Source organism: Rouxiella badensis, from assembly GCF_002093665.1.
GTDB lineage: Bacteria > Pseudomonadota > Gammaproteobacteria > Enterobacterales > Enterobacteriaceae > Rouxiella > Rouxiella badensis.
In genome coordinates, this window is sequence record NZ_MRWE01000005.1 from 56569 (window position 1) to 114239 (window position 57671).

The following is a 57671-nucleotide window of genomic DNA, read 5'->3' on the forward strand; positions in this document are numbered from 1 at the left end:
GTCGCCAGCAAGCTGGAAACCAGCAACGCTGCCAGTGAACTTTTGACGGTCATTTTTTTAGCTGATGTTGCAAAAGCGAGGTGCATAGCCCTGTCCTTTAAGAAGAAGTCAGAAAAAAATCATTACTCAACTATTGCAGTTAAAGCGTATTACAGCGAACCGTTATCCGGGATCAGCCAGCCGTCGTTCAGCGTGAGTCGCAGACTATCGCCAACGTCTAAACGCTGAACATCGGTGAGGTGCAGCGAAAGCCATTGCCCCGGTGCGCCGTCTGGCTCTGCGTCCAGCTGGCTGTAGCCGCCGCGATAAGTGATACGTTTAATCGTCGTACTGAAACCTTTTTCATCCTCTCGCGCCGCACGCACCGAAGCGGCATGCAGGCAAATTTTGCCATTGCGTTGTGCACGCTGCCGTGGGCTGGCGCGCAAACGATAAGTGACGCCGAGCAAGTTGACGTCGGCCGTTCCCCCCTCCGCCGGTCGAATATCTTCAACCTCAATGACCCGCCCGTCGTCGATAAATTTGGCGACCATCTCGTTAGCCGGTTCAAGATAAAGGGTCTGCGGCGTCGCGAACTGCATGACTTTCCCAGCGTTCATGACCACCACGCGATCGGCAATCGCCATCGCTTCCTGTTGGTCATGGGTGATATACAGCAGCGTCGCGCCCGTGTGGCGGTGAAAGTTGGTGAACTCCTCCTCCATTGACGCACGCAGATGTACGTCAAGATTGGCCAGCGGTTCGTCGAGCAGCACGACAGAGGGTTTGGCAACCAGACAGCGAGCCAATGCCACCCGTTGACGTTGGCCCCCGGAGAGATCGGCAGGACGTCGGCTGGCGAACTCCCCGAGTCCGACCTGTTCCAGCGCCGCCGCGGTACGCAGACGGCGCTCGGCGGTGGGGATGCCGTTAACTTTGAGGCTATAGGCCACATTTTCTTCGACCGACATGTGCGGCCAAAGCGCATAGTTCTGGAAGACAATCGCCAGCTGTCGCTGTTCAGGTGCAACGTGATGCTCGGGAGAAGAGACGGTATTGTTGCCAAGCGTGATCGTGCCGCCGTCGACAGGTTCGAATCCGGCAATCGTGCGCAGCAGCGTCGTCTTACCGCAGCCCGACGGGCCTAAAACCGCGACAAACTCACCGTGGCGAATGTGCAACGATACGTCATCCAGCACGGTTTGCGACGCGTAAGTTTTGGTCAGGTGGGCAATATCTATGGCAGACATCTGGTTATGCATCCCGCAGTTTCAACCGGTGAACGATTATCAAATAAAACAACGGGGGATAAGCTAGCGAGGTTAAATGACGTTTTTATTAAACAATGATGACGAAAATAATTTAGCGGCGTGTCGGTACCCGGCTGCCGCAGTGAATCTGCGGCAGCCGGGGAGGATTATTTAGCCTTTTGGGTGCCAAGGTAGCGATAGACCACGGAAAGGTCGTTATCACCGTAACCGGCATCCACCGCTTTCTGCCAGGTTTCACTGATGTTTTTCATCACTGGCAGCTTGCGCGAGCCGCTGGCCTTGAGCGCCAGATTGATGTCCTTCAGGGCCCAGGTCAGTTGCATCTGCGGCGTATAGTCGTCGGTCTTGAACATCTCCATTTTGCCTTTGATGTAAGGCACGGCCAGCGGACCGCCGTCCAGCACGTTCCACAGGTCATCGGTGGTGAAGCCCAGTTCCTCGGCGAGCTGAGCGCTTTCGGCGATACCTTCAACCATCGAGATAAGCCAGGCATTGACCACCAGCTTCATCTTCGAGGCTCGGCCGGCTTCACCCAGCCATTTAACCCCTTTAGAAATTGCGCCAAACACCGGTTCAACGGCGGCCCCTGCCTCTCTGTCGCCGCTGGCCAGCACCACAATTTGCGCCTGCTCGGCGGGGGCTTTGGTGCCTGACACCGGTGCGTCGAAGAATACCGCATCCGGGCGCTGTTTTTTGGTGAGTTCGATAAGCTGTTCGGTTGCTTCAACGCCGAGGGTTCCCATCTGGACGACAATTCCGCCCTGCTTCAGCCCTGCGAGCAGCCCGTCTTCGCCGTTGAACACCGCGAGCGTGGTTTCGCCGTCTGACAGCATAGTTATCACAACATCCACGCCCTCAACGGTTTCGCGCGGCGTCTTACCTGCGACAGCCCCGGCCTTGACCAGTGCGTCGCCGCGAGATGCGGTACGGTTCCAGACGCGGGTGGTAAACCCTTTTTTTACCAGGTTAGCGGCAAAAGCGTGCCCCATGGCACCCAGTCCAATTACTGCGACAGTGGGTTGCTGACTCATATCCTGCTCCTTGTTTAAGAAAATGACTTTCGGAATGTAAGAGTAATTATCGGGGGAGGGTTTTTAATTTCAAATTTGTTTTGTAACTTCAAGTTCGGTTGGGGGCGGTGCAAACTCGCCTTTTTGCTGGGGTGCGGCCCAGAGCCGCTCAGCGCCATCCTGAACCCGCCAATAAACTCTTAAGTAAACCTTGTTCAGCCTTTGAGCGTTGCCTGCCCAGAATAAGAGGGATTTTTGACAGTGAGCATTTGAGATGCCGCACGTTTCCCGCCAATGTGAATCCGGCGCAGAAAGGACATCAGATTTACCGCTGCTGATGCAGCAAAGAACAAACAAAAAAAACCCGCCGTTAGACCGTGCGTGGATTTGACCGCAAGGTTGCCGGTTTTTGTTTAAGAAGATTGTTGGCGGATTCGGGACAGCGCCCAGCGTGCGAAGCACGTGCCCTTGACCTTAAGACCTAGACCTAGACCTAGACCTAGACCTTAAAAGCGCATCAAGGGCCGCTCAGCCCCCCACCCCCACAGCACATTTTGCCCTTTAAGAAACTTTGCTAAGGTTTATAAAACCGCCCCAATATCGTACTCTTAGCGCATGAATTTTTTTAACATCAGTCGGTAAGACTCAGGAGATATCGTGTCAGGAGCTATTGTAATTGGAAAGACGGGTAAACTTATCTTAGGCGCGATGATTTGCATCGTGTTTGTGTTCGTGGTGTTCACGCTGGGGATGACCTATATCTACCCAACGTGGATGCAGCGTACATCGCCAGAAGCCTGTGCAACCATCACGCCACAAAATGCCATGGATACGGTAACCCGCGACTTCATGCAAAATAAACTGCCGAACTGGGGTAACGACAAAGACAACCTGGGTACCCAGATCCCGAGCCTGTCATTTATTGCCGACAACGTGAAGCAAAGCAACGGCACCTATGACGTTCCGTTTACGGCAAGAGGCCCGTCAGGCACGTTGAAATATGACGCTCACCTCAACTGCTCGAATAATTATATCAAGTACGATACCGTCGAATAACAGCCTGCCTCTGCGCCATCGGCACAGTGGCGCATTGATTCCCTGCCCCCCATTTTTAGAGGTGTCATCATGCGAATATTGATTCTTGGCGCAACAGGAATGGTCGGTCAGGGGGTATTGCGTGAAGCTCTGCTGGCTGAAGACGTCACGGAAGTCGTCGTGTTAGGCCGCACGCCAGTGGGTAAAAGTGCCGATAAACTGACCGAAATTGTTCACAGCAATCTGTTTGACCTGAGCGATATCGAATCTCGGCTCGGCAACTTCAGCGCCTGCTTCTTCTGCCTGGGCGTTTCCTCTTTTGGCATGTCCGAAGTCAACTATGTTCACATTACGTACGGTTTAACGCTGTCTGTAGCCCATGCTTTACTGCCCCTTAATCCCATGATGACCTTCGTATACGTCAGCGGTGCAGGTACCGATAGCACCGAACGTGGCAAGACCATGTGGGCTCGCGTGAAAGGCAAAACCGAAAATGCTTTGCTGGGTATGCCCTTCAAGGCGGTGTACCTCTTCCGCCCCGGCATCATTCAGCCGTTGCACGGCGTGAAGTCGAAAACCCGGGCTTATCGCCTGCTTTACCCTCTTCTTTGGCCATTTATTACCGTCCTCAGGCCTCTCATTCCCGGCGTTATCCTGACCACAGAAAACGTCGGACGAGCCATGCTCAACGCCGCTCGGCGCGGTGAGGGCGATAAGGTGTTGGAATCGAAGGATATCTATCGCCTAAGCCGAAAAAACATTTTGTAACTGAGAATGTAAAAAAGAGTGTAAATTATCAAAAATGGTAATTAGAATGCAAAGCGTTATCATTTGCATTTTCAGGGACCATTATTTTGTCATTATCAAAAACAAACATAAAAAACGGCGCTAATCCTCACTCTGGACAGTCTCGCGCAACAGGTTATTTCAAACCCAGCGTCCTCGCGCTGGCCATCTTACACTGCTCCCCCCTGCTCGCCGCCACCGGCAGCGAGGCCGATAACTCCGGCTCGGTCATGACCATTACTGCCGACGCAGCAGACGCGAACCCGGTCGAATACGGCGCAACGCAGGCCTCTACGGCCACCAAAACCGATACCCCTCTGATTGAAACACCACAGTCTGTCAGCGTAGTGACTCAGTCAATGATTGAAGACTACCAGGTGACCTCGCTCGATGACGCAATGAAGTTCGTTAGCGGCGTGACGCAGGGCAACACGTTGGGCGGCACGGAAGACGGTTTCGTAAAAAGGGGGTTCGGTGCCAACAGCGACGGTTCCATTCTGCTCGACGGCGTGCGCAGCAATCAGGGACTCGGCTTTGACGCGACCACCGACCACGTAGAAGTGCTGAAGGGCTCAGCCTCCTTACTCTACGGGATCCAAAACCCCGGCGGCGTCATCAATGTTATCAGCAAGAAACCGCAGTATGAATGGAACACCCGCGTTAGCGGTCGTACCGGAGGTTCAGGCGGCGGTGCGGGTACCCTCGACGTCACCGGCCCGCTGGGCAATGGTTTCGCCTTTCGTTTTATCGCCGAACGCCAGTCGGAAGATTATTGGCGTAACTTCGGCAAAGACCAGCACACCCTGCTCGCCCCGTCGCTGAGCTGGTACGGTGAAAAAGCCAGCTTTAACATCAGCTATCAGGAGTATAAATACGATATTCCTTACGATCGCGGCACCGCGTTTATCAACGGTAAACCTCTCAGCATCCCTTACGAACGCCGCCTCGACGAGTTGGCTAACCACGCATGGGGCAAAAACAAGCGCCTGAATACCACTTGGGAATACGAACTGTCGCCAGACTGGAAAACCCGCTTCACCTACGCCTGGATGCAACGTCGCTACGATAGCAACGAAGTGCGCGCGACGGCCATTAATACCACCACCGGTGCAGTGACCCGCCGTGCAGACGCCAACCGTGGCTTTAATCATCAAACCAGTCTGACCTCATGGGACTGGATTGGCGAACCAGAGGTTTTAGGCATGAAGCATGATCTGCTGATAGGCGCAGACTATGAGAAGGTCGAGACCTACAAGCAGTATTCTTATCGCGGCAAGGTCAACTCAAACTTTAATATGTATGACCCGGTTTACGGCGTCTCACCGATAACCAACGGTTCGACCTATTCAGACAGCAACAGTAACCTGCGATCGACGCTGTTCAACCATTCTGTCTACGCCAAAGACAGCATCCACTTTACCGACCACTGGATTGGGGTCATCGGTGGTCGCTATCAGCACTACAATCAAAAGGGTTCTTCCGGCTTCGTGACGCCGGTCGAGACGCAAAACGATACCGCCAACAAGTTCCTGCCACAGGTTGGATTGGTGTACATGCTCAACGATTCCCTGTCGTTCTACGGCAACTTCAGCAAGTCGTTTACGCCTTCAACCGACGTCGATGACGACGGCAATACCGCGCAGCCAGAACTGGGTACCACCTATGAGATAGGCAGTAAATGGCAGATTTCTCCCCGCCTTGATGCCACTGTCGCGCTTTACCGCATCGATGAAAAAGACATGTCGGTATACATCAATGGCGTCACGCGCAACATTCCAAAAGCACGTTCAAGCGGCGTCGAGCTTGAGCTGAACGGAGAAATAGCCAAAGACTGGAGCGTCAGCGCCAACTACGCCTACGACAAGACCGAGATAGTTGAGGACAACGTGTCGCAGAACAACGTCGGTAACCGTCTGGTGAATGCGCCCACCAACATGGGGAGCCTGTACGTCAGCCATACTCTGCGCTGGCTGCCGGTTCCGGGCGATATTCGCCTCGGCGGCGGTGCGCGCTATGTTGGCACGCGGGCGGGCGATCCTGAAAACAGCTTCACCATGCCAGCCTATACGGTGGCGGATGCCTTCATCACCTGGGACAACGCGTTGCTCGGCAAACACACTCAGTTGCGTTTGAACGTTAACAACATCTTCAATAAGGAATACTACACCTCAAGCGCCGGTAACCTGCGCGTTGAAGAAGGCGAGACCCGCAATGTGGTGTTGTCGGCCAGCGTCGATTTCTGATGCTCTGCATCTAGAAAAAATCATAAAAAAATCAGGATTTACTCATGAGAAATGGCTGCCGGAAGGTTCCGGCAGCCTGGCGGTTAGGGCTTGGCCTGGAGTCGAGTCCAGTAGGTTCCCGTTAGAGGGATAGGTAAAAACTGCTGGTACAGAGTTTTCAGCGTTTGATCGGGGTCCAGCGAGGCAAACAGCTGCGGATAAAACACCTTGGCGAACACTTCCACGTCAATGAGGTGGTAAGGGCTTAAATAGAAGTTGTGCCACAGGCTGTAGGCGTTCCCCTCTTTCACCGCGCGCAGATTCGACAGAATTAGCTGGTTTGACATTAACGACCTGAAGCTGTTTTCTGCCCGTTCCTTCGAGACCTGCGGGCCGAGCTGCAAATCGTCCGGCTTTTCAGGACCCGACATGCCGGTGGTGAGGTAGACGTCAGGATTGGCAACAATAACCGATTCAGGATTCATCTCGCCATACACGCCCTTGAAGGCCTTTTTAGCGATATTATCGCCGCCGGCAAACGCCAGCAGGTCAGCGAGATTACCGTTGGCAACCGTGGTACAGCAGCTCTCTCTTCTGCCCAAATGCAGTTGCAGCATCACCCTGGGCTTTTTACCCTGATAATTCGCCAGCGTTTGGCTAATATGCTGCATATGCTGCTGATAAAAATCAATAAAGCGTTCAGCTTTCTGTTGAGTATTCAATGCCTGGCCGAGCAGCCGCAGGCTCGGAACGGTGTTATGCAGTTGATCGACGCGAAAATCGACGTAGATAAACGGCACCTTGGCCTTATCCAGCTGCTGTTCAAGCGTTCCTTCATTCGACGACCGTTTGGCATAGCGCGGCAGGATAACAAGGTCCGGTTTTAAGGCGATGATCTTCTCTGCGCTCATCTGGTCGTAACTGGTGTTGCCTATCTGTTCGACGCTGGCAATATGCGGGAACGCCTTCACGTAAAGCTGCCAGCTCTGCGGGTCATAATGCTGCATGTCACCCGGCCAACCCACCACGTGGGCCGAAGGGTCACCGTCTTCAATCAGCGCCAGACTGTAGAGCATGCGGCTCTCACCAAGCACTATTCGCTGTGGATTATCGGGGATCTCGACCTTCCGCTGGTAAATATCGACAACCGTTTTGGCCTGCGCCGTCTGGATTACTGCACCACTGCCTACCGCAATAGCGATGGCCATTGCCCAACTTGAGAAACGCATAAGGCCTCGAAGTTCATCTTCAAAGCCATGGATGATAATGATTATCGTTATTTTTCGCAATCAAAGGGTGGGGTTGTCTCTCCCTCGCCGAGGGTTCGCTGCATCATAATGGTGTTAACCCAACGCCCATGCTTGAAACCGACGCCGGTCAGTTGCCCGATGACGTGAAATCCGAGCGACTGATGGAGCCTCAGTGAGGCGATATTTTCGCTGTTACCGATGACCGCCATCATCTGACGCCAGCCGCCGCGTTCGGCGCGCAAAATCGCCTCGGCCATCAGGCTTTTTCCCACGCCTTTACCCTGGTGCGCTTCGGCGATATATACCGAACCTTCTACGGTAAATCGGTAGGCATAGCGTGGCCGGTAGGGTGAGAGATAGCAGTAGCCTAGGACTTGCCCAAATTGGCGTGCAACCAGATAGGGCAAACCTTTGCCGAGCACGTTTCTGCGGCGCAGCAGCATCTCCTCGAGCGTCGGCGCTTCGGTCTCGAAGCTCGACAATCCGTGGATCACGTGATGTGCATAAATCTTCTGCACTTCCACCATATCCGCTTCGCTGGCATCGCACAGCTCAAGGGCATTTTCTGTGTAACTCTCGGGTAACATAGCGTTTTCTCGATATCATTGATTGCGTTGTTTTCAAGAGTAAAGTAAACAGTTAACTTAATGTAGCTTTGTCAACTTATCATCGGCATAAGAAAAACTTTGGTATGAACCGACACCCCTCGCCCAAACTGAATCTCGAACAGCTCGCGACCTTCGAACTGGTGGTTCGCCACGGCAGTTTTTCGGCAGCCGCCGAGCAGCTCGGACTGACCCAGCCTGCGGTCAGCCTGCAAGTCCGTCAGTTAGAAAAATACTTCAACCTCAAACTGCTCGAACGCATCGCCAAGCGCATGAAGCCGACCTCGGCAGGCAGCACGTTACTTGAGCATATCGCGCAACTCGACAACAGCGTCGAGCTCGCGCTGCGCGCAATGGCGGTCCACGCACAAGGAGTCAGCGGACAGGTTACGTTAGGCACCGGGGCGACGGCCTGTATTCATTTACTGCCTGAATTACTCGGTCAACTTAAGGTCGACTGGCCAGATCTCGAGGTGAGCGTCAGGATTGGAAATACCGACGAGATAACCCGTGCCGTTGAGGAGAACCGTTTGGATCTCGGGTTGGTTACCCTTCCCGCCGCGGGAAAAAATATGTCGATAACGCCCCTGTATCGCGAGCAGTTTGTGCTGATTGGCCCACAACGCCACGACACGGACCTGTCTTCACTCACGCCCGAACGGCTATGCGGCCTGCCGCTGGTCTTGTTCGAAACAGGCAGCAGTACGCGATTGCTGATCGACAACTGGTTTCAGTTACAAGGCTTGAAACCCCGTCCGGTCATGGAGCTGGGCAGTATCGAGGCGATAAAACAGATGGTGAGCAACGGGCTAGGCTATAGCATTGTCCCGCAGCTGGCGCTGCGCGGTGAATCAGCGGGATGCGGACTGGCTCAGTGTCCGCTCCAGCCGACGCTAGAAAGGCAGCTGGCGCTGGTTCTCAGGCAGGACAAGCCGCTGAATAAAGGGCTGAAAAAGCTTATCGACAAACTGATGTCGAGACCTATAAGTAAAACTGATTATGTGATTTGAAACTCCTCTTTGCCTTTCACTCTGGCCTCCCCCTATTATCTTCGCAGGCTAAGGCTTGAAATATTCAGGCCCCTGCTGCCCAGCACCTCGTTTTCTCTCTTTTTGCCGCAGAGCATGTTTTATGACTGATTCAGTTGTTGCCGCACCCTTAACTTTCCGTCGTTCGTTATTAGCCGTCCTCGGACTGGCGCTGGTACTGATGCTGTCCGCCCTGGATCAAACGGTTATCGGCAATGCGATGCCGTATATCGTGGCCGACCTGGGTAATTTCGACCTCTACGCCTGGGTTGCCACCAGTTATCTGCTGACCTCGATCATCACCGTGCCGATTTTTGGCCGTCTGGGCGATTACTATGGCCGCAAATATTTCGTCATTGCCGCCACGCTGCTGTTCACTCTCTCCTCTGCGCTCTGCTCCTTTGCGGGCACCATGCAGACGCTTATTCTCTGGCGCGCGGTGCAGGGCATCGCGGGCGGTATGTTGGTCGGCACCGCCTTTGCCTGCATCCCCGAACTGTTCCCCGATACTCGACAACGCCTGCGTTGGCAGATTCTTTTCAGTACGGCGTTCAGCATCGTGAATGCGCTAGGTCCAACGCTCGGCGGGATCCTGACTGAGCAATACGGTTGGCGTTCGGTGTTTTATCTTAACCTGCCGCTGGGTGCGCTGGCGCTGGTGGTGTCGTGGATTTATCTGCCCTATATCAAGCCGCCCAAGAAGGCCGCGATTCGCCTCGACTGGCTGGGCGCACTGCTGATTATGTGCGCGCTGGGCAGCATGCAGCTGTTGGCGGAGTTTTTACCGAGCAACGGTTCGGCCTTCTCGCTGATTGGCCTGATGCTGGCCTGCGGACTCAGTGCCGCGCTGTTGGTGTATCAACAACGACGTGCTCATTCGCCTATCCTGCCACCGGCGCTCTTCGCCATCGGCCCGGTTAAGCAACTATTTACTATTTCGATATTAATCGGTGCGGTGCTGTTTACCCTGCTCTACTTTATGCCGCTGCTGTTTCAGGGGGGATACGGATATTCGCCGAAGCAGGCGGCGTGGCTGGTCACACCGATGGGTGTGAGCATTACTGTCAGCGCGATTATCAATGGTCGTATTGTGACCCGCATGAATAACCCGATGCGTCTGCCGCAGATGGGCTTTCTGGTCGCCGCCAGCGCCTGTGCACTGCTGGCGTTGCTCGGCAGTCGTGGACACTTCGGCGTACTGATGGGACTGATGATGATGGCGGGGATCGGCATTGGTTTCATCCTGCTGAACGTGACCATTTTTATTCAGACGCTGGCACCGCGTGAATTTCTCGGCATTGCCACCGCCCTGACCCAGTCTCTTCGTCTGGTCGGCGGCCTGCTTGGGACGGCGCTGACTGGCGCAGCCGTGACGAAGTGGTACAGCGTTCACGTGGCAGGCAAGCTGCTGGACGGCAGCAACGCTGTGCTTCCCGAGTCGGTTCAGCGGCATTTTGCCGACCCGCAGGTGCTGTTGCAGCCGGTGGCAGCGCAGTTTGTGTCGTATTATCCACTCGCTCGCAGCGCCATGGTCAACGCGATTGATATAGGTCTGGCGGTCTGTGCCTTACTGGCATTATTGGCCTTTTGGCAGTCAACCCGCCTGCCGCTGATTCAATTTCCCGGGGTAGCGGTGAAACAGACGCAGAAACCTCAAGAATCTTGAGTAAAAAGCGCGTTAAGTCTGAGATTTTTGACTGTTAGCGATTACACTAGGTATCACTTTCCTCAAAGGGATACCAAAGCAATGAAAAGACTGACACAGCAGGACATGACGGAAAGCGAGCAACGCGAGTTAAAAACGCAGCTAGACAGGGCGAGAAAGGCCCAGGGACGTGATCTGACCAATTCGGAAAACAACCGCATTAAAGACGATTATATTGATGCATTAATGGCTGAAAAAGAGAAAGTCGCTAGCAAAGCGCGAGCAGAAAAACGCCGTGCCAAAGCCAATGCCACGCCAAGCACTTCGGCAACTTATGACTGGACTGCCAGAACCCATCCTCGCGGCCGTCGCTAAACAAGATTTTTGCATTAAAAAAGGCAGCTTCGGCTGCCCTTTTTTTTGGCGGATTCTCCCCCCCGTATTAGATCAAACGAAAGCCGTGAGTATCATCACGTTCGAGCTGCGCCACCAAACCTTTCTCCCAATCCTGATAGGCCTGTATTGCCTCAGGGCTGGCGTCGTCTTGCTCATGCTGACGCAGGTATTTGTCGCGTGGATTCTGCAAATACGGCGAATCGCCGTGCTCCAGCGGGCGCTGTTCATCGATCCATTTAAGCGTGCCGCCGTGGAGTAAATAGGTCGGTGATCCCGTCAACTCCGCCACTTCGGTGACGGCGTAACGCGCCAGAAAACCGCTGCCACAGGTCACTACCCAGCGTTTATAAGCTGGACGCTGCGACAACGTCTGCGGCAGCTGGCTGCGTGCGGTAAAAACCGCACCGGGAATGCGACGGTTACGAAAATTGGCGCTAAGCGTCAGGTCCACTATCCCGGTTTCCCCTTCCTCAAGCCACTGTTGCAGCTGCTGGCCATCAATACTTTCAATCGCAGGAACCGGTGCCGAGGTGACAGTCCCGTTACCTGATTCGGTAAACAGTGCCTCAGGCTTGCCGCCGTCGGCCAGCACGAAGGCGTCCCAGTTCAACTGGGCCAAACGTGACGCCGCGAGATTCGCCCTTACGCCGTCGTTATCGATAAGCACCACGCGTGCCCCACGTACGCTGGCAAACTGGTCGATGGACTGCGTCAGTCTGTCTCCCGGGACATTACGCGCACCCGGCAAATGACCGGCCTGAAACTCTTCGGGGCTGCGCACGTCGAACAGATAAAGTGTGCGTTGGCCATCGGCCTGCCACTGGATAAACTGCGCTAAATCGATCTGCTGAGCCCCAGTGCGTGCCGCCCATTCACGAGCGATTTCCGGCGCGCTTTCTTGTGGCGCAGAAGGCTGATGATGATATTCGGCCCACGCGGCAAAGGCTTTGCTCTGTGAATTAAGATCGGTAAAAACCTCACCCCCCGCCTCTTTCCAACCGGCGAGGTCGCCCGCCAACAGCGCCACATCGACATATCCCAGCGCCTTAAGTCGCTGATACGCGACTTCAGCCAGCCGCGTTCCGGTGCGCGGGTTATAACGTTGTCCGTTGTCATACAGCGTGATAGCGGTGCTACGACGCGGTATGCGGTCAAGCACCTCAATCTCCAGCTTCGACAGCGGCAGATTGGTGGCAAATAGCGGATGACCGGTGCCGAAATCGGCCTCTTCACGCAGATCAACGATAGCCACTTCCTGACCATTGCGCAGCGCCTGAGTCAGTTCGGCAGTGTGGCGTAAGGGAATTGAATTTAGAGAATCAGACATAGGACGTGCTCCACGCATCGAAGGCTCGGAATGAGACAATGATATGCAGGCTAGCACCGGGCCTGAGGATGCAAAATTCATATTATCGCTAACCAAATGTTAAATTTTGATTTCTCAGCGCGGACCAGGCTGTCTAAGGTAAATCTCGTCTGCCATCTGATGTGGTGAGGGTTATTAACAGCGGGAGTATCAGCCATGAGCGTTCAATTTATTGGGATGATCGGCCATCGATTAGCCTCGGAGACTATTGCGCCCACTGGGCCAGTGTTTGATAAGCAATATATTGCCGACTTCGCAAAAGCCCACGAAAATGCCGGATTCGACCGAGTTCTGGTGGCCTATGGGTCCGATCAACCCGATGGTTTTCTGGTGACTGCTCACGCAGGCGCCAGTACCTCGAGAATTAAATTCCTGCTGGCTCATCGCCCAGGATTCGTTGAACCGACGCTTGCCGCACGCAAGCTGGCAACGCTTGATAACCTCCTCGACGGGCGTTTGGCAGTGCACATCATCAGCGGAGGCAGTGATGCCGAGCAGCGCCGCGACGGAGATTTCCTCGACAAAGCCCAGCGCTACGCCCGCACCGAAGAGTTTTTGCAGGTGATTAAAAAGAGTTGGTATTCGGATAAGGGCTATAACCACCGGGGCGAATTCTATCAGGCTGAAAATGCCTTCACGCAGATAAAACCCCACCAGCCTCGTTTACCGATTTACTTCGGTGGGTCCTCTGATGACGCTATCCGCGTGGCCGGGAAACACGCCGACGTGTTCGCACTTTGGGGTGAACCGCTCGCCAGCGCGTCCGAAACGGTCAACGCGGTCAAGGCAGAGGCTGAGCGCTATGGCCGTGAGGTAGGCTTCAGCATTTCATTCCGCCCTATCTTGGGTCGCACCGAGGAAGAAGCATGGCAAAAGGCTGAAATCATACGCGCCCAAGCCAAGGCCCAGCTGGAAAAGAACGGCGTGAACCTCGGTCAGGCCAAACCACAGAGCGTGGGAGCTCAACGGCTGCTCGATGCGGTAGCGAAAGGCGATCGTCTGGATAACCATCTCTGGACCGGTATCGCGGCGCTGGTCGGCGGCAGCTCGAATTCGACCGCGCTGGTCGGTACGCCGGAACAAGTCTCGGATGCGCTGCTGAAATACTACGACCTCGGCATCGAGACTTTCCTGATACGCGGCTTTGATCCGCTTAATGACGCCGTGGAATACGGGCGCGAACTTATTCCTCTCACGCGACAGAAAATTGCCGCACACAAACAGCAGGCGTTAAAGGAAAGTCTTCCGGCTGCGCATGCAGAATGGTAATGGGAACACGAATGATATCTTTAGGTTATCGACTCGCTGGACTGAGTCTGTTGGCGGCACTTTCACTCTCATCGCTGACCGCTCACGCGGCAGAAATCACACTGCGTATTGCGGATCAGAAAGGCAATATGCGCGCCCAGCTTGAGGCCGCTAATAAGCTGCAAAATTTGCCCTATAAGATTGAATGGTCTGAGTTCCCCGCCGCTGCCCCGCTCGCCGAGGCGCTTAACGCGCAGGCGGTGGACATTGGTGTGATTGGCGATGCGCCGCTATTGTTTGCCGAAGCGGCCGGTGCGCAAGTCAAGGCGATTGCCGTCGATAAGTCAGACGCTTACGGCACGGCGCTTATCGTGCGCGCCGACAGTCCGATTCACAGCGCCGCCGACCTGAAAGGCAAAAGCATCGCCACCAACAAGGGATCGATTGGCCACTTTGTCGCGCTAAAGGCCTTAGCCTCTGCGGGCCTCACCGCCAAAGATGTGACCTTCAGATTCCTTCAGCCGAGCGACGCCAAACTGGCGCTGGTGCAGGGATCGGTTGACGTCTGGGCGACGTGGGAACCTTACACCGCCTTTGCCGAAACGCAGGACTCTCTTAAGGTGGCGGTAAACGGACGCGGATTGTGGTCGGGCAACAGCTTTATCGCCGCGACCGACCGCGCGCTGAATGACAAGCAAAAACGCGCTGCCATTGCCGACTATGTGCAGCGACTTGCCGAGGCACAGGTGTGGGCGCACCAGCATCTGGATACTTACAGTCAGACGCTGTCGAAAATCATCGGCTTCCCGCCTGAGGCCGCCAGGCTGTCCTATGGGCGCAGCAACGCCCGCTGGCAGTCGCTCGATGACAAGACGATTGCGCAGCAGCAGCAGACCGCCGATTTTTACCAGCAGGCGGGATTATTGCCGGTAAGAGTTGACGTTAAAGGGACATTTGATCGGAGTTTTATCATTCAGTAATGGCCTTAAATGGCCATTGTTTTAGGTTTCTTTTTTTGGGCAAGAGTGTGTGGCGTGTTTGCTGGGCGGCTGCCCTGGACCTGCTTTTTAGGTCAAAGGCACGCGCCTTGCGCGCTGGGCGCGTGCCCTTGACCTAAGAAATTAAATTCAAACCCTAAATTTGATAATCAATCACCACGTCACTGTCGTTCTGCGGCTGTTTAAAGACTTTCTCTTTAATCTCATTGATCGACAAACTCTGATTACACAATTCAATAAATCGCCAGACATAGTTACGTTGTAACTGCGAACGCTTGAGGCCCAGCCAAACGGTGTTGGCTTCGAAAAGGTGCTCGGCGTTAATCAGTTGCAGACCCCGGTCACGGTCGGCGTCGAAGGCTTTATCCGCCAAAATCCCGACACCCAGCCCCAGCTCCACGTAGGTCTTGATAACGTCGGAGTCCTGCGCGCTGAGCACGATGTCCGGGTTAAGCCCGTGTTGCTCGAAGGCGCTGTCTATTCTCGAACGTCCGGTAATCCCCTGACGATAGGTCACCAGCGAGTATTCGGCGAGCTGCTGCAAGGTCACCGGCTGCTGGTCCAGCAACGGGTGGCCATCCGGCACCAGGATGGCGTGATGCCAACGGTAATACGGAAACGAGGCGACGGAAGGATCGTTGATGAGCTTCTCACTGGCGATCGCCACGTCGGCCTGACCACTGAGCAACATCGCCAGCACTTCCTGCGGCGAGCCCTGATGCAGCTCGAGACGCACGGCCGGATACACCGAACGAAACGCCTTAATAACCCTCGGCAGACTGTAACGCGCCTGAGTGTGCGTGGTCGCTATGGTCAATACACCCGCATCTTCTTTAGAGAAGATATCGGCCAGGCGACGGATATTTTGCGCTTCATTCAGAATACGCTCGGCGACGGAAAGCAGTTCTTTGCCCGGCTCGGTCAAACCCAGTAACCGTTTGCCGCGACGAATAAAAATCTCAACCCCAAGCTCGTCTTCCAGTTCGCGGATATGACGACTCACCCCCGACTGTGAAGTGAAAAGCATGTTCGACACTTCAGTCAGGTTGTAATTGCATCGCGCTGATTCCCGAATAATTTTTAGCTGTTGGAAATTCACCGTGAACCCCTAATTAGTTATACTTGCCTCTATTGTTACGTCCGTGTAACCAATAGGACAAATACGAAAAAAAAGTTACTTATGCTTTTTACTAATAAGGGTTGTTTCTTTATGCCTTAAACGCGTGAGGATTAGGCCGGTACTGGCGTGACTACCGGTTGTCCGCTGAAATGGGCGTTCAAGTTCTCGAGCACCTGTTTCATCATGTTTGACATCGCCTCGGGAGAACGCCCCGCGACGTGAGGCGTAAGCACCAGATTCCCGGTGATGCCTACCAACTCTTCCGGCACCTCAGGCTCACCGGCAAGCACGTCAAGCGCCGCGCCAGCGATAGTGTGATTATTCAGACTCTCGATCACCGCCCGCGTATCAACCACCGTGCCGCGCGCAATATTGATGAGATATCCCCGTGGCCCGAGTTCGCGTAGCACCTCGGCATCAATCAGATTGAGAGTCTCTTTCCCTCCCGGTGTCGCCACGACCAGATAGTCTGCCCAACGCGCCAGTGACTGACGGCTGTCAAAATATTGGTACCGGCTGTCTGCCACAGGACGGCGATTGAAATACCCTACCGGCATATCGAATCCTCCGGCGCAGCGATGAGCAATCTGCATACCTATATTGCCCAAACCAATGATGCCCAACTTTTTGCCAAACATGCCGGGGGTTACGATGCGCGAGCGCGCCCACTGCCCGGTGCGCACGCGATGGTCGAAGTCGGGAATATTGCGAGTGATGGCCAGCATCAGTGCCAAAGTGTGGTCGGCAACCGCTGAATTATTGGTACCGGGGCCGTGCGTCACCTGAATATTACGCGCTCTGGCAGCCGCTATATCAATCTGTTCAAAACCCACGCCCTGCGCGCAGATAATCTCGAGTTTGGGCATCGCGTCCATCTGCTCGGCGGTGAGACCAATTGAACCCACGGTCAATACCGCGCGAATTTTTGCCGCGACATCGGCTGGCAGATTATTACGGTCTTTCGGCGTCAGTGCGAAATGCAGCGCAAAACCTGCGGCCTCATAGTGGGCCGGAAACCCGGCGTCCATCTCAAAATGACATAATAAATCGATTTTCATGAATGTCCCCCTTCGAAAATAACCGTCAGCAAAAAGGTGCGGTAAATCATTTTGTTGTGCACCCGATTGCGAGCAACTTCGCGTCAAAAATAGACAGGAAAAAAAGACTTAGCAGGCTATTAACTATCCTGTAACAACCTCAACTTGTACAGGATTTCGCCCAAAACATCTGTTTCAAGGTGCGTTTGTAAAACCAGCGTCTACACTCCAACTATGCGCTTTGCAGATTTCTTGCTTGTTTACTCTCCTGGAGAACTATCAACGATGGCCAAAGCCCCACCCAAAAAAGTTGTTAAACCCACGGCTTCAGTTACCCCTCCTATCAAACCTCAGGCGCAGGTCGATGTTGAAGTTACCGAGCAGGGTGTCCGCCTGATCCATCCCTACAGCGATGGTGAATTGGTTAAAAATTTCGACAGCGGGCATAAAACGCGCGTCCGTGAGGGACTGCCAGTGCCTCTGGGCGCAACCTGGGACGGCCTCGGCGTAAACTTTGCGCTGTTCTCGGCGAACGCCACTAAAGTAGAACTTTGTCTGTTTAATGAAGAAGGCGAAGAGTATGACCGCATCGAATTGCCGGAGTATACCGACGAGGTCTGGCACGGTTATCTCCCCGATGCCCGGCCCGGCATGCTCTATGGTTACCGCGTTCACGGGCCTTATGCCCCGCACGACGGACACCGTTTTAATCCCGCCAAGCTGCTGTTAGACCCTTATGCCAAGCAGATTGTCGGCGATTTAAAATGGGACGATGCCCTGTTTGCCTACGACATGGAAAGCGACAAAAAAGACCTGCATTTGGATGACCGCGACAGCGGACCCTTTTTACCGAAGTGTCGGGTTATCGATCCGGCGTTTTCATGGGCGCGCTCGCGTAAGAACCCGGTTCCCTGGGAAAAAACCATCATTTATGAGACGCACGTTCGCGGTTACACTATGCGCCACCCCGCCGTGCCGGAGCACCTGCGCGGCACCTTTTCGGCCATGACCACCCCACAGATTGTCGATTACATTAAATCTCTCGGCGTGACTTCGATCGAACTGATGCCTATTCATGCATTCACCGACGACCGTCATTTGCAGGAAAAAGGGCTGCACAACTATTGGGGCTACAACACGCTAAGCTTCTTTGCGCCGCATCCTCAATATATGGCAACGCACACCATCAACGAATTCAAGCAGATGATAGCCACCCTGCATGCCGCTGAAATCGAGGTTATCCTCGACGTGGTTTACAACCACACGGCGGAGGGCAACGAGCTTGGCCCAACGCTTTCTTTTAAAGGCATCGATAACGCCAGTTATTATCGTCTGATGCCGGAAAACAGGCGCTACTACATCAATGATACGGGCACTGGCAATACGCTGAACCTCAGCCATCCACGCGTGCTGCAAATGGTGACTGACTCCCTGCGCTATTGGGCGACCGAGATGCAGGTTGACGGTTTCCGCTTCGACCTTGCCACCATTCTTGGCCGCGAAAGTTACGGTTTCGATGAAGGCTGTGGGTTCCTCGACACCTGCCGTCAGGACCCGATACTGAGCCAGTGTAAGCTGATTGCAGAGCCCTGGGACTGCGGGCCGGGCGGCTATCAGGTCGGTGGTTTTCCTCCGGGATGGGTGGAATGGAACGACCGCTTCCGCGATTCGGTACGAAAATTTTGGCGCGGCGACGAAGGACAGCTGGCCCAGTTTGCTACCCGTCTTTCCGGTTCGGCCGATATTTTCAACCATCGTGGGCGCAAACCTTACGCCTCGGTCAACTTTATTACCGCGCACGACGGTTTCACCCTCAATGACCTTGTGTCCTATCAGGACAAGCACAACGAAGAGAACGGGGAAGACAGCAAGGACGGAACCGACAACAATATTTCGGCCAACTATGGCGTCGAAGGCCAGACGGACGATCCTGCTATCAATGAACTCAGGCTTCGGCAGATGCGAAACATGTTGGCGACGCTGTTTTTCTCGCAGGGAACGCCAATGTTGCTGGCCGGCGACGAGTTTGCCCGCTCGCAGAACGGCAACAACAATGCCTACTGCCAGGACACGCCAATTGCGTGGGTTAACTGGAATATCGAGGACAAAGGGCGTTCACTCATCCTCTTCACCTATCGGTTGATTGCCCTGCGTGCCAGGTTTCCTATTCTGCATCGCGGTCGCTTCCTGACCGGTCAGGTGCATGAAAAACTGAATGTTAAAGACGTCAGTTGGTTCCAGCCGAATGCTGAAGAGATGAATGACGAAGCCTGGGGAGATGCGCACGCCAAGAGCATTGGTATGTTGCTGGACGGGCGCGCTCAGCCTACCGGTTTGACTCGCTATGGTTCACTGAGCACGGTACTTCTCCTGTTTAACGCGGCTCACGAGGACGTGGTGTTCTCGCTGCCTTCCGTGGCACACGGCGAAAGCTGGCGGCATATTCTCGACACCTACCAACCAGACGACATCAACGAGCGCAACTTCGAGTTTGGCAGTCAATACACCTGCCCATCACGCAGCGTGGTGCTGTTTGAATTGATGAGTCTGCCTAAATAACGTCCCTCTTCGAGCGAGCCCCTTCAACGCCCGGTTAGTACAACGGGCGTTTACAGATTGCCGTGCATCAACCACGCCTTGAGCCCGAGCGCATCGTGATAATGCGAGTAACCGCGCGGCCCACCGGTTATCACCATCAGGACGTCCTGCCCCTTGATGCGGGTATAGATAATCAAACAGTGTCCGGCCTGATCGGTATAGCCGGTTTTCTGTAGCACAATATTCCAGGTTTTATTGTTAATTAGCCCGTCAGAACTGCGATACACCAGCTGGCCGTGCCCCGGATGCACCACATCGCGTTTATCGGTCGAAAGCTGGCGGATAAGCGCATAGCGGTACGCGTGCTTGGCCATAATCGCCAGGTCATGCGCCGAGGCGGTGTTACGCGGGGTTAATCCGGTCGGATCGTAAAAATGCGTGTGGGTCATGCCATAGGCTCGCGCTTTACGATTCATCTGGCGAACAAAAGCACGGCGGCCGCCGGGATAGTAGCGACTGAGCGCGGCAGCGGCACGGTTCTCTGAAGACATCAGCGCGATGTGCAGCATGTCCTTGCGCGACAGCACAGAACCTATCGTTAAACGTGAATGCGTTAGCTTGAGCAAGTCTCTGTCGGCGGGCGTAACGGTGATTTTTTGCTTCAGCGACTGGTGGCTGTCGAGCACCACCATCGCGGTCATCAGCTTGGTTAGCGAGGCTATGGGGTAAGCACGGGTGGCGTTCTTTTGATACAGCACGCGACCGTTGGTGGCATTCATGACCAGTACCGACCGTGAAAGCATAGGGGGATAAACCTTGGCCGAGGCGCTGTAGGAAGTGACACACAGCAGGCTAAACAGCGGAACGGTGAGACGGGCAAATCCTGAACGAACAATGCGGGAAAAAAATGACATAACAACCATAAGACGATTAAAAATGAATTAATGACTTCAACAACTCAGAGACCAACCAGCCGCATTCCTGAAGACGATGCAGGAGATCGTTTTATTGACGATACGCAGTAAAGCTCTCCCTGACGCCAAATAGTGCCCAACTTGGCAGAGGTGACCAAAAGGTAAATTGTAAAAAAATCGTTGCATAGGGACGACAACCCCGCAGAATCAGGACTTTGTGTACCACTTTTAAGACACATCTTAGAAATAGCCAGTTCAGTTTACTTAACATCCGCAGTGGGATTCAAAACAAGACGTCGAGCCCCGGCAAAATACGCTCTCACAGGGGCTTGAGTCATGACAAGAATACGCAGGCTTGTAGAGATGGGTTACTTTTATTTCTCGGCTTTGCGCAGATAGGCTTTGAACTGCGGGGTCATGGTAATTTTGAAGCCGTCTTTTTCCTTAGTGATCAAATACACCGCAAGATGCTCTTTTTCGGCCAACGCCAGGGCTTTTTTAGTACCTAACACCATCAGGCCAGTATCCCAGCCGTCGGCCTCGAGTGCAGTCGGTGCAATCACCGTTGCCGAGACCAGTTTGTGGGTAATAGGGCGTCCGGTTTCGGGGTCGATGATGTGCGAGAGGCGCTTACCGTCCAGCTCATAGTAGTTGCGATAACTGCCCGAGGTGCTTATCCCCATCCCCTGCAGGTCAACAATGGCCTCCACCGCATCTTCTTTGTCGGTCGGTTTCTGGATAGCAACCTGCCACGGTTTGCCTTCAGGGTTTCTGCCGCGAGAAACGACTGCGCCGCCCACGGAGACCAAATAGTTGCTGACACCGTTGCCCTCTACCAGTCTCGCAAGGTGATCGGTGGCATAACCCTCGCCAACGGTTGAGAGATCAACGTACATATTGGCTTTGTCTTTCTGCAAATAGTCTCCGTCCACGGTCTCGATGACCTTGAGATGCGAAAGCCCAATCTCGGCCTTGGCGGCGTCTATCTGCTCCTGGGTTGGCATCTTGACAGGCTCTTTGGTCGGGCCAAATCCCCAAAGATTGACCAGTGGGCCGACGGTAATGTCCATCTCGCCACCGGTCTTTTTGCCGATGCGCAGCGCAGTGACAATGGCGTCGGCCATGCCGGAGCTGACAGGCTGCGGATCGGTACCGTTATATTGGTTAAAGCGCGAAAGAACAGAGTCGTTCTTATAGGTTGAAAGCTCGTGGTCGTCTTCTTTCAGCTGGTCTTCAATCTGTTTGCGCAACTCCGGTTCGCGGCTTTTATCCAGCCCGACCATGCTGACGCGATAGTAGGTGCCCATGGTTTGACCGGAGATAACGACTGCCGACAGGCTTGGGCTGTTGGTTGGACCGCAGGCGCAAAGCAGCGCAGTTCCGCTCAGAACAAGAGAGGCAGGCAAAAGGTGGCGATTGAACAGCATGTAAACTCACTTAGCAAAACGCAGGGTTAACATAGGGATAAATTAGGTAGGGCCAAGAGTATACAGTTTTTGTTAAACCCTGCGTTAACGGTGCCAACGCTTAAAATGTTACTTCCCGATTGTTTAATTTAGATTTAACGACTGTGTTTGGCGTGCCTTTCCCAGTTCTCCTGCTTAGCCTGAGGCGATTTTTTAAGCGCGACATAGCAGGCTCCTGCCCCGCCGTCCTTGCCGGTTGCCACGCTGAAAGCCTGCACCTCGTCAAGCTGCCTGAGCCATTTGGCGAGATAGCTGCGCACGATATTGGCATGGCTCTCGTCATGCCTGCCACGGCCGTGAACGATCAGCAAGGTGCGTAGATTCTGCGCCTGTGCCTGCAGAAAAAAGCTAAACAGTTCCTGACGACAGGTCTCGACCGGTTTGCGGAGAAGGTTAAGGCTGGCTTCGAGCGGATATTTCCCCTGACGCAGCTTATCCAGGACGCCCTGCTGCACGCCCGCCTGCTTATATTCCAGCGGTTCGGCGCAGTCGATGACGTCAAGAAAGCCGGTAGTCAGAATATTTTCAGGTTCAGTTACGTCCGGCGTCTGAGGCCGTGCCGCTTTTTGATGGTTTTTGAGGTAAACCACCTGATTGTTATCTGAGAGTTTGTGGACGCCGGCCATTTCCTGTGAAAACAGAAAATCATCATTTTCATCATCATTTTTCATCGTCACCCTCCCGACGTTTTATTAGATTTTCACGTTCTCAAACCTGGCCGGCACCCTGAAGCGGTGACGGTCAGGCTTAAGAACTGAGTGTATAGAAAAAAGTGCAGGCTGCAATATCCTGCCCGACCGCTCTCACCGCTTCAAAGATAAGAATCATATAACTCCCTGTTCCACAGTCTGTTATTTATCGCTCAAAAAAATGGCTTATTGATTTAGGGCTATACTTAGGCCCTGGAGTGGAATAATTCTGATGCTTGGTCGTTTCTGTTTCCATTCATTTTGAGGAGAAATGATGCCGTACCTTGATGACAATCTGGTTGTATTTACTGACCTCGACGGATCGCTGCTAGACCACCACAGCTACGACTGGCAGCCAGCGCAGGAATGGTTGAACACACTGAGTGCGGCGAAGGTTCCGGTGGTTCTAACCACCAGCAAAACGGCGGCCGAGGTCGCAGAACTCCAGAGAAAGTTAGAACTTACTGAGGTACCTTTCATTGCCGAAAATGGTGCGTTGATAGGTTTGCCAGACCGTTGGCAAAAGCACGAATCGTCGACTTCGGGGCACATTATTGGCGCCGCTTACGAAGACATTCGTCATGTTCTGGTCGCGTTACGCCAGCGCTACGATTTTGAATTTCGCGGTTTCGGTGACGTTAACGCCCAGCAGGTGATCGACTGGACCGGGCTTCCGCTTGAGAATGCCAAACTGGCCATGCAGCGCGAAGCCTCTGAACCGATTATCTGGTTTGGTAACAGCCTCGATTTCTCCCGTTTCGAAAAATATCTGCATCAAGAGAAACTGGCTCTTACGCGCGGTGGTCGCTTCTGGCACGTGATGGGGGCCGATGCAGGGAAAGGCCCGGCGGTGAAATGGCTGAGCGACTGCTACGCAGAGAGGGCCGGAAAACCCGTTGTTAGCATCGCACTCGGCGATGGCCCCAACGATATTGGCATGCTTAATGCTTCAGATTATGCGGTGGTCATTCGAGGTCACCATGACCATAAAATGCCAGTCAAAGAAGGTGTAAACGTATTTCGCACCGAACAATACGGTCCCGAAGGCTGGAAAGAGGGACTGGACCACCTTATCGACCGTTAACAGATTCACGTTTTGCCCTGTGTGGTTTTTTTGATGTTCTTTTAAATAAATTGAGGATGCCTATGAGCGAATTTTATCAGGACGGTATCATTACTAATTTTCACAACCTCACGAAAAGAAAATTAGAAGAATTAGAATACGATCTGCAGGTGTTCTCGGGTCGACGCTCGATGGGGCTTATCCTCCCTTCTCTGTTCTCGGAGCTTGAAGGGCCGGCGTTGAGCAAGATTGTTGACGAGTTGACCAAGGTTCCTTACCTGGAAGAGATTGTCATTGGTTTAGATCGCGCAGACCGCGATCAGTTTCTATTTGCACGCGAATTTTTCTCTCGCCTGCCACAACGTCACCGTATTTTGTGGAACGATGGCCCACGCCTGAAGGCGATCGATGAAGAGTTAAAGAAAGAGAACCTTTCGCCAATGGAACCGGGCAAAGGCCGCAATGTGTGGTTTTGCGTCGGTTACACGCTCGCTTCGCGCCGTACCACGGTGGTCGGCCTGCATGATTGTGACATCGTCACTTATAGCCGGGACATGCTGGCTCGCCTGATGTATCCGGTCGCGAACCCTAATTTCCACTATGATTTCTGTAAGGGCTATTACGCGCGAGTGGCTGACGGTAAGTTCAACGGCCGCGTGGGACGCCTGTTGGTGTTTCCACTGCTGAAATCGCTGCAAATCGTTTATGGAAACTCCGAGTTTCTCGAATACCTGCGCAGCTTCCGTTATCCCCTCTCCGGCGAATTCGCTATGCGTACCCACGTACTCAACGATTTGCGCATTCCGAGTGACTGGGGTCTTGAGATTGGCGTGCTGTCGGAGCTGCATCGCAATACGGCCACCAAGCGCATCTGTCAAGTCGATATCGCCGATAACTATGACCACAAACATCAGCCAATGTCTGAAGATGACGCGAGCAATGGCCTACAGCGCATGAGTATCGACATTACCAAGGCACTGTATCGCAAGATGGCGATTCTGGGCGTGCCGATCACCAGCGAATCGTTCCGCATTCTCAAAGCCACCTACTATCGCAACGCGTTGGACATGATTGACGGCTTCGAGCATGACGCGCGAATGAACGGCCTGAAGTTTGACCGCCACAGCGAAGAGTCGGCGGTTGAGCTGTTCTCAGGGGCAATCATGGAGGCCGGTTTGGCATTCGTCGATACGCCGAGTGAAAAGCCGTTTATTCCGAGCTGGAGCCGCGTTCAGTCGGCGTTCCCGGACATGCTGGAACGTATTCACGATGCGGTAGAAGAAGACAACAAAGGTAACGTTTAAGATAAAACCGGGCGTCACAGGATTTATTGTGACGCCCTACTGCTTAATAGATTTATCCGTTCACAATTTTATTACATTATTCTGCCGCAATTAATCAGCGATAAATTAATAGTCATAATTTCTGCGCGTACGGTATTGTGACCCGCTGATTTAAAACCCTATTTGATTAAAATTAATTTCAGCCGCCAGCGGTCAATAACTCCCACGAGTTATTTTCGCCATTTCACCTGCACTTATTGACACATTTCCTGCTTATGGCCTGTCAAAAATAACATTGCAATAACATCAATCCGTATTAGTACGAAATAACCGACAAACCTAAAATGTTGGCATAGAATTTGATTTCACAGCGCGTGAAAATCACAACTTACTGAATAAAATGAATTTTAAATTAACGTCGCGCCTGCACTTATTTTGCCCGACCTGTTTACTCCGCCTGCAAAAATCGATCAACCTTTGCTCCAACCCGCGTTCCCGGGATGCAAAAAAATTGACGTAAACGAGACTCTTTTTATATATTCGCCTAAGAGTTCTGGCCGAAATGACCGCTTATTTGTCGTTAGATCAAAAAATATTTATAAAAAACCCCTTAAAAATCGTGGTTTTTAACTAAATACCTCTTTCGGGACAAAACTTACACTTATCACTCATTGCAAAAGATGTTAAAATTGACGCATATCAATATTGCGAGAGCGAAACCTATGATCCCGGAAAAACGTATTATTCGGCGTATCCAATCTGGTGGTTGTGCAATTCACTGCCAGGATTGCAGCATCAGTCAGCTGTGTATTCCCTTCACTTTGAATGAGCATGAGTTAGACCAACTCGACAACATTATCGAGCGTAAAAAACCGATTCAAAAAGGGCAGACTCTTTTTAAAGCCGGTGACGAACTCAAGTCTCTCTATGCTATCCGTTCCGGCACCATCAAGAGTTACACCATCACAGAACAAGGTGACGAGCAGATTACCGGTTTCCACCTCGCGGGTGACCTGGTTGGCTTTGACGCTATCGCGGGTCTGCAACACCCAAGCTTTGCTCAGGCGCTTGAAACCTCAATGGTTTGCGAAATACCTTTCGAAACGGTCGATGATCTTTCTGGAAAACTGCCAAAACTGCGTCAGCAAATGATGCGGCTGATGAGCGGCGAAATCAAAGGCGACCAAGATATGATCCTACTGCTTTCCAAAAAGAACGCGGAAGAGCGCCTGTCGGCCTTTATCTATAACCTTGCTCGCCGTTTTTCACAGCGCGGCTTCTCGCAGCGCGAGTTCCGCCTGACGATGACGCGCGGCGATATCGGTAATTACCTCGGCCTGACCGTGGAAACGATCAGCCGCCTGCTCGGGCGTTTCCAGAAATCTGGCATGCTCAGCGTAAAAGGTAAATACATTACGATTGAAGACCATAACGCGCTGTCGGTGCTGGCCGGAAACCCTATTTCGCTGGTTTCGTAGCTGCGCTTTCGGGCACCCTGCCCGAGGCGTCAAATACCGGATCAATAATTTGTCTATTTTATTGATTTACTTTATTGATCCGGTTCAATTTATCCTCTGTTCTGTTTGTCCATCCTGGTTTACTCTATAACTATAACGCGGGCTCTTTTCGTCCATCGATAAGGCGACAGCTTAAGCGTTTGCATTTGGCTTCTCTTTTGCGTTCTCTTTTAACGGGTTTTGACTTTCCTTGAGAAAATGGCGCCCTGTGCGCTTTCAATCACAGATGTTAAGGAGGCTCCTTTGGCCAAGTATCAGAACCTTCTGGTCGCTATTGACCCCAACCAGGATGACCAGCCGGCGCTACGTCGCGCGGTCTATCTTGTTCAACGCAACGGTGGGAAGATCAAAGCCTTCCTGTCGATCTATGATTTTTCCTACGAAATGACCACCATGCTGTCCCCTGAAGAACGCACCGCCATGCGTCAGGGTGTGATAAGCGAAAGAAGCGCATGGATTGCAGAACAGTGCCACTACTACGTCGAAGCAGGCATTCCTATCGACATTAAAGTGGTATGGCACAACAAACCCTTTGAAGCCATCATTCACGAGGTCCTTGCCGGACAGCACGACCTGCTGTTGAAAATGGCCCACCAGCACGACCGCCTCGAGTCCGTCATCTTTACGCCTACCGACTGGAATTTGCTGCGCAAATGCCCTTGTCCGGTGTGGATGGTTAAAGACCAACCTTGGCCGGAGGGCGGTAAAGCGGTGGTTGCCGTCAACCTGTCGAGTGAAGAGCCCTATCACGACCCGCTGAACATTAAATTGGTCAAGGAAACCCTTGAGGTCGCCTCGCACGTTAACCAGACCGAGGTTCATCTGGTGGGTGCCTACCCCGTAACCCCTATCAACATTGCCATCGAACTGCCTGATTTCGACCCTAGCGTTTATAACGATGCCATTCGCGGTCAGCACTTGATTGCCATGAAAGCGTTACGACAAAAGTTCCAGCTAGACGAGAAATACACTCACGTTGAAAAAGGACTGCCTGAAGAAGTCATCCCCGATCTGGCTGAGCATTTGCAAGCCGGCGTCGTAGTCTTAGGGTCGATTGGCCGCACGGGACTGTCTGCCGCGTTTCTCGGCAACACTACCGAGCAGGTTATCGATCATTTGAAATGCGACCTGCTGGCGATTAAGCCCGACGATTTTGTCTGCCCTATTTCTCTCGAAGAGAGCGGAGCAAATATCAAGGATACCGACGCCGAATAGCGTTTTCGGTTAGGTTTGGGCAATAAAAAAGCCAGTCATCGCGACTGGCTTTTTTTATCTGGAAACTACAGCATCGCTTAGAGCGCGCGCAGGATCCCTTCGACACTCTCTTTGGCATCACCAAACAGCATCTGCGTGTTCTCTTTAAAGAACAGCGGGTTCTGAACGCCAGCGTAACCGGTGCTCATAGAACGCTTAAACACGATAACGTTTTGCGCTTTCCACACTTCCAGCACCGGCATACCGGCGATCGGACTGCGTGGGTCTTCCTGCGCGGCTGGGTTAACGGTGTCATTGGCACCGATAACCAGCACCACGTCGGTGTCGCTGAAGTCGTCGTTGATTTCGTCCATCTCGAGCACGATGTCGTAAGGCACCTTCGCCTCAGCCAACAGCACGTTCATGTGGCCTGGCAGACGTCCGGCCACCGGATGAATACCAAAGCGCACTTTCACCCCTTTGGCACGCAGTCGAGCCGTAATATCCTGAACCGGATACTGCGCCTGCGCCACCGCCATGCCGTAGCCAGGGGTGATAATGACCGAGGAGGCGTTTTTCAGCATATCTGCCACGTCTTCCGCGTTAATTTCACGATACTCGCCCATTTCCTGGTCATCGCCAGTCGAGGAGCTGTCGGTACCGAAACCACCGGCAATAACGCTGATAAACGAACGATTCATCGCCTTACACATGATGTAAGACAGAATCGCACCCGAAGAACCGACCAGCGCACCGGTCACGATCAGCAGGTCGTTGCTCAGCATGAAGCCTGCCGCCGCTGCCGCCCAACCTGAGTAGGAGTTCAGCATAGAAACGACAACCGGCATGTCTGCACCGCCAATTGACGAGACCAGATGCCAGCCGAAAGCCAGCGCGATGACGGTCATAATCAGCAGCGCAAACACCTGTGTCCCCACGCTTTCAGCACGGACAAACACGACGAGCAGCAGGAATGACACCACCAGCGCCGCCAGATTCAGCTTGTGACGATGCGGCAGAGCCAGCGGTTTTGAAGAAAAAATACCGCGCAGCTTACCGAACGCAACAATAGATCCGGTGAAGGTCACAGCACCGATGAAGATACCGAGAAACACTTCGACCAGATGGATGTTTTCCATCACTCCGTCCATCGGCACTGCGCCGTGGTCGAGATAGCTGTTGTACCCCACCAGCACCGCAGCGAGACCGACAAAGCTGTGCAAAATCGCAACCAGTTCCGGCATTTGAGTCATTTCGACTTTACGTGCCAGATAGATGCCAATAGCGCCGCCGATAACCATAGCCAGAATAATCCAGCCAACGTGACCGGAGTCAGGGCCAAGGATGGTGACGATAAGCGCGATCGCCATCCCGGTCATGCCAAAGATATTCCCCTGCTTGGACGTCTCATGCTTGGACAGTCCCGCAAGGCTGAAAATAAACAGAATAGCGGCAACAATGTATGCAGCTGTAACTAAACCCCCAGACATATGCTACCCCTTAATTCTTACGAAACATTTTCAGCATGCGCTGAGTGACGGTAAATCCGCCAAATATATTGATACTGGCAATCAGTACCGCCACGAAGGACAGGAAGCTCACCCAGCCGCCGTGCCCAATCTGCAGCAATGCCCCGACCACAATGATGCCGGAAATTGCGTTGGTTACCGCCATCAAAGGCGTATGCAGCGCATGGCTGACGTTCCAGACCACATAGTAGCCAACCACGCAGGAGAGCGCGAAGACGGTAAAGTGGGACAGAAACTCTTTCGGAGCGACATCGGCCAACCAGCCAAACAGCACCACGGCAATCGCCATAATGATGTATTTGGTCCATGGGGAGGCAGGCTTGGCGGCCTCTTTGGCGACAGGGGCTTCAATCTTGGCCACCTGTGGCTGAGCAGAAACCTGAATCGGCGGAGCCGGCCAAGTCACTTCGCCGGTTTTAACCACAGTCACGCCGCGCACAACGGTATCTTCGAAATCGATCTCGATTTCTCCGTTTTTCTCTTTGCACAGCAGTTTCAGCAGGTTAACTAAGTTAGTACCGTACAGCTGGGAAGACTGGGTTGGCAAACGGCTTGGCAAATCGGTGTAACCGATGATTTTCACGCCGTTCGGGGTCACTGTGATGGTATCCGCGACGGTCAGCTCACAGTTGCCGCCGGTTTGCGCCGCGAGGTCAACAATCACGCTGCCCGACTTCATGGATTCAACCATTTCGCGGGTAATCAGCTTAGGTGCCGGACGGCCTGGGATAAGCGCGGTGGTGACAATGATGTCAACTTCTTCCGCCTGAGCAGCAAACAGCGCCATCTCGGCCTTGATAAAGGCCTCAGACATGACTTTGGCATAGCCGTCGCCGTTGCCTGCTTCTTCTTCGAAGTCGAGCTCGAGGAACTCGGCGCCCATACTTTGAACTTGTTCTTTTACTTCAGGACGCGTATCGAAGGCGCGCACGATGGCACCCAGGCTGCCCGCAGCACCGATAGCAGCCAGACCGGCAACGCCCGCACCGATGATCATCACTTTGGCAGGAGGAACTTTACCTGCGGCCGTAATCTGACCGGTAAAGAAGCGTCCGAATTCGTGTGCGGCCTCAACGATTGCGCGATAGCCTGCGATGTTGGCCATCGAGCTGAGGGCGTCCATTGACTGTGCACGAGAGATACGCGGTACAGAGTCCATTGCCAGCGCAGTGACGTTGCGTTCAGCCAGTTTCTGAATCAGCTCAGGATTTTGGGCTGGCCAGATAAAGCTCACCAGCGTGGAGCCTGCCTGCAGCTTTTCGATTTCGTCGTCCAGAGGGGCATTGACCTTCATGACGATGTCGGAATGCCAGACGGCGTCTCCCGCTTCAACCGTAGCACCGGCTGCTTCATAAGCCGCGTCGTCAAAACTGGCCAGTTTACCTGCGCCCTGCTCAATGGCGACTGTAAAGCCGAGTTTCAGCAGTTGTTCCACCGTTTTCGGTGTTGCTGCAACGCGGGCTTCATTGGTCAACCGTTCTCTTGGTATACCAATACGCATAATTATTCCCTTCACCCTTTTATTTGATGATGCATATCATCGATGTAGATACAAAAATTAAAAACCTGTCGGCTTGTTTCGCCGAAATACTGACGGAATTTTCAGGCCGGCTATAACCTACTGAATATCGGGTTAATAAGCTATAAGGAAACCGCATTAATGAGGATTAAATCACCTAAAAACGGCATAAGCCTCGATAGCACTGCAAAGCCGGTAATTTTCATATTTAATTCACTTCAATGAGGTAAAAATACCAGATGAATCACTCTTGCATGATGATGTCTATTCGCCAACGGCGGGCACAAAAGTGAGGAAAATGTAAATAATTAACATTTATTTCACTTATTTACTCCATCACGAAACTTATATAAGTTATCAGGGCAAAATAAAGTGACCAGGCTAGCGATTACAGACTTAAAGCATTTAAAAAATTACTAAAGCGCTCGCCATTATTACATGCAATAATCGGGAGCTAATCTGTTACACATCAATAATTCAGCATGTTTCAACATTACTGCGCAAGGTGAAAGGATTTTTTATGAAGCAGACGAAAACGATCATCGCATCGGCCGTTGTTTTGTTAATCTCGCAATTCTCTGTTTTGTCTGCAGCACAGGCGGCAGAAGAGATCAGTCCCGAGAAAGCAGCCGCCCTGAAGCCCTTTGATCGCATTGCATTTACTGGCCATTTTAACAATCTGGGCGATGCCTCTGATGAAGCATCTAAACGCGCCGACGATAAAGGCGCGGATTACTTCTATATTCTGGACACTAACAGTGTAAGCGAAAGCGGCAACTGGCGCGTAGTTGCCGACCTTTATCATAAAGATGCGCCTAAGGTCAGCCCAAAGCCGGTGCTTAACAGCGTTAACGGCGTTAGCGGCGTGAAACAGCTGCCAAAAGAAGTGGCCTATGAGTTAGAGCCTTTCGATACCGTTACCGTCAGCGGCCTGTTCCACAGCCAGCCTGACGTCATTCAGGCTATTGCTGAAGCCGCAAAAGCCAAAGGGGCTTACTCCTTCTTCATCGTACGCCAGATTGATGCCAATAACGGCGGCAATCAGTACGTGACTGCCTTTGTTTACAAAAAAGATGCGCGTAAGCGTGTGACTCAAAGCCCGGATGCTATCCCGTACAACTCTGACGCAGGTCGTGCAGCGCTGGCAGCCGGCGGTGCCGCAGCCAAGAAAGTTGAAATCCCGGGTGTGGCATCTTCAGAAAGCCCAAGCCGCGATGTAGGCCTGTTCTTCCAGACACAGTCTTCAACCGGTAAGCGTTACTCTGTCACTCTGCCAGACGGTAAGAAAATCGAAGAAGTGAACAACGTGACTGCGGCACAGATGACGCCGTTCTCTACCGTGACCTTCACCGGCCACTTCAACAGCATCACCGACGTCTCTGAAGAAGTCGCCAAGCGTGCGGCGGATCAGGGTGCTAAGTTCTACCACATCACGCGTCAGTGGCAGAACAAAAGCGGGGGTAACCTCACCGTCACAGCAGACCTGTTCAAATAAGTTTTAATGAGCGCGCAGTGGCTACAGCCGAAGGGCATCACGTCCTTTGGTTGTATCCTTGATAGCGTCAGGCAGGGAACAGCATGGGTAGGGATAACGCTCCCCCTCAGGTCTGAAATAATCAACGACCCGAGGGGCAGTGAAATTAATGTTTTGAGGGGTCTTGCAGTATTTCTACCGCTAAATGCTCATCCTGTTGCGTCAATTTCAGCGGATGTTTGCACTCTTCCTGAATGGCCGCCAGCTGCTCTTCGGTCAAACCATAAGGCAAATGAATATCAACGCTGTAAATATTCTGCTGCTGCGCCAACTCAATCAGTCGAACGATATTGATTTCGTCACTCACCTGCGTCGAGACAACTTGTAACGCTAATGCATTAAGCTTGTCTTGTTTGGATTTTTCCTGGGCTGTGCTTCGCGACCTCAACACCATGCCAAAAAAAGGCAATACGCCGTGGATGGCATCGAGGAAACTCCATTGCTTCTTGCACGATGCGGACAGGTATTCCATGTAGTTAAAGGACGCTTTTTCACTGCGCGCATCGGGTACCAGGCGACTATCAGCCATCTCCATTCCTCTCAGGGCCAGTGCTAACCCGTCTAACGTGTGTTAGAAAAGACCTTACTTTTTGAAGATAATGTTTTGAAACGATAAACACAATCATCTATATAATGGCATAGCTTTATATAATGACATAGTTTATTGATGCTTTGCCAGCGAGTTCAGGAGCTTTACTTGACCGATTTTATCCCTTCTGCACCGGTACTTATCACCGGTGGCGCCAAGCGAATAGGACTGGCTCTGGCTGAGTCGATGCTAGAGAAAAAAATTCCGGTAATCGTGAGTTATCGGCAACCTTACCCTGCCCTTGAGGAGCTGATTAAGAAAGGCGCATGCTGCATTCAGGCCGATTTTTCAGAAAATGCAGGGATACTCGCCTTTGCTGAAAAAGTGCGTGCCCAAACCGGTAAACTGCGTGCCATCATTCATAACGCCAGCTCATGGGTCGCAGAGTCGCCAGACACCGCACCACAGGATACGATGGCGATGATGCTGCAAATCCACGTTTACACCCCTTACCTGCTCAATCTCGAGCTGGAAGAATGTCTGCGGGGTCAGGGCACGGCCGGCGCCGATATCATTCACATTACCGATTTCGTGGTGGAAAAAGGCAGTAAAAAGCACATCGCCTATTCGGCAAGCAAGGCAGCGCTGGATAATATGACGCTCTCATTTGCACGAAAGCTGGCACCTGAGGTCAAAGTTAACTCCATTGCACCCGCGCTAATCCTCTTTAACCCAGAGGACGACGCCTCATACCGCGAGCACGCGTTAAATAAATCGTTAATGAAGATTGAGCCGGGCGAAAGTGAGATAGTCAATCTGGTTGATTACATCATGCGCAGTAAGTATGTGACCGGCAAAACACTCGGCGTTGACGGCGGCAGAAGATTGCGCTGACGCAGCGGTTGCCTGTGTTTATTAATATGAACGAAGTCTACTGCGGGCGTGGCGTTGATGCCCCGCTCGCGCTATGCTGGAACCCGATTTTCACCTTGACAGCAAACCAATGAATAAAATCGTTTTTGTAGAAGATGACGCCGAGGTGGGTAAGCTGATCGCTGCCTATTTGGGCAAGCATGACATTGAAGTTCTTATTGAACCTCGCGGAGACACGGCGCAAGACAGAATCGCGGTCGAAAAACCCGATTTGGTATTACTCGACATCATGCTTCCCGGTAAAGACGGCATGACCCTCTGCCGCGACCTGCGCCCGGCCTATGACGGCCCCATCGTGTTGCTGACCTCGCTGGACAGCGACATGAACCATATTTTGTCGCTCGAGATGGGCGCTAATGACTATATTCTGAAAACAACGCCACCGGCCGTGCTGCTGGCGCGTCTTCGGCTGCACCTGCGCCAGCGCCCGACGTCTACCACCGCCGAGCCAGAGAAAACCAGCAAACCGATGCAGAAAAGCAACGCCCTGCACTTCGGCCAGCTGTGCATTGATCCCGTCAACCGCGAAGTCACGCTGGGTGAAGAAACGATTACCCTTTCAACCTCAGACTTTGACCTTCTGTGGGAGCTCGCCACGCACGCAGGCCGCATCATGGACCGTGAAGCGCTGCTGCTCAACCTGCGTGGCGTGAGCTATGACGGGCTCGACCGCAGCATTGATGTCGCTATCTCTCGCCTGCGTCGCAAACTTTACGACAACGCGCTTGAACCATTTCGTATCAAAACGGTGCGTAATAAAGGTTATCTGTTTGCCCCTAACGCCTGGGAGTCCGTGCAGGAATGAGAAAACTTTTCGTTCAGTTCTTCCTGCTGCTGCTGGTGTGTTTCCTGGTTATGGCAATGCTGGTCGGACTGGTTTACAAAGTCACCGCCGAGCGCACCGGTCGCCAGTCGATGAACGATCTGATGAAAAGTTCGCTCTATCTGATGCGAAGCGAGCTGCGTGAAATTCCTATCAAAGACTGGAACAAGACCATCAGCACCCTTGAGCTGAACCTCTCGTTCAAACTGCATATCGAGCCACTGGGCAAGCGCAAGCTAAGCCCGGCACTCGACGCCCAACTGCGTGACGGCGAAATTGTGGCGCTCGACAGCGAATACACCTTTATACAGCGCGTGCCGCGAAGTAACTATGTTTTGGTCGTCGGGCCGATTCCATATCTGTTTTACATGCATGAAATGCGCTTGCTCGATTTGGGGCTGCTGATTTTCATCGGCCTGTCGTTAGCGTTGCCGGTATTTTTATGGATGCGTCCACACTGGCAGGACCTGCTTAAGTTAGAAAACTCGGCGCAGCGGCTTGGCAATGGTCATCTCGACGAACGAACCAATTTTGACTCGACGTCGAGCCTCAATCGTCTGGGAATTGCCTTTAACCAGATGGCTGACAACATTAATACCCTTATTGCGAGCAAGAAGCAGCTTATTGACGGTATCGCTCACGAGCTGCGAACGCCGCTGGTCCGGCTGCGTTACCGGCTTGCCATCAGTGAAAATCTGCCAGAGGCCGAACAGCAGGCCATAAACCGTGACATCGGTCAGCTGGAGTCGCTGATCGACGAGCTGCTGACCTACGCCCGTCTCGACCGGCCACAGGTCGCGCTGCATTTAACCAAAATCAACCTGCCGGAATGGATTGAAGACAAGGCCGATGACTTCCGTCTGGTAAATACCGAGCATGAGATAGAACTCGATGTGACTAAACCGGCCGACTTCGGCGGTGTGGACCTCCGCCTGATGGAGCGCGTACTCGACAATCTGGTCAACAACGCGCAGCGCTACGCTCATAAGCATTTGCGTATCAGCCTGTGGTTACAGGGTGAAGAAGCCAACCTACAGGTTGAGGACGATGGTCCGGGCATTCCACCGGAAGAGCGTTTGAGAATTTTTGAGCCATTCGTTAGGCTGGACCCAAGTCGTGACCGTGCAACCGGCGGCTGCGGGCTGGGATTGGCCATCGTGCATTCGATTGCCGTGGCCTATCAGGGGCGCGTCATGGTTGATTCCAGCCCGCTCGGCGGCGCAAGCATCCGCTTTAGTTGGCCGATTAAACCGACATTTAATCTCGCTATTGAACCGCAATAAATCGGGCCTGGGGGCAAACTTCCCCCACATTTTTATTATTTTGAAAGCACGGAGTTCAGCATGGCTACAGCTTATTCACAGTTACGCGCTACCTTTACCCGACTGTCGCGTTTCAGTCATCTTTCGTCCATCGCCGGATGGGACATGCAAACCATGATGCCACCGGAAGGCAGCCGCGCTCGCTCCGAGGCTTTGGCTGAATTGAGCGTTCTTCAGCACCAGATTTTGACCGCGGGCAAAGTGGGCGAATGGCTTGAGCAGGCGAAGCAAGAAGACCTCAACGATCTCGAGCAGTCTAACCTGCGCGAAATGGCCCGCCAGTATCAGCACGCCGCCCTGCTTCCGGAGAGCCTGGTTGAAGCGAAATCTCTCGCCGGCGCCCGCTGTGAGCACGCATGGCGTCGTCAACGCCCAGCGAATGACTGGGAAGGTTTTGTCGATAACCTGCGTGAAGTAGTGAAACTCAGCCGTGAAGAAGCGACACTGCGCGCCGAAGCAGCGGGTATCAGCCGTTATGACTCTCTGCTTGACCTCTATGAGCCGGGCATGACCGCCCACAAGCTCGACGGTATTTTTGGTGATTTGAAAACCTGGCTGCCCCAGTTGTTGCAAAAGGTGGTTGAGAAACAGAAATCCGTACAGTTTGTTCAGCCGCAGGGCCCGTTTGCTATCGACAGTCAGAAACAGCTGGGCCTTAGCGTCATGAAGCGTCTCGGCTTCAACTTTGACGCAGGTCGTCTGGATATCAGCGCACATCCATTCTGCGGCGGCGTCCCGCAGGACGTGCGTATTACCACGCGTTACAACGAAGATGAGTTCATCACCGCCATGATGGGGGTTATCCACGAAACCGGACATGCGCGCTATGAGCAAAATCTGCCGAAAGAGTGGCTGGGCCAGCCGGTATCCAACGCGCGTTCAATGGGCGTTCACGAATCGCAAAGCCTGCTGTTTGAAATGCAGCTCGGCTGTAGCGACATTTTCCTGAAATCTATTTTCCCGCTGGTTACCGAGCAGTTTGGTGAGCGTCATGGCCTCGACGTCGATAACTTCATCAAGCTTAACCAACGTGTACAGCCGGGCCTGATCCGCGTCGATGCCGATGAGGTCAGCTACCCTGCGCATATTATTCTGCGTTATGAAATTGAGCAGGCGCTTATTGAAGGAGAAATTGAAGTCGACGATATTCCGGCACTGTGGAGCAGTAAGATGCAGCAATATCTGGGCCTCGATACCGTCGGCAATTATACCAACGGCTGTATGCAAGATATTCACTGGACCGACGGTGGCTTCGGTTATTTCCCGACCTATACGCTGGGTGCCATGTATGCAGCACAGTTATTCCAGACGGCGAATAAAGCGATTCCAACGCTACAGGACGATATAGCCCGAGGCGATCTGACGGCATTATTCCAGTGGCTGAACCAGAATATCTGGCAGCACGGCAGCCGCTTCTCGACCGACCAGTTAATTGCCAATGCCACGGGTGAAACCTTAAATACCGAGTTCTTCCGTAAACATCTCGAAAGCCGTTACCTGTAATAATCGTGACTTCCCGGGCAATGAATTCTCATGGCCCGGGAAAACCGCCCCATTCTGCTAAGATTTTTCTTATTTCATTGTTACAGATCCCCCTGATTTTAACCGATTTATGGCTTCTCAAAACGCTTAGGTAACCTGAATCTGCCGTGTGTTGTAACTAAGCAGCGTAATTTGTATGTTTTTCGTTGTACATAAAATCGCAACCAACTGATAAATATCAATAATACAGTTTGTACATACGGTTACACGCCGAAACCAATCACTAACGGACAACAGACACTCAGAAGCCTAGTATTCTCCTACCGGCCCCGCAGTGGGGTGGATACATAAATTCAATTCTGAGGAATTAACGATGAAAAAGGTATTAGCTCTGGTTATTGCCGCTGCAATGGGCCTGTCTTCTGCAGCATTCGCTGCTGAAACTACCGCTGCTCCAGCTGCTGCTGCAACCACCACTACTGCTGCTCCTGCTCCAGCTGCTAAAGCGCCAGTTGCTAAAACGCACACTGCGAAAAAGCACGCTAAGAAGCACGCAACCAAGAAGAAAGTTGCACAGAAAGCTCAGGCTGCTAAAAAACACGTGAAAAAACACGCTGCTAAGAAGCCAGTTGCTCAGAAAGCGCAGGCTGCTAAAAAACACGTGAAAAAACACGCTGCTAAGAAGCCAGTTGCTCAGAAAGCTCAGGCTGCTAAAAAACACGTGAAAAAACACGCTAAAAAAGCTGCTCCAGCAGCTAAGTAATAAGTCTTTGTGAGCAACTCGTCTCACCATTATCAAGACTGATTATTTGACACCCGGTTCGCCGGGTGTTTTTTTCTCCGGCCTTAGACCCCCTAGCGAAATATGAACACGGGGTTATCTTAATTAGGCAATCTTGAGGTATTGATGGACGATGCTGCGACGCTACCTGTTCGAAATTACCCTGAGTTCACTGATCCTGTTAGGCCTGATTACGTTGTTCTTCTACTTCTAGAGGAAAACGTTTTTCAACTAATCCGGAAAGTCAGAACCCATAATTAAAAAAATCCAATTAATACCGAGATAAATTGTTATTACCGAGTTATCTTAACCTCCTGTTACCAATAAGCTCTATACAGCTATAATCATCATCTTATTAATTGACTCTCAGTCAATCCCGCACTTAAGGTCAAAACGATATGCGCATAGCTTTACCGCTTGTCTTGTGCTTCCTCTGCTTCGCCCTCCCTGCTCATGCCGATTCATCAGACTCGGATAGCGACTCAGACACAATCAGCCTTAAAGAAAAAACCGCCCTATTTTTTGGCCAGGATCACCGTACCCACGTCAGCGATGTTAAAAGCTGGCCATGGCAGGCGATAGGTCAGATTGAAACGGCAAGCGGTAATCTTTGCACCGCGACCCTCATTTCCGAGCACCTGGTCCTGACCGCCGGACACTGCGTGCTAGCGCCCCCGGGTAACATCGACAAAGTCATCGCTCTGCGTTTTATCTCTCAGCATGAGAAATGGCGCTATCAGATTACGTCACTGCAAACGCTGGTTGATCCTGCGCTAGGCAAGAAACTCAAAGCCGACGGTGATGGCTGGATAGTGCCACCAAAAGCCGCGCCGTATGACTTCGCGCTGGTGCGTATTACCGATGAAAAACGAAAGTTGCCTATCAAGCCCCTGCCCCTGTGGCAAGGCACGCGTGACGAGCTGACGGCGGCGCTGAAGGCCAATGACCGCAAAGTGACGCAGGCAGGTTACCCTGAAGATCACCTCGATGACCTCTATAGTCATCAGGATTGTTTAATTACCGGATGGGCACAGCCGGGCGTGATGTCGCACCGTTGTGATACCTTGCCAGGCGACAGTGGCTCGCCGTTACTGCTTAAGCAAGACGGTAAATGGACGCTGATTGGTATTCAAAGCTCGGCGCCTGCCGCGCAGGACCGTTATCTGGCGGATAACCGCGCCCTGGCCGTTCCGGCAATCAGGGACGCGTTAGTCGAGTTAAGCGATAACCAGCTGGCGCACTAAGCCAGCTGCTCCATGGTCTGTAAAATACGCTTGTCCGAGATAGGATAAGGCGTTCCAAGCTGCTGCGCGAAGTAACTCACGCGCAGCTCTTCAATCATCCAGCGCACTTCCTGAACCTCTTCACTGGCCTGACGCACCGGCGGCAGCTTGTTGAACCACTGTTGCCACTTCTGTTGAACGCTCTCAACCTTAAGCATCTGCGCGCGATCGCGATGTGCATCCATCGCCAGTTTGTCCATGCGTTTTTCAATAGCCTGTAAATAACGCAAGGTATCAGGTAGACGCTTCCAGCCATTCTGCGTCACAAAACCGCGATAGATAAGGCCCGACATCTGCGCCTTGATATCAGACAGCGCCAGCGCCATCGTCATGTCAATTCGCCCTTTCAGGCGCTTATTAATACTGAATACTGCGGTCAGAATCTGCTCAACCTGGGTGGCAATCGTCACCACGGTGTCGTTGAGATTGGCGCGAACGTGTTCATGCAGTTTGGCGAAACGGGCTTCGTCCCATACAGGCCCACCCGACTCGGCGACCAGTTTGTCGATACCGCAGGAGATGCAGTCGTCTATCAGGTCCAACACCTTGCCGTAGGGATTGAAATAAAGACCCAACTTCGCCTTGTTCGGCAGCTTCTCGTGCAGGTATTTGATAGGTGAAGGAATGTTCAACAGCAGCAAACGTCGCGTACCGCGCCACATCGCCTGTGACTGTTCAAGCTCGCTGTCAAATAACCGGATAGCGATACTGTCTTTTTCGTCCACCAGCGCCGGATAGGCTTTCACCTCATAACCGCCGCGCTTCTGCTGGTAGCAGTCCGGCAAGGTTCCGAAGCTCCAGACATGCAGGTTATTTTGCTCGATACCGTCGTCAGCGACCGCAGAGAGCGTTTGCTGCACCTGTTCTTTCAGCGTTGACTTCAACGCTGTCAGACTCTTGCCTTCACGCAGCGTCTTGTTTTTGTCGTCAACAACGCGGAAAGTCATCTTGAGATGGTCCGGCACCTGGTCGAGCTGCCAGTCATCTCGTGACACCGTCACTCCCGTCATTTTACGTAATTCGCGCTCCATGGCCTCCAGCAGCGGCAGTTCAAACGGCGTAACGCGACCCAGCAGCGCATCGGCGTAGTTTGGCGCTGGAACAAAGTTACGGCGCACTGGCTTAGGCAGCGATTTAATCAGCGCCATGATAAGGTCGCGACGAATACCCGGGATCTGCCAGTCGAAGCCCTGCTCTTCAATCTGATTAAGCAGCGGCAAGGGGATATGTACCGTAACGCCGTCAGCTTCTGTGCCGGGTTCAAACTGATAGGTCACGCGCAGTTTGATATTTCCCTGATGCCAAAAGTTCGGGTAGTCATGCGCACTTATTTTCCCCGCCCCCTCTTTGATAAGCATGCTTTTTTCAAAGTTCAGGCTGTCGACAGGCTGTTTCTTCCACCAGGTATCAAAATGCTTACCGGACACCACCTCACGGCCGATGCGCTGGTCATAAAACAGGAACAGCGTCTCTTCGTCGACCAGAATGTCGCGACGGCGAGACTTATGCTCTAGCTCCTCAACTTCTGCGCGCAGACGCAGGTTGTCGCGGAAGAAGGCATGACGGGTTTGCCAGTCACCCTCCACCAAAGCGTGACGGATAAACAGCTCACGCGAGAGGACGGCGTCGATGCTGCCATAGTTGACGCGACGCGCCATGACAATCGGCAGCCCAAACAGTGTGACCTTTTCGTTGGCCATCACCGCGCCCTGGGCTTTTTCCCAATGCGGCTCGCTGTAGCTGTATTTCAGCAGGTGTTTGGCCAGCGGTTCTATCCACTCTGGCTCAATTTTGGCCGCAATACGCCCCCACAGGCGACTGGTTTCAACCAGCTCGGCAACTATCACCCACTTTGGCGGCTTCTTGAACAGACCAGAACCCGGGAAGATAGAGAACCGTGCGTTACGCGCACCGGTAAACTCCTGCTTCTCTACGTCTTTCTGCCCAACGTGTGACAGCAGACCGGTCAACAGCGCGCAGTGCACGCTGCGATAATCAGCGGCCACGCTGTTGATACGCAGTCCCAGCTCCTTCACCACCTGACGCAGCTGGGTATAGATATCCTGCCACTCGCGAACGCGCAAATAGTTGAGGTAATCGCTGCGGCACAGCTTACGGAACTGTGCCGAAGAGAGCACTTTTTGCTGCTCCTGAAGATAGTCCCACAGGTTCACGAAGGCGAGGAAATCGGAATCTTTATCCGCAAAGCGGCGATGTTTTTCGTCCGATGCCTGCTGTTTGTCCATCGGACGCTCACGCGGGTCCTGAATCGACAGCGCAGCGGTGATGATCATCACCTCGCGCAGACAGGCGTTTTTCTGCGCCTCAAGCACCATACGGGCGAGTCGCGGGTCAACCGGCAGTTGAGCCAGGCTGCGGCCCTGTTCGGTCAGGGTATAGCGACCGTGCTCGGCAGGGTTAATCGCCCCCAACTCTTCGAGCAGGCGGACACCGTCCTGAATGTTGCGCTTATCGGGCGCTTCGACGAACGGGAAAGCAGAAATATCGCCCAGACCGAGTGAGGTCATCTGTAGGATGACGGACGCCAGATTGGTACGCAGGATCTCTGGGTCGGTAAACTCAGGGCGCGACAGGAAGTCCTGCTCCGAATAAAGACGGATACAGATACCCTCGGACACACGCCCGCAACGTCCTTTACGCTGATTGGCCGAGGCCTGCGATACCGGCTCAATCGGCAAGCGCTGTACCTTGGTGCGGAAACTATAGCGACTAATACGCGCCGTGCCGGGGTCGATAACGTATTTAATACCCGGTACGGTCAGCGACGTTTCGGCCACGTTGGTGGCAAGAACAATGCGGCGTCCAGCGTGCGACTGGAACACACGGTTTTGTTCACTGTTCGACAGGCGCGCATAGAGCGGCAAAATCTCGGTGTGCGGCAAATCAAGGCGATTCAGCGCGTCGGCGGTGTCACGAATTTCGCGCTCACCGCTCATAAAGATCAGGATATCCCCGTTGCTCTCATGCCCCAGCTCGTCAACCGCGTCAAAAATAGCCTGCAGCTGGTCACGATCGGTATCATCTGCATCGTCAACGACCGGGCGATAACGCACCTCAACCGGATAGGTACGGCCTGAAACCTCAATAATAGGGGCATTGTTAAAATGTTTGGAAAAGCGCTGAGGATCGATGGTCGCCGAGGTGATGATGACTTTTAAATCCGGGCGCTTTGGCAGCAGCTGGCGCAAATATCCGAGAATAAAGTCGATGTTCAGGCTGCGCTCGTGCGCCTCATCGATAATCAGGGTGTCGTACTGCATCAGCATGCGGTCTTGCTGGATTTCGGCCAGCAAAATACCGTCGGTCATCAGCTTGACCAGCGTGTTTTCACTCACCTGGTCGTTAAAACGGACCTTATAACCGACGGTACTGCCGAGCGAGGTTTCCAGCTCGTCGGCGATACGGTTAGCGACAGTACGCGCCGCCAGTCTGCGCGGTTGAGTATGGCCAATCAGGCCTTTGATACCCCTGCCAAGCTCCATACAGATTTTCGGAATCTGCGTGGTTTTACCCGAACCGGTTTCACCTGCGACGATAACGACCTGATGATCGCGGATGGCTTCAAAGATGTCCTGCTTCTTTTGACTGACCGGCAGATTGTCGGGATAGGTGATTTTAGGGCGTGACGCCTCACGTGCGCTGACTTTTTGCAGCCCCTGCTGGAGCGAAGTTTCAAGCTCTTGAGTCAGTCCCAGCAATGCCTGCGGGTCATCTATTTTTTTTGCGCCCTGCAAACGACGTTGCAGGCGTTGTCGGTCACGTAGCATCAGCCCGTCTAGTTGTGCTGATAGTGCCGCGAGCGGTGATTTCACGTTCTTGATTCCTTGATTAGAGGCGGCCGCTGGCCTTGCCTGAATAACGCTATGTTATCACAAGCTATTGAGGTTACTGAAAGTTGGAGGCGGATTTCTCAAGTGCCAGGTTATTCAAAAAATTCGAATGTAGATCTCGAAATATTGCACTATCACTGACGAAGATTTATCAATAGAGTAACAAGCATTGTTGGGACGCCCCGTCCCTGTATTACCCCCACTTACGTGAAGGATTTAAAAATGAGTAAAGTACTGATTCTGAAATCAAGTATTCTGGCTAACTTCTCTCAGACCAACCAACTGGCTGACTACGCCGCTGCTCAATTCCAGGCTGCTAACGGTGCGTCTCAGGTAACCGTGCGTGACCTGGCGGCTAATCCTATCCCTGTATTGGATGGCGAACTGGTTGGCGCACTGCGTCCTTCCGATGCTGCTCTGACGCCACGTCAGGAAGAAGCACTGGCCCTGTCTAACGAGCTTATCGCTGAGCTGCAGGCTAACGACGTTATCGTTATCTCTGCTCCAATGTACAACTTCAACATCCCAACTCAGTTGAAGAACTATTTTGACCTGGTTGCTCGTGCGGGCGTAACGTTCAAATACACCGAGAAAGGCCCAGAAGGTCTGATCAAAGGCAAACGCGTTATCGTTCTGACCAGCCGCGGCGGCATCCATAAAGATACTCCAAGCGACCTGGTTGCTCCATACCTGAACCTGTTCCTGGGCTTCCTGGGCATGACTGACGTTGAGTTCGTCTTCGCGGAAGGTATTGCTTACGGTCCAGAAGTTGCCGCTAAAGCTCAGGCTGATGCAAAAGCAGCAATCGACGTTGCTGTTAAAGAAGTTGCCGCAGCTTAATTATTTACCGTCACTCTCGGCTAACTCATTTTAGAAGCTGATGAGTCACGGTAGAGACGCTGTAATAAACATTGCGCGCCCAGTAAGGCGCGCTTTTTTTATTACAACAATAAAACGAGACTCCAGAATCACGCGAAGCGTGGCTCTATTTCTGGAGCCACTGGCCGTTGATGCCGCGCACGTATTCACCCTTCCCGGCACGCGTCACCAGCTTTTGCCCGGCAAGTTTCGCTACGTCGGCGGTGCTGATCTGATTATTGGTTGCTACGTCCTGATACTGCTGCTCGCGGGCCTGATTAATGCGTTTTACCAGTGCCAGGGTTTCGGGATCCTGTTTCACCGGAGCCAGATAACCCGACAGCGTCTCCCCCACCCGTCCCTGCATTTTGGCCTGTTCGACGGTCAGCGCCAGCGCCGAACCGCAGCATAGCCAGCCGCAAAGCATCACTATCAACGCCAGACCTTTGCCTTTTACCGATTTCATAACCCTTGTCCTTAAAAAAGATCGCTCTTGTTCTTCAATAGGTCTTCGACGTCTTTATCGACCTTGATATGAATCTCATGTTCAATCTTGACGTTCATATTGATGGTTATCGGCGCTGTGGGCGTCGCTATCTCGATGCGCGGTACGCATCCGTTGAGCAGTAGCGTCGCGAGTACTAGCGGTAAACAGGACGGTATCAGGTTCATTGTTCCTTCCTCAATTCAGTATCCTTGGTCGCAGGCGCAAACTGGTTGGTGGCAGAAAGCTGCTGTTGCAACCCTTCCTGCAGGTTGTCACCAAAACGCAGGCTGCGCCAAAGCTGATAAACGTTTTCCTGGTGGGTGTAGTTCAAATCGATTTCACGTTTCTGGTGATCGATATTATTAACCCCCTTAATCTGCGCCGCCATGGTCAGCCCCCCCAGATTGTCGAGGCTCACTTTGGCGTAAGACTTAGAGATTTCAAGGTATTGCAGCAGCTTGATGATAAGCCCGTTGGCGATATTACCCTGTGCCATTGCGGCCACAAACTGCGGATCCAGCCTCAGCGTCAGTCCGCCGTCGTTGGCTATCCAACCTTCGTGAATCAGCCATTTCGGATTATCGACGTACAGCGGCAGCTCGCCGTTAACGCGCCCGGACATAGCCAGCTGTTTTGGTTTTAGCGCGGTAAAGAGCGCGCTGAGGTCAATTTTTTGCAGCTTCAGCACGGCCGCGTCATGCTGCGGGAGACGCAACTCGGAAAGGCTAATGTGCCCCAGCAGGACGTCCATGCCAACGTGGGTAAGCTTAAGCGGTGCGCTTTCACTCCACGGATAACTGCCCTGCAGTTCGGCGGTAATGTTTTGCATCGCAAACAGGTTGTTAAGCTCGCCAATCCGCAGACTGACCGGCTGCCGGGTACCTAACCGCCACTTCTGGTCCTTGAGGCGATAAGACAGTGAGAAGTTGAGCCCGCTTAGGTCGCCGTCTTTCAGCCACATGCTGCCGTCTTTAACCACCCAGTGCCCTCCAGCGATAAATCCCTGGCCGCGCGCAGCGGAAAACGCTGACTGCGCGTAGAAGCTACCGCCTCGAAGCTTGACGTTGAGGTCTGGCGTCAGCAGCGTCTGGAAGGCGGTGAGATCCTGTTTTGGCCACCACGCCTGACCGCGCAGACGCTCGCCGTCCCAACGTCCATTAAGACGGATAGGCCCAATTGGCAGCGCCGCAAGCTGACCGTTAAGCGTTATGTTCATTGGGCTATTGCCCTTCATCGCCAGGGTGAGTGCCGCGGGGGGCAAATAGCCGCCATTTTCCAGCGAAACCTTTTGCGCCACCAGCTTAATCGCGCCTTCAAAATTCAGCGTCGTGGGCGGTTGTGTGCTGGCATAACGTTCAGGTATCGGCCTCATCCACCTTAGCGGCGTGGTCAGCGTCAGGCGAGGTGCATCGACGTTGACCAGCCCGTAATGCAGGCGATCAAAACCGGCCGATAGCTGCGTCAACGTCAGCTGATTGTCGTTCCAGCTGCCTTTACCGGCGACGTCCCACCGCCCACTCAGCGGCGGGAGATTGCCCTTACCCCAGTAGTTAAACGCCCACTGCCCATGGTCAGGCCAGAAGCTTTGCGATTTACCGTTGAGATGCAGGTCAATGTTGCCCCAGTAACTGTCCTGCCCGCGGATAATGGCTTGCAGAGGGCCACTCACGCCCCCGGCGCTTACCTTCACCCCCGCCAGCGGCCAGCGCGCGTCCTGAAGACTTAGCGTCGCGGTCGGCTTACCCCAGGCACGCAGCAATGCGCCGCTGTGCAACGAAATTTCAGGATTAAGCACCGAGCCGGTCAGCGTGGCGGGAAACGATGCACTGAGTGAAACCTGCGCCAGATTGGCCTGACCGGTTAACTGAAATGCAATACTACTGTCGAGCAGGCCCACGCGGCCCGGCCCCATCGTCAACACCGCGTTGGCCTTGCCGTTGTGACCTTGGGTCAATACGTTCAACCGACCGCTCAGCGTCGTTTGGTTAAGGTTGTCGCTCCAGTTGTTCAGCGTCAGGTTCACGCCACCGGACAGCGGCTGCTGCGCATACGGCCAACGCCACTGCCCGTCGCTAATCTGGATCTGCTTATTGCCCAATTGCCACGGCAAACTGAGCAGCGGCTCGGTTTCACCCTGCTCGACAAGCCGCAGCTCGCCCCGCTGGTTCTGCCAGCTCATGCTGACGTTAAGCGGATGCGGCACCGCGGAGGTGTGCATCTGCCCATGCAGCTCACCGCTTTCCGGCAAGGTGTCAAGTGCCGCAGGCAGAGTCAGCTTGCCCGCTAACTGGATAGGCTCGTCGCTGCCCGGCGGCGTCAGGCTCAAGGTGCTAATTATCAGCTGCCGTTGGTTGTCCAGCGCAGCATCGAAGCTCAGTGCATCCCCCTGATAGCGCAGCGCCTGAGTTTGCCCGCTGTTGTCTATTAGCAGACTGCCCGCGTACTGTTGCCACGGAGTGATTGAAAGCCTGGCGATGTGCAGTTGGCCTACAGGCAACTGTTTCTGAATATCGGGCAGTGAAAGCGCCGAGTTGGAATTTTTACTGACAGGGTATTGGCTCAGGCAGGCCGTGTCGACGCTCAGGCTTCCCAGACTGAGGTTCCATCCTTTCTGCGCCTTGTCGAGCGCGATGTCCTGTGCGTCGGCAAGCACGCAGTCCTGCGCCAGATAGCGCAGGCCCGGCAGTCGCAGCTGTCCGTCTGACCAGACGGGTGCCGAGGACAAACTTAATGCCGTCCCCTGCGCCAGCCAGTGTCCAGCCAGCGATGGCAGCCACTGCGGCAGCGTTTTCCACAGCAGTACCAGCAGCAGAAGTATCGCCACCACCGCGGCCAGCAGAATCTGTATGAGACGTTTAGGTCCTTTCCTCATGAATTGTCCTGATATTTTCTTTACGTCTGCAAGATATCATAAAAATCACGTTACACTCGCTTACCCTTTGTTTACACGACGCCCAAATGCTAGTTTTAACTATTATTTCTCGAAAATTCCCTTACTTCTTGGAGAATCAGGTATGAAACTTGCGATTTACGGCACCAAGAATTACGACAAAAAATATTTTGAGCTGGTTAATCAGCAGTACGGCGATGAGCTGGTATTTTTTGATTTTATGCTAGGTGCAGCCACGGCGAAGAACGCCGAAGGCTGCGATGCGGTCTGCATATTCGTTAATGATGACGCCAGCCGAGAGGTGCTTGCCGAACTCGCAGCACTCGGTATTAAAACACTGGCGCTGCGCTGTGCGGGCTTTAACAATGTTGATTTGGATGCCGCCAAAGAGTTGGGTATTAGCGTAGTCCGCGTGCCGGCATACTCACCGGAAGCCGTCGCCGAACACGCGGTGGGGCTGATGCTGTGCCTTAACCGACACATTCACCGCGCCTATCAGCGCACTCGTGAAGCCAACTTTTCGCTCGAAGGACTGACCGGCTTTAACATGTATCAACGTACTGCCGGAATCATCGGCACCGGCAAAATTGGCGTTGCGGCCATGCGTATTCTGAAAGGTTTTGGCATGCAGATTCTGGCCTACGATCCCTATCCAAGCCCGCTGGCGCTGGAACTGGGCGCGGAATATGTCGACCTGCCCACGCTGTACGCCCAATCCGACATTATCTCGCTGCATTGTCCTCTGACCGCCGACAACCATCATCTTCTCAATAAAGAGTCGTTTAGCCAGATGAAAGACGGCGTGATGATCATCAACACCAGCCGTGGCGCACTGCTCGATGCCAGCGCGGCGATTGACGCCCTGAAGCAGCAAAAAATCGGTGCACTGGGGATGGACGTCTATGAGAACGAACGTGACCTGTTCTTCGAAGACAAATCTAACGAAGTCGTGCTCGACGACGTTTTCCGCCGCCTGTCTTCCTGTCACAACGTGCTGTTTACCGGCCATCAGGCGTTCCTGACCGGCGAGGCGTTGACCAGCATTGCGGAAACGACGCTCGGTAATCTCTCGCAAATTGCGAACGGAGAGCAATGTCCGAATCAGGTAACGGCTCAGTCCTAATCAGAACAATAGTGAGATTTTTAGGTCTCTTTTCGATATAATGATGACGTTAAAAAGCGCTTAATAAGTTTAAAGCGCTGCCATTTCGACGAAATGAATGGAAATCAACTCAGGTTTCTTCAGGAGAGAAGATGAATAAAAAACTGATTTTAGGCAGCCTGCTGGCCGCCGTTGCGCTCAGTGGCTGCAGCTATCCCCACCAGGAAAAACTCACCCCCGAACGCCTGCAACAGCACCCTTATGAACTCGTCAGCATTGACGGCGCACCGATAGCCAGTCAGAGCAGCCGTAGACCGACTCTCGAATTCAGCGAAAAGATGCACGTCTCAGGCGCTATGTGTAACCGCTTTATGGGACAAGGACAGCTCGACAACGATCGACTCTTCGTCAGGCAAATGGCCTCAACGCGCATGCTTTGCGCCGACAGCCAACTCAACGTCGGCGACCGGCTCATCGCCGAGATGCTACAGAATGGCGCGAAAGTCTCCCTGCACGGCAAACAGCTCATACTCCGCGAAGGCGAACACGAGCTGGTCTATCGCGCCAAATAGCGTTAGGGCAAGACAGTATTACTCACCGCCATTAGTGTTGTGGCAAGGCGGCCACAGAGTGAGTCCCGATGAGCTGACACACGTCAGTGATTTGGGTGAGCGAAGACAGCCAACGCAGCCACAGCGCTGGGGCGAAGAGGCATTCCTCACAGCCATTAGTGTTGTGGCAAGGCGGCCACAGAGTGAGTCCCGATGAGCTGACACACGTCAGTGATTCGGGTGAGCGAAGACAGCCAACGCAGCCACAGCGCTAAGGGCGAAGAGGAATTTTAGGTACAGGCACCGCTCATCACAGCCGACTCCCCGCATCGACGACCATTAGACATCTGGCACATGCCTACTGAGGTACCGTCGAGTTGGCGTGCGAGCTGTAGCGTGCCTCCGGCCATTGAACAGGCTGCTGCGGCAGGGCTGTTACTCAGGTTACGATGGGCAATATTGAAGCTGTTACCCTGCTGTTGAACTTCCGCACTTTCTTTATTGCTGCTGCAGGCAGCTAAAACCAATGTGGCGCCAGCCAGTAGAAATCGTAACCCTGTTTTCATGCACCCTGCTCCTGGATGATTATTTCGTTAAATTTAACGAGAGTCATCATAGCCGAGCTTTTCTGCTAACGTCGAGTCCTGAAAAGAAGTAAATAGCCACTTTTCTTAAAAATTTATATCCAGAAACAGATTATTTCCGTTTGTTATTTATTCTGCTCATAGAGTGGACGCTTATTAACCCGAAATTCTTCTTAAATCACAAAAAATTCGCCCTTGGGATGAAATAATATAAAAAAGGAGGAAGTCTTTTATGCTGACAGATTTTTTAATCAGAATTGCCGTTGCCGGTGTCCTTGGAGGACTTATCGGTATTGAAAGACAGCTGCGTGCAAAAGAAGCCGGTTTACGTACCCATATTTTGGTCGGCATCGGCAGTGCGATGTTTATGATCGTCTCGAAATATGGCTTTGAAGATATTCTTAATCAGAGCCACGTCAGTTTTGACCCCAGTCGTGTTGCCGCGCAGGTGGTCAGCGGCATGGGTTTCTTGGGTGCCGGTACCATCATTATTCAAAAACAAATCGTCAAGGGACTGACCACCGCCGCCGGGCTTTGGGTGACCGCGGCAATTGGTTTGGTCATTGGTAGCGGACTGTATGAGATTGGGGTCTATGGCACCGTATTAACGCTGCTGGTTCTTGAGGTATTTCGTCAAATCAGCAACCGTTTAATTGGTCATCATCATCTGATCGAAGTCCGCCTGAGACCACAAAGCGTCCCTCAGGTATTAATTGCACTACAGAAAATGCGTATCCGTCCCGGCCATATAAAAGTCAGCCAAAAGGATGACGATGAAGATAAATGTGAGCTTGTTATGGACGTCGTATTATCGCCGCGTCAGAAAATTGAAGCCCTCTATGAGGCCATAATGTCGGTAGACGGTATTAAGCGGGTAGACGTTAATTAAGGCGCACAGAATCACCATAACGCATTGAATTGCAAATGCAAAATTTGAATAACTAATCCCAATCTATCTATATGCGGCAAAGATTTGCCGCATGATAAGCTTTCCCCCTCTCTTTATAGTCGTTATTTCCAACATGGCAATAAAAGCTGCAACAGTAATGTTTGGGGAAGGTGAAGTGTGCCCGCTTGGTTTTCTTTAGCTGTAGATTCTTTTTGGCCCATGCTTTATGCAGGGCTGACATTTACCATTCCACTGACGCTGATAGCGTTTGCTTTGGGATTAACGCTGGGTTTTATTGTGGCATTAATTCGCCTTTATGGCCCCGCGCCACTGCGAAGTTTCGTCCGCTTTTATGTCTGGCTTATTCGCGGTACTCCTCTCCTGGTGCAGCTTTTCCTGATATTTTACGCCCTGCCGAGCGCAGGAATTACTCTCGACGCTTTTCCGGCGGCGGTGATAGGCTTTACCCTGAATATCGGTGCTTATACTTCTGAGGTGATTCGAGCCACTCTATTATCGGTGCCAAAGGGGCAATGGGAAGCGGCCCATTCCATTAGCATGAGCTGGTCCCAGTCTTTGCGCCGGATTATTCTGCCGCAGGCCGCTCGCGTCGCCGTCCCACCGCTGTCGAATACCTTTATTTCATTAGTCAAAGACACCTCCCTGGCCTCGGTGATTACCGTGCCAGAGCTGTTTCTGGCGGCGCAAAGAATTGCCGCCGTAACCTATCAGCCCCTCATTCTTTATACCGAAGCGGCCATCATCTATTTACTGATCAGCTCCGTTTTATCCGCATTACAGAGCCGTCTGGAAATCAGACTGGCCAGAAATACCGCAGTAAAGGAAAACTTTAATGATAACGCTATCCGGAGTTGAGAAAAGTTTTGGACTAAATAAAGTCCTGAACGACATAGCGCTGACGCTCGAAGAAGGCAGCGTAACTGCACTGATCGGGCCTTCAGGCAGCGGCAAAAGTACCTTATTACGCTGCATTAATTTATTGGAAATTCCTCAGGCCGGGCAATTAAAGATTGGGAATGAAGAAATACGTTTTTCCCCAAAGATGCGCATCGGCAAACGAGATATTCGCCGAATAAGCCAGCAAACCGGCATGGTATTCCAAAATTTTCAATTATTCCCTCATCTGACCGTACTCGAAAATATCACCGAGGGATTGGTCGTAGTGCATAAATGGCCGTTGGATCGGGCGATAAAACGTGCCGAAGCGCTGTTGGCCAAGGTAGGTATGCAGCATAAGCGTGACGCCTGGCCTGCCACACTCTCCGGTGGACAGCAGCAGCGCGTCGCCATTGCACGCGCTCTGGCCCCTTCGCCCAAGGTGCTGCTTTGTGATGAACCGACCTCAGCGCTGGACCCTGAGCTGTCGCTTGAGGTGGTCGCGGTATTAAAGCAGCTGGCACAGGAAGGGACCACCATGCTGATGGCCACTCACGACCTGCGCCTGGCGGCGAATATCGCTAATAACGTCGTCTTTCTTGAGGCGGGTGAAATTGTTGAAAGCGGTACCTCAGAGGCTATTTTCACTCAGGCCAGGAAAGCACGAACAAAGACCTATATTTCAACGTTAACCAATACCCTTCCCGATTCATGGGAAATCTAAAACAAAAAAATCAATACTAATAATCTTAAGGAGTTACTGATGAAAGTAATAGCGACGGCATTATTGGCCACGGCACTGCAATTTAGCGTTTCTCACGTTGCTTTTGCCGAATCAGATTTGGCAAAAATTCACTCGGCAGGCGTGATCAAATTTGGTACGGAAGGCACCTATCCCCCGTTTACCTATCACAACACCTCGGGTGAGCTTGTCGGCTTTGACGTTGATATCGCACGGGAAGTTTCTAAGCGTATTGGTGTTAAAGCGGAGTTTGTCGAAGGGAAATGGGACGGGCTGATTGCGGGCCTCGACGCCAAACGCTATGACGCGGTGATTAACGAAGTGTCCATCACACCAGAGCGTCAGGCAAAGTACGATTTCTCTGACCCGTATATTGCGTCAAAAGCGGTACTGATCGTGCGCAGCAACAACAACACCATCAAGTCATTTGCCGACCTGAAAGGCAAGAAATCGGCGCACACCTTGACCAGCAACTATGCACAACTGGCGCGTAAATACGGTGCGGAGATTGTCGGTACTGACGGTTTCGACCAGTCCGTCTCTCTTGTTGCACAGGGCCGCGCGGATGCCACTATCAACGACAATCTGTCGTATCTCGACTTCAAAAAACATAAACCTGACGCGCCGGTCAAGATTGTTGCTACCGAGTCAAACGCCGAGCAGGAAGGCGTGCTTATCAGAAAAGACAACCCGGATTTACAGCAGGCAATCAACAAAGCATTGGCTGAAATAAAATCCGACGGCACTTATCAGCGCATTTCTAATCAATATTTTGGTGCTGACGTTTCCAAATAATCACGTCGTTCCGCAGTGGCATGACTGCCGCTGCGGAGACGTCTTTCCGCCTTCTCCCGCGATTTTACAGGTCAGAACATGACAATAGCCTCAACGCCGGTATTCACGGTGGTACAACCTTCGGCAGTGCTCGCCGATCCCCACATTCTTTCTGACATCCGCGACCGACGCAGCATCATTGACTCTATCTATGATTCTCTGGTGCGCCGCGATGACCATGGACAATTTATTCCCTGGCTGGCGACGCATTGGAGGGTTGAGAATAAGGGACTGCGCTGGTGTTTTAATCTGCGAACAGACGTCATATTTCACAATGGCTCCGCGCTTACCGCGCAAGATGCTGCAGGCTCCCTGCGACGCGCGCTTTCCGCCGACATGCCCGGCGAACTCGGCACCGAAGGGGTTTTGCGTGGCTATCTTGAGGGGGCGAAAATAGCCGCTACCGATGACAGTGTGCTGATTGTGGAAACGTTAAGCCCCTTTGGCGATTTGCTGGATTTACTGGTGGATATTCCCGTCGTAGAGACGTCGTCACTGCCTAAATTAATCGGCAGCGGACCTTATCGGGCCAGCAGCCAGCAGCCCGGCAAGGTCGTTTTGCAAGCGTTCAACCCACATTGGGCCGGCCCCCCGCCCGCTCAATCACTGGTCTGGCTCGCTGAACCCGATGCTAAACGTCGTTTAGCCCTGTTACAACAAGGCAAAGTGGATTTAGCCGTCGATACCCCGGCACACTACGTGACAGGGTCACATGATAATTTTCAAATTCTAAAACGTAAAAGCACGCTGTGCGTGATTTTTCTGTTTAACCTCTTTAGCGGCCCCTTGCAGGACGTTCGCATCAGAAAGGCGCTCAATTATGCGATAAACCTGACAGACATCATCAACGACCCAGCGATTGCGGCAGGCCAGGCAGCGCCGCTGGCAGGTCCGCTGAGCCCACGTCACGCGGGAACACCGGCAGACCTCTGCGCTTATGCTTATAATCAGCAAAAAGCACGCGAGCTGCTCGCCGAGGCCGGCTATGCGCAAGGTCTTACGCTTGAGTTTTCATTACCGGCTACGTTCCCCGATGAGTCAATTCCGCTGGCTGAACGCATCGCCCAGCAGCTTAAGGACGTAGGGATCACCGCCAACCTGACGGTTTACCACGACAGGCCAGCCTATGCGCATCGAGTTCGTGACAAGCAATTTGGCGATGTAGCCTGCTTTGACTCAAGCCCCGCCAGCGCCTGGCGCGTGTATATCGAAAAGCTCGACTCCCGTCGTCAAGGCCCGTGGTGGCAGGGATACCACAGTGAAACACTGAACGCCCTGCTGAACGAGATAGCCGCGACACAGCACGCCGAACAGCGTCAGGCGCTTCTGGCGCAGGCATTTACACTTGTCCACCATGATGCGCCGTGGCTTTTCCTCTACGCGCCAGATAACCACTGGACGCTGGGCGAAAAAGCCAAGGGATGGCAACCCACCTTCGAAGGACGCGTACGCATTATTGCCAACCCAGATGGGGGTACTCATTGAGAAGCAAGCACGGCGACAGGTGTATTTTTGATACAGTGATTGACCGCCGATCGCGGCATTCCACCAAATGGCTAGCGGTCAAAGAGGGCTCGACGCCGGAGAATGCCTCGGTCATCCCCCTTTGGATAGCGGATATGGATTTCCGCTCTCCGCCTCAGGTTTTGAGTGCAATGCAGCAAGCGATAGAGCATGGGATCTTGGGCTACAGGGAGTGGCCTGAGGACTTTTTCAGCCTTTTTTGCCATTGGCAGTCCTCGCGACATGGCTGGGAAATTGATCCTGAATGGGTTGTGCCGTGCCAGTCGGTTATTACCGCGATGGAGCTCATCATCCGAACGTTGAGTGAGCCCGATGACGAGATAATTATTCTCTCGCCCGGTTTTGGCACCTTTAACCGGGTCATTCACCATACTGGTCGTCGCCTGGTTGATGTCCCCTTGGTTGAACAGGACCGCCAGTATGGATTGGATATCTCACGCATCGAGGCGCAGATTTCTCCTCGTAGCCGAATATTAATCCTCTGTAATCCCCATAACCCGATTGGCAAAGTGTGGAATAAGCAAGAGTTGGCGCAGATAGGCGACCTGTGTCAGCGTCACGGCCTGCTGCTGCTCTCCGATGACGTGCACCAAGACTTGGTCATTGGTGAACGGCCTTATACCCCTATCATGTTACTCAATGATAAGGTTGCCGATTTCTGCATTACTTTCACCTCGCCCTGTAAGACCTTTAACCTCGGCGGGTTGCCGGTCACTCATCTGGTGATTAAAAACGACGCAATCCGTAGCAGGATTCGCCATGAGCTTTACCAACTGAGCGTGCACAAGCCGAACTCTCTTGGCATGAGTGCCTGCGACGCGGCGTATCGCGAGGGAGAACCGTGGCTGGACGAACTGCTCGGGTATTTAAAGGCCAACTATGCCCTGCTCAAGCAAGGGCTGAACGCAGGGTCAAGTATTCGTTTGTTTCACACCGAAGGCAGCTATCTTGCCTGGCTGGATTTTCGCCGTGCCGGACTCACTCAGCCCGAGCTGGAACACCGGTTGCTGCATCAGGCAGGGCTTTTGCTAGAAAGTGGCCTCAATTTTGGCCCAACTGGTCAGGGATTTATGCGCCTGAACTTTGCGTTGCCCAAATCCGAACTGGAAACAGTGATAGAAAGGCTGCGGCATTATTTTCCGGCCTGACCCTTTTTGTTGATAGGCCAGGCAAGTGAAGCTCCCACGACTTCTGTCCCTATCTCTTACTTTCCCAAACCGGCAGCGAGGTCAACCAGGTTTCACGCTGCGCCTCAATGATGGCACCTCGCCGGGCGTTTGCATGATATTCGCCTTTTTCGCCTGGTTTATGAGTGGCTGTCGGTAAACTAAAAGAGGCGGCGCGGATCGGCGACTCATATCTCGGTTGGCCGATGCCGTTATCTGCCCACGAAAGCAGAGGCACGATGCGTACGCTAATACGGTCCAGCGTTTTATACGGCCACGGCTTTGCTTCATTGCTGTACTGCGCCATAAAATCCAATGATTTCAAGACGCTTCCGCCGTCGGGCGTCGTGTAGTGCCACAGGTCTTGCCCCCCCTTCTGACCGTCAGCCTTCTGGTCAAGGATGGCCAAAAGGCTAACAGCCTGCAAATTGAAATAGCTGTAGTGGAATGAACGCGTTCGCGCCAGTTCGAGCGGCTGAGTACCGTCGGGCCGCAGTTGGGTGTCTAGTTTGCTTTCAGTGAGCGCCACCATCTTTTTTATCGTTTCCGGTCGGTCGAGATACCAGGCGATGCCCGCCACCTGCGTCGCGTACCAGTTACCGTGGTTATTTTTAGTTTTACTCTCTTTAATTGCCAGCTTACTGGTCTGCAACCAGTGCAAATATTCCTGCATCCATTGGCGCAACTGGCGCTCATCGTCAGAGGACCAGGCGGCGTTACCGCGCAGCATCAGCACGGAATCAACGATTCTTGTTGCAAAATAGCGGCCATCGAGCACGCCCGCGTTTCTGCCCGCACTCATTCCGGGCACACCTTGGGCAAAGTTAAGATTAGGATTCATGCGCGTTGCCGGCGTGATAAACCAAGTGCGCAACATGCTTGCGGCCTTATCGGCATAGCGCTGCTGCCCTGAAAAATACCAGGCGAGGGTGAGATCCTGAACCTTTGCAGTAAACGCCGCGAGCCGCACGCCGTCACTCTGATTATTTTTACTGGCAGGATTTACTTTGCCGTCTCGGCGGATCCAGGGCTGTCCATCGGTTTTACTCGGATCCGGCCACCAGTAGGCGCTCAGACTCAGGTAGTCGTGTTTAGTCCCACTTGGCGGCGTCATCCCCTTTTCGGTCACGCTTGGGTTCGGCGTTTTCAGCGCCCGATTAGCGGAGGTAATAAGCAGGTCATAGGCCTCTTGGGTGGACGTTGCCGCTTTCCCCTGCTCAAGTTGATGCTTTACCTGCAACAACTGGCTGGCCTGCAAGAATGCCAACGCTTGTGGACCCGAATCGGCAGCATACGCAGCGCACCCTGCTCCTGCACTCAGCATGAAGGCAATGCTTATGGCCACTTTGCAAAATCGACTCATCTTCCGTCCTTCTAATTATTAAATTTAATAATTTCCGAAAAACACCGATAGCTGTTTAACGCCTTGAGGAAAGATACGCGAGCATGGGATTATTTATCAATAGATAATTTAATAGAGTGAAGCCTAATCGAAAATTCTTTATAGAGAGAGATTCTTATTGCACCAGATAAAGGTGCGCAGCTAACACTGGCTGAAATTTACGACCAGTAATAATTTAATATAAAAAAGAACATATCACACCACGTCGTTAGTAACGAAAAGGTTAATTAACCGAGAGGTATTATTCAGAAACCCGATCAATAAGTAATTATTTAATCATTTCAATAAACCCCTCTTTTTGGCAAAAGAAAAGATTCAAGAAAATGGCGCACAGTATAAATATGAAATTACCCTGTTCGAAGAAGGTACGATCGGCCCTGAGGAGCCAATAGCCCTATTCATTAAATTCCACATTTCGCTCTACGTCGAAGTATCAGCGCGGCAAACCGCTAATCTTTCTCTTACATATTCGTAGGGAGAGAGATAATGATCGCAGTGC

The 57671-nt window shown here is 52.8% G+C and carries 50 protein-coding genes (2 of these 50 only partly in view); 30 read left to right on the forward strand and 20 right to left on the reverse strand.

The genetic code is table 11. From position 1 onward, the window contains the following. The 3 genes from BS640_RS04500 to BS640_RS04510 form a co-directional block, all read right to left on the reverse strand. Positions 1 to 53, reverse strand: partial view of an ABC transporter substrate-binding protein gene (locus tag BS640_RS04500; RefSeq protein ID WP_026110704.1) — the 5' portion only. The gene continues 943 nt to the left of window position 1, outside the view; only the first 53 of its 996 coding nucleotides appear in the window; it begins with the start codon at positions 51 to 53; its stop codon lies beyond the left edge, outside the window. A 96-nt stretch (positions 54 to 149) separates the two neighbouring features. Then, complete coding sequence (locus BS640_RS04505; RefSeq protein WP_084912105.1) at positions 150 to 1229, reverse strand: ABC transporter ATP-binding protein; 1080 nt, start codon at positions 1227 to 1229, stop codon at positions 150 to 152. Positions 1230 to 1396: 167 nt separating this feature from the next. After that, complete coding sequence (locus tag BS640_RS04510) at positions 1397 to 2281, reverse strand: NAD(P)-dependent oxidoreductase (protein WP_084912065.1); 885 nt, start codon at positions 2279 to 2281, stop codon at positions 1397 to 1399. A gap of 636 nt (positions 2282 to 2917) precedes the next feature. Between BS640_RS04510 and BS640_RS04515 the strand changes: the two genes are divergently transcribed. The 3 genes from BS640_RS04515 (at position 2918) to BS640_RS04525 (ending at position 6324) form a co-directional block, all read left to right on the forward strand. Then, the gene (locus tag BS640_RS04515; protein ID WP_017493129.1) at positions 2918 to 3316 is read left to right on the forward strand and encodes a YebF family protein; all 399 of its coding nucleotides are present in this window, start codon (positions 2918 to 2920) and stop codon (positions 3314 to 3316) included. Between the two features lie 69 nt (positions 3317 to 3385). Continuing rightward, positions 3386 to 4063 carry an NAD-dependent epimerase/dehydratase family protein gene (locus BS640_RS04520; RefSeq protein ID WP_026110702.1) on the forward strand — a complete coding sequence of 226 codons (678 nt, stop codon included), beginning with the start codon at positions 3386 to 3388 and terminating at the stop codon, positions 4061 to 4063. A 185-nt stretch (positions 4064 to 4248) separates the two neighbouring features. After that, a complete protein-coding gene (locus BS640_RS04525; RefSeq protein WP_416362533.1) occupies positions 4249 to 6324 on the forward strand; it encodes a TonB-dependent siderophore receptor in 2076 nt (691 codons plus the stop codon). 83 nt (positions 6325 to 6407) lie between these two features. Here the strand turns inward: BS640_RS04525 and BS640_RS04530 are convergent, their stop codons facing one another. Next, on the reverse strand, positions 6408 to 7511 hold the full coding sequence (locus tag BS640_RS04530; RefSeq protein ID WP_139802771.1) for an ABC transporter substrate-binding protein: 1104 nt from the start codon (positions 7509 to 7511) through the stop codon (positions 6408 to 6410). A gap of 68 nt (positions 7512 to 7579) precedes the next feature. Continuing rightward, a complete protein-coding gene (locus tag BS640_RS04535) occupies positions 7580 to 8140 on the reverse strand; it encodes a GNAT family N-acetyltransferase (RefSeq protein ID WP_017493125.1) in 561 nt (186 codons plus the stop codon). A gap of 104 nt (positions 8141 to 8244) precedes the next feature. On the opposite strand from BS640_RS04535, the gene BS640_RS04540 reads away from it, so the two are divergent. The 3 genes from BS640_RS04540 (at position 8245) to BS640_RS04550 (ending at position 11206) form a co-directional block, all read left to right on the forward strand. Then, complete coding sequence (locus tag BS640_RS04540; protein WP_017493124.1) at positions 8245 to 9168, forward strand: LysR family transcriptional regulator; 924 nt, start codon at positions 8245 to 8247, stop codon at positions 9166 to 9168. 121 nt (positions 9169 to 9289) lie between these two features. Beyond that, positions 9290 to 10852: an MFS transporter gene (locus BS640_RS04545; RefSeq protein ID WP_017493123.1), complete on the forward strand. Its 1563-nt coding sequence runs from the start codon at positions 9290 to 9292 to the stop codon at positions 10850 to 10852. 81 nt (positions 10853 to 10933) lie between these two features. Beyond that, complete coding sequence (locus BS640_RS04550; RefSeq protein WP_017493122.1) at positions 10934 to 11206, forward strand: YjbD family protein; 273 nt, start codon at positions 10934 to 10936, stop codon at positions 11204 to 11206. A gap of 67 nt (positions 11207 to 11273) precedes the next feature. Here the strand turns inward: BS640_RS04550 and BS640_RS04555 are convergent, their stop codons facing one another. Continuing rightward, complete coding sequence (locus BS640_RS04555) at positions 11274 to 12554, reverse strand: rhodanese-like domain-containing protein (RefSeq protein WP_084912067.1); 1281 nt, start codon at positions 12552 to 12554, stop codon at positions 11274 to 11276. Positions 12555 to 12749: 195 nt separating this feature from the next. On the opposite strand from BS640_RS04555, the gene BS640_RS04560 reads away from it, so the two are divergent. Together BS640_RS04560 and BS640_RS04565 are read left to right on the forward strand one after the other, a co-directional pair. Then, positions 12750 to 13862 (forward strand): LLM class flavin-dependent oxidoreductase, encoded by a 1113-nt coding sequence (locus BS640_RS04560; RefSeq protein ID WP_017493120.1) that lies wholly within the window; start codon positions 12750 to 12752, stop codon positions 13860 to 13862. A gap of 11 nt (positions 13863 to 13873) precedes the next feature. Beyond that, positions 13874 to 14821: an ABC transporter substrate-binding protein gene (locus BS640_RS04565; protein ID WP_017493119.1), complete on the forward strand. Its 948-nt coding sequence runs from the start codon at positions 13874 to 13876 to the stop codon at positions 14819 to 14821. Positions 14822 to 14975: 154 nt separating this feature from the next. Here BS640_RS04565 and cbl read toward each other — a convergent pair whose 3' ends face one another. Together cbl and BS640_RS04575 are read right to left on the reverse strand one after the other, a co-directional pair. Then, positions 14976 to 15938: an HTH-type transcriptional regulator Cbl gene (gene cbl, locus BS640_RS04570; protein WP_026110698.1), complete on the reverse strand. Its 963-nt coding sequence runs from the start codon at positions 15936 to 15938 to the stop codon at positions 14976 to 14978. 131 nt (positions 15939 to 16069) lie between these two features. Beyond that, the gene (locus BS640_RS04575; RefSeq protein ID WP_084912068.1) at positions 16070 to 17017 is read right to left on the reverse strand and encodes a 2-hydroxyacid dehydrogenase; all 948 of its coding nucleotides are present in this window, start codon (positions 17015 to 17017) and stop codon (positions 16070 to 16072) included. A 264-nt stretch (positions 17018 to 17281) separates the two neighbouring features. Here BS640_RS04575 and glgX point away from each other — a divergent pair, with 264 nt between their 5' ends. Then, positions 17282 to 19555, forward strand: a complete 2274-nt coding sequence (glgX, locus tag BS640_RS04580) for a glycogen debranching protein GlgX (RefSeq protein ID WP_084912069.1) — start codon at positions 17282 to 17284, stop codon at positions 19553 to 19555. 50 nt (positions 19556 to 19605) lie between these two features. Here glgX and BS640_RS04585 read toward each other — a convergent pair whose 3' ends face one another. From BS640_RS04585 to smrA, 3 genes are all read right to left on the reverse strand, one after another. Further along, the gene (locus BS640_RS04585) at positions 19606 to 20448 is read right to left on the reverse strand and encodes a serine hydrolase (protein WP_026110722.1); all 843 of its coding nucleotides are present in this window, start codon (positions 20446 to 20448) and stop codon (positions 19606 to 19608) included. A gap of 374 nt (positions 20449 to 20822) precedes the next feature. Further along, positions 20823 to 21875: an FAD:protein FMN transferase ApbE gene (gene apbE, locus BS640_RS04590; protein ID WP_084912070.1), complete on the reverse strand. Its 1053-nt coding sequence runs from the start codon at positions 21873 to 21875 to the stop codon at positions 20823 to 20825. A gap of 134 nt (positions 21876 to 22009) precedes the next feature. Further along, positions 22010 to 22585, reverse strand: a complete 576-nt coding sequence (smrA, locus tag BS640_RS04595) for a DNA endonuclease SmrA (RefSeq protein WP_017493263.1) — start codon at positions 22583 to 22585, stop codon at positions 22010 to 22012. A 292-nt stretch (positions 22586 to 22877) separates the two neighbouring features. Between smrA and BS640_RS04600 the strand changes: the two genes are divergently transcribed. The 4 genes from BS640_RS04600 to uspE all read left to right on the forward strand — a co-directional run bounded on the left by BS640_RS04600 (position 22878) and on the right by uspE (position 27681). Then, on the forward strand, positions 22878 to 23687 hold the full coding sequence (locus tag BS640_RS04600; RefSeq protein WP_017493262.1) for a mannosyl-3-phosphoglycerate phosphatase-related protein: 810 nt from the start codon (positions 22878 to 22880) through the stop codon (positions 23685 to 23687). Positions 23688 to 23749: 62 nt separating this feature from the next. Next, the gene (locus BS640_RS04605) at positions 23750 to 24970 is read left to right on the forward strand and encodes a glycosyltransferase family protein (RefSeq protein ID WP_084912071.1); all 1221 of its coding nucleotides are present in this window, start codon (positions 23750 to 23752) and stop codon (positions 24968 to 24970) included. 701 nt (positions 24971 to 25671) lie between these two features. Beyond that, on the forward strand, positions 25672 to 26427 hold the full coding sequence (locus BS640_RS04610; RefSeq protein ID WP_017493260.1) for an FNR family transcription factor: 756 nt from the start codon (positions 25672 to 25674) through the stop codon (positions 26425 to 26427). Between the two features lie 282 nt (positions 26428 to 26709). Continuing rightward, complete coding sequence (uspE, locus tag BS640_RS04615; RefSeq protein WP_017493259.1) at positions 26710 to 27681, forward strand: universal stress protein UspE; 972 nt, start codon at positions 26710 to 26712, stop codon at positions 27679 to 27681. A 77-nt stretch (positions 27682 to 27758) separates the two neighbouring features. Here the strand turns inward: uspE and pntB are convergent, their stop codons facing one another. Next, the gene (pntB, locus tag BS640_RS04620) at positions 27759 to 29150 is read right to left on the reverse strand and encodes a Re/Si-specific NAD(P)(+) transhydrogenase subunit beta (RefSeq protein ID WP_017493258.1); all 1392 of its coding nucleotides are present in this window, start codon (positions 29148 to 29150) and stop codon (positions 27759 to 27761) included. Positions 29151 to 29160: 10 nt separating this feature from the next. Then, positions 29161 to 30690, reverse strand: a complete 1530-nt coding sequence (gene pntA, locus BS640_RS04625; protein ID WP_017493257.1) for a Re/Si-specific NAD(P)(+) transhydrogenase subunit alpha — start codon at positions 30688 to 30690, stop codon at positions 29161 to 29163. Positions 30691 to 31228: 538 nt separating this feature from the next. On the opposite strand from pntA, the gene ydgH reads away from it, so the two are divergent. After that, entirely contained in the window at positions 31229 to 32203 is a 975-nt protein-coding gene (ydgH, locus tag BS640_RS04630) for a DUF1471 family protein YdgH (RefSeq protein WP_017493256.1), read from the forward strand. Positions 32204 to 32348: 145 nt separating this feature from the next. Here ydgH and BS640_RS04635 read toward each other — a convergent pair whose 3' ends face one another. Next, positions 32349 to 32771, reverse strand: a complete 423-nt coding sequence (locus tag BS640_RS04635) for a hypothetical protein (RefSeq protein WP_017493255.1) — start codon at positions 32769 to 32771, stop codon at positions 32349 to 32351. Positions 32772 to 32909: 138 nt separating this feature from the next. Between BS640_RS04635 and folM the strand changes: the two genes are divergently transcribed. The 6 genes from folM (at position 32910) to BS640_RS04665 (ending at position 39356) form a co-directional block, all read left to right on the forward strand. Further along, positions 32910 to 33665, forward strand: coding sequence for a dihydromonapterin reductase (gene folM, locus BS640_RS04640; protein WP_051040090.1), 756 nt, complete (start codon positions 32910 to 32912; stop codon positions 33663 to 33665). Between the two features lie 109 nt (positions 33666 to 33774). After that, positions 33775 to 34509 carry a two-component system response regulator RstA gene (gene rstA, locus BS640_RS04645; protein WP_026110721.1) on the forward strand — a complete coding sequence of 245 codons (735 nt, stop codon included), beginning with the start codon at positions 33775 to 33777 and terminating at the stop codon, positions 34507 to 34509. Continuing rightward, positions 34506 to 35810 (forward strand): two-component system sensor histidine kinase RstB, encoded by a 1305-nt coding sequence (gene rstB, locus BS640_RS04650; protein ID WP_017493252.1) that lies wholly within the window; start codon positions 34506 to 34508, stop codon positions 35808 to 35810. The genes rstA and rstB overlap by 4 nt, the downstream gene beginning before the upstream one ends. Before the next feature lie 60 nt (positions 35811 to 35870). Continuing rightward, entirely contained in the window at positions 35871 to 37352 is a 1482-nt protein-coding gene (locus BS640_RS04655) for a carboxypeptidase M32 (protein ID WP_084912072.1), read from the forward strand. A gap of 352 nt (positions 37353 to 37704) precedes the next feature. Next, on the forward strand, positions 37705 to 38094 hold the full coding sequence (gene asr, locus BS640_RS04660) for an acid resistance repetitive basic protein Asr (protein ID WP_084912073.1): 390 nt from the start codon (positions 37705 to 37707) through the stop codon (positions 38092 to 38094). A gap of 416 nt (positions 38095 to 38510) precedes the next feature. Next, complete coding sequence (locus BS640_RS04665; RefSeq protein ID WP_084912074.1) at positions 38511 to 39356, forward strand: trypsin-like serine peptidase; 846 nt, start codon at positions 38511 to 38513, stop codon at positions 39354 to 39356. On the opposite strand, the gene hrpA is transcribed toward BS640_RS04665, so the two are convergent. Further along, positions 39353 to 43228, reverse strand: coding sequence for an ATP-dependent RNA helicase HrpA (gene hrpA, locus BS640_RS04670; protein ID WP_084912075.1), 3876 nt, complete (start codon positions 43226 to 43228; stop codon positions 39353 to 39355). The two genes, BS640_RS04665 and hrpA, sit on opposite strands and share 4 nt — an antisense overlap. Positions 43229 to 43468: 240 nt before the next feature. Here hrpA and BS640_RS04675 point away from each other — a divergent pair, with 240 nt between their 5' ends. Next, a complete protein-coding gene (locus BS640_RS04675; protein WP_017492825.1) occupies positions 43469 to 44086 on the forward strand; it encodes an FMN-dependent NADH-azoreductase in 618 nt (205 codons plus the stop codon). Positions 44087 to 44231: 145 nt separating this feature from the next. Here BS640_RS04675 and BS640_RS04680 read toward each other — a convergent pair whose 3' ends face one another. From BS640_RS04680 to BS640_RS04690, 3 genes are read right to left on the reverse strand one after another with little or no spacing between them, the layout of a single operon-like run. Next, complete coding sequence (locus BS640_RS04680) at positions 44232 to 44570, reverse strand: YdbL family probable chaperone protein (protein WP_084912076.1); 339 nt, start codon at positions 44568 to 44570, stop codon at positions 44232 to 44234. An 11-nt stretch (positions 44571 to 44581) separates the two neighbouring features. Beyond that, positions 44582 to 44776 (reverse strand): YnbE family lipoprotein, encoded by a 195-nt coding sequence (locus BS640_RS04685; RefSeq protein ID WP_084912077.1) that lies wholly within the window; start codon positions 44774 to 44776, stop codon positions 44582 to 44584. After that, a complete protein-coding gene (locus tag BS640_RS04690; RefSeq protein ID WP_084912078.1) occupies positions 44773 to 47463 on the reverse strand; it encodes a YdbH family protein in 2691 nt (896 codons plus the stop codon). The genes BS640_RS04685 and BS640_RS04690 overlap by 4 nt, the downstream gene beginning before the upstream one ends. Positions 47464 to 47605: 142 nt before the next feature. Here BS640_RS04690 and BS640_RS04695 point away from each other — a divergent pair, with 142 nt between their 5' ends. Together BS640_RS04695 and BS640_RS04700 are read left to right on the forward strand one after the other, a co-directional pair. After that, complete coding sequence (locus BS640_RS04695) at positions 47606 to 48604, forward strand: 2-hydroxyacid dehydrogenase (protein ID WP_017492828.1); 999 nt, start codon at positions 47606 to 47608, stop codon at positions 48602 to 48604. Positions 48605 to 48735: 131 nt separating this feature from the next. Continuing rightward, positions 48736 to 49155 (forward strand): META domain-containing protein, encoded by a 420-nt coding sequence (locus tag BS640_RS04700; RefSeq protein WP_084912079.1) that lies wholly within the window; start codon positions 48736 to 48738, stop codon positions 49153 to 49155. Positions 49156 to 49424: 269 nt separating this feature from the next. Here the strand turns inward: BS640_RS04700 and BS640_RS04705 are convergent, their stop codons facing one another. Next, positions 49425 to 49700 (reverse strand): putative hemolysin, encoded by a 276-nt coding sequence (locus tag BS640_RS04705; protein ID WP_017492830.1) that lies wholly within the window; start codon positions 49698 to 49700, stop codon positions 49425 to 49427. A 250-nt stretch (positions 49701 to 49950) separates the two neighbouring features. Between BS640_RS04705 and BS640_RS04710 the strand changes: the two genes are divergently transcribed. The 6 genes from BS640_RS04710 (at position 49951) to BS640_RS04735 (ending at position 55752) form a co-directional block, all read left to right on the forward strand. Continuing rightward, positions 49951 to 50607 (forward strand): MgtC/SapB family protein, encoded by a 657-nt coding sequence (locus BS640_RS04710; protein WP_017492831.1) that lies wholly within the window; start codon positions 49951 to 49953, stop codon positions 50605 to 50607. A 177-nt stretch (positions 50608 to 50784) separates the two neighbouring features. Next, on the forward strand, positions 50785 to 51483 hold the full coding sequence (locus BS640_RS04715) for an amino acid ABC transporter permease (protein WP_084912080.1): 699 nt from the start codon (positions 50785 to 50787) through the stop codon (positions 51481 to 51483). Further along, positions 51461 to 52228, forward strand: a complete 768-nt coding sequence (locus BS640_RS04720) for an amino acid ABC transporter ATP-binding protein (protein WP_017492833.1) — start codon at positions 51461 to 51463, stop codon at positions 52226 to 52228. Before BS640_RS04715 ends, BS640_RS04720 begins: the two co-directional genes overlap by 23 nt. 39 nt (positions 52229 to 52267) lie before the next feature. Further along, positions 52268 to 53041, forward strand: coding sequence for an amino acid ABC transporter substrate-binding protein (locus tag BS640_RS04725; RefSeq protein WP_084912081.1), 774 nt, complete (start codon positions 52268 to 52270; stop codon positions 53039 to 53041). A 78-nt stretch (positions 53042 to 53119) separates the two neighbouring features. After that, positions 53120 to 54565 (forward strand): ABC transporter substrate-binding protein, encoded by a 1446-nt coding sequence (locus tag BS640_RS04730; RefSeq protein WP_017492835.1) that lies wholly within the window; start codon positions 53120 to 53122, stop codon positions 54563 to 54565. Positions 54566 to 54600: 35 nt separating this feature from the next. Beyond that, positions 54601 to 55752: a MalY/PatB family protein gene (locus tag BS640_RS04735; protein WP_241528107.1), complete on the forward strand. Its 1152-nt coding sequence runs from the start codon at positions 54601 to 54603 to the stop codon at positions 55750 to 55752. A 49-nt stretch (positions 55753 to 55801) separates the two neighbouring features. On the opposite strand, the gene BS640_RS04740 is transcribed toward BS640_RS04735, so the two are convergent. Next, complete coding sequence (locus BS640_RS04740; RefSeq protein WP_084912082.1) at positions 55802 to 57133, reverse strand: alginate lyase family protein; 1332 nt, start codon at positions 57131 to 57133, stop codon at positions 55802 to 55804. A 525-nt stretch (positions 57134 to 57658) separates the two neighbouring features. Between BS640_RS04740 and BS640_RS04745 the strand changes: the two genes are divergently transcribed. Next, positions 57659 to 57671, forward strand: partial view of an antibiotic biosynthesis monooxygenase family protein gene (locus BS640_RS04745; RefSeq protein ID WP_084912083.1) — the 5' portion only. 299 nt of this gene lie beyond the right edge of the window; 13 of the gene's 312 nt are visible here — the first part of the coding sequence; its start codon is at positions 57659 to 57661; its stop codon lies off the right edge, out of view.

Excerpts from the sequence above, each read along its gene's own strand:
- BS640_RS04505 (WP_084912105.1), bottom strand. The coding sequence starts at position 1,229 with ATGTCTGCCATAGATATTGCCCACCTGACCAAAACTTACGCGTCGCAA.
- BS640_RS04510 (WP_084912065.1), bottom strand. The coding sequence starts at position 2,281 with ATGAGTCAGCAACCCACTGTCGCAGTAATTGGACTGGGTGCCATGGGG.
- BS640_RS04520 (WP_026110702.1), top strand. The coding sequence starts at position 3,386 with ATGCGAATATTGATTCTTGGCGCAACAGGAATGGTCGGTCAGGGGGTA.
- BS640_RS04530 (WP_139802771.1), bottom strand. The coding sequence starts at position 7,511 with ATGGCCATCGCTATTGCGGTAGGCAGTGGTGCAGTAATCCAGACGGCG.
- BS640_RS04535 (WP_017493125.1), bottom strand. The coding sequence starts at position 8,140 with ATGTTACCCGAGAGTTACACAGAAAATGCCCTTGAGCTGTGCGATGCC.
- BS640_RS04540 (WP_017493124.1), top strand. The coding sequence starts at position 8,245 with ATGAACCGACACCCCTCGCCCAAACTGAATCTCGAACAGCTCGCGACC.
- BS640_RS04545 (WP_017493123.1), top strand. The coding sequence starts at position 9,290 with ATGACTGATTCAGTTGTTGCCGCACCCTTAACTTTCCGTCGTTCGTTA.
- BS640_RS04550 (WP_017493122.1), top strand. The coding sequence starts at position 10,934 with ATGAAAAGACTGACACAGCAGGACATGACGGAAAGCGAGCAACGCGAG.
- BS640_RS04555 (WP_084912067.1), bottom strand. The coding sequence starts at position 12,554 with ATGTCTGATTCTCTAAATTCAATTCCCTTACGCCACACTGCCGAACTG.
- BS640_RS04560 (WP_017493120.1), top strand. The coding sequence starts at position 12,750 with ATGAGCGTTCAATTTATTGGGATGATCGGCCATCGATTAGCCTCGGAG.
- BS640_RS04565 (WP_017493119.1), top strand. The coding sequence starts at position 13,874 with ATGATATCTTTAGGTTATCGACTCGCTGGACTGAGTCTGTTGGCGGCA.
- BS640_RS04575 (WP_084912068.1), bottom strand. The coding sequence starts at position 17,017 with ATGAAAATCGATTTATTATGTCATTTTGAGATGGACGCCGGGTTTCCG.
- glgX (WP_084912069.1), top strand. The coding sequence starts at position 17,282 with ATGGCCAAAGCCCCACCCAAAAAAGTTGTTAAACCCACGGCTTCAGTT.
- BS640_RS04585 (WP_026110722.1), bottom strand. The coding sequence starts at position 20,448 with ATGTCATTTTTTTCCCGCATTGTTCGTTCAGGATTTGCCCGTCTCACC.
- apbE (WP_084912070.1), bottom strand. The coding sequence starts at position 21,875 with ATGCTGTTCAATCGCCACCTTTTGCCTGCCTCTCTTGTTCTGAGCGGA.
- smrA (WP_017493263.1), bottom strand. The coding sequence starts at position 22,585 with ATGAAAAATGATGATGAAAATGATGATTTTCTGTTTTCACAGGAAATG.
- BS640_RS04600 (WP_017493262.1), top strand. The coding sequence starts at position 22,878 with ATGCCGTACCTTGATGACAATCTGGTTGTATTTACTGACCTCGACGGA.
- BS640_RS04605 (WP_084912071.1), top strand. The coding sequence starts at position 23,750 with ATGAGCGAATTTTATCAGGACGGTATCATTACTAATTTTCACAACCTC.
- BS640_RS04610 (WP_017493260.1), top strand. The coding sequence starts at position 25,672 with ATGATCCCGGAAAAACGTATTATTCGGCGTATCCAATCTGGTGGTTGT.
- pntB (WP_017493258.1), bottom strand. The coding sequence starts at position 29,150 with ATGTCTGGGGGTTTAGTTACAGCTGCATACATTGTTGCCGCTATTCTG.
- pntA (WP_017493257.1), bottom strand. The coding sequence starts at position 30,690 with ATGCGTATTGGTATACCAAGAGAACGGTTGACCAATGAAGCCCGCGTT.
- ydgH (WP_017493256.1), top strand. The coding sequence starts at position 31,229 with ATGAAGCAGACGAAAACGATCATCGCATCGGCCGTTGTTTTGTTAATC.
- BS640_RS04635 (WP_017493255.1), bottom strand. The coding sequence starts at position 32,771 with ATGGCTGATAGTCGCCTGGTACCCGATGCGCGCAGTGAAAAAGCGTCC.
- folM (WP_051040090.1), top strand. The coding sequence starts at position 32,910 with ATGCTTTGCCAGCGAGTTCAGGAGCTTTACTTGACCGATTTTATCCCT.
- rstA (WP_026110721.1), top strand. The coding sequence starts at position 33,775 with ATGAATAAAATCGTTTTTGTAGAAGATGACGCCGAGGTGGGTAAGCTG.
- rstB (WP_017493252.1), top strand. The coding sequence starts at position 34,506 with ATGAGAAAACTTTTCGTTCAGTTCTTCCTGCTGCTGCTGGTGTGTTTC.
- BS640_RS04655 (WP_084912072.1), top strand. The coding sequence starts at position 35,871 with ATGGCTACAGCTTATTCACAGTTACGCGCTACCTTTACCCGACTGTCG.
- asr (WP_084912073.1), top strand. The coding sequence starts at position 37,705 with ATGAAAAAGGTATTAGCTCTGGTTATTGCCGCTGCAATGGGCCTGTCT.
- BS640_RS04665 (WP_084912074.1), top strand. The coding sequence starts at position 38,511 with ATGCGCATAGCTTTACCGCTTGTCTTGTGCTTCCTCTGCTTCGCCCTC.
- BS640_RS04675 (WP_017492825.1), top strand. The coding sequence starts at position 43,469 with ATGAGTAAAGTACTGATTCTGAAATCAAGTATTCTGGCTAACTTCTCT.
- BS640_RS04680 (WP_084912076.1), bottom strand. The coding sequence starts at position 44,570 with ATGAAATCGGTAAAAGGCAAAGGTCTGGCGTTGATAGTGATGCTTTGC.
- BS640_RS04685 (WP_084912077.1), bottom strand. The coding sequence starts at position 44,776 with ATGAACCTGATACCGTCCTGTTTACCGCTAGTACTCGCGACGCTACTG.
- BS640_RS04690 (WP_084912078.1), bottom strand. The coding sequence starts at position 47,463 with ATGAGGAAAGGACCTAAACGTCTCATACAGATTCTGCTGGCCGCGGTG.
- BS640_RS04695 (WP_017492828.1), top strand. The coding sequence starts at position 47,606 with ATGAAACTTGCGATTTACGGCACCAAGAATTACGACAAAAAATATTTT.
- BS640_RS04700 (WP_084912079.1), top strand. The coding sequence starts at position 48,736 with ATGAATAAAAAACTGATTTTAGGCAGCCTGCTGGCCGCCGTTGCGCTC.
- BS640_RS04705 (WP_017492830.1), bottom strand. The coding sequence starts at position 49,700 with ATGAAAACAGGGTTACGATTTCTACTGGCTGGCGCCACATTGGTTTTA.
- BS640_RS04710 (WP_017492831.1), top strand. The coding sequence starts at position 49,951 with ATGCTGACAGATTTTTTAATCAGAATTGCCGTTGCCGGTGTCCTTGGA.
- BS640_RS04720 (WP_017492833.1), top strand. The coding sequence starts at position 51,461 with ATGATAACGCTATCCGGAGTTGAGAAAAGTTTTGGACTAAATAAAGTC.
- BS640_RS04725 (WP_084912081.1), top strand. The coding sequence starts at position 52,268 with ATGAAAGTAATAGCGACGGCATTATTGGCCACGGCACTGCAATTTAGC.
- BS640_RS04730 (WP_017492835.1), top strand. The coding sequence starts at position 53,120 with ATGACAATAGCCTCAACGCCGGTATTCACGGTGGTACAACCTTCGGCA.
- BS640_RS04740 (WP_084912082.1), bottom strand. The coding sequence starts at position 57,133 with ATGAGTCGATTTTGCAAAGTGGCCATAAGCATTGCCTTCATGCTGAGT.